Below are 56,690 nucleotides of genomic sequence, written 5' to 3'. Positions count from 1 at the left end.
CCGAAGACCGCACGCTAAATCGTCGGATCTTTGAGGCGGCCAATGCCCGTCACCGCCTGGTGAACGTGGTGGACGATCAGCCGCTGTGCTCGTTTATCTTTCCGTCTATCGTCGACCGTTCTCCCTTGCTGGTGGCGATCTCTTCCGGCGGTAATGCGCCGGTGCTGGCGCGTCTGCTGCGCGAAAAGCTTGAGGCGCTGCTGCCCGTCAGCCTGGGGCGTATGGCTGAGGTGGCCGGCGGTTTTCGTGAACGCCTGAAAACCCATTTGACGACGACCGTCGAACGGCGTCGTTTTTGGGAAAAAGCGTTTCGCGGACGTTTCGCCAGTCTGATGGCGGCGGGAAATGAAGCCGAAGCGGCGAATGTACTGGAGCAATCGCTCACCGCGCCAGATAAGGCGCAGGGCGAAATTATTCTGGTCGGTGCGGGGCCGGGCGATGCGGGGCTACTGACGTTGCGCGGCCTGCAGGTTATCCAGCAGGCAGACGTGGTCTTTTACGATCATCTGGTAAGCGATGGCGTTCGTGAGCTGATTCGTCGCGATGCCGAGCAAATTTGCGTCGGCAAACGAGCGGGTGAGCATTCAGTGCCGCAGCACGATACCAATCAGATGCTGATAGCAGCAGCTAAAGCGGGCAAAACCGTGGTGCGTCTGAAAGGCGGCGATCCGTTCATTTTTGGTCGCGGTGGGGAAGAGCTTCAGGCCGCTGCCGAAGCGGGCGTGCCGTTTCAGGTGGTGCCTGGGATCATGGCTGCTTCTGCGGTGACGGCTTACGCCGGTATCCCGCTGACGCATCGCGATTACGCCCAGAGCGTCACTTTTGTAACGGGACACTACAAAGCCGACAGCACACCGTTTGACTGGTCACATCTGGCCCAAAGCCGCCAGACGCTGGCGATCTATATGGGCACGATGAAAGCCGCTGACATCAGCCAACAGCTTATTCGTCACGGGCGTGATAAAGCGACGCCTGTGGCGGTCATTTCACGCGGAACGCGCATCGACCAGCATGTCGCGACCGGAACACTAGAACAACTTGAAAACCTGGCGAAAAATGCCCCCATGCCCGCGTTGATCGTGGTGGGAGAGGTGGTGGAGCTGCATCAGACGCTCGCCTGGTTTCAACATCCAACAAACTCAGAAGCCTTTGATTCTTCTGTGGTAAATCTGGCTTAAGGAATGGTTATGGACCAAAAACGACTGACCCACCTGCGGCAACTTGAAGCGGAAAGTATCCATATTATCCGCGAGGTGGCTGCCGAATTCTCGAACCCGGTGATGATGTACTCCATCGGCAAAGATTCCAGCGTGATGCTGCATTTGGCGCGTAAAGCGTTTTATCCGGGGACCTTGCCTTTCCCGCTGCTGCATGTCGATACCGGCTGGAAATTCCGCGAGATGTACGAGTTCCGTGACCGTACCGCCAAAGCCTACGGCTGCGAGCTTTTGGTGCATAAAAACCCGGAAGGGGTGGCGATGGGGATCAACCCGTTTGTCCACGGTAGCGCCAAGCATACCGACATCATGAAAACCGAAGGGCTGAAACAGGCGCTGAACAAATACGGTTTTGATGCGGCCTTTGGCGGTGCGCGCCGCGACGAGGAGAAATCCCGTGCGAAAGAGCGTATCTACTCCTTCCGCGATCGCTTCCATCGTTGGGATCCTAAAAACCAGCGTCCTGAGCTGTGGCACAACTACAACGGTCAGATTAATAAAGGCGAAAGCATTCGCGTCTTCCCGCTCTCCAACTGGACCGAGCTGGATATCTGGCAGTACATCTATCTGGAAAATATCGAAATTGTTCCACTGTATCTGGCGGCAGAGCGCCCGGTGCTGGAGCGTGACGGCATGCTGATGATGATCGATGACGATCGCATTGATTTGCAGCCGGGCGAGGTGATCAAAAAGCAGATGGTCCGCTTCCGTACGCTGGGCTGCTGGCCGCTGACCGGCGCGGTAGAGTCAAACGCGCAGACGCTGCCGGAGATCATCGAAGAGATGCTGGTCTCCACCACCAGTGAGCGACAGGGGCGCATGATTGACCGCGACCAGGCCGGCTCTATGGAGCTGAAGAAACGTCAGGGTTATTTCTAAGGAGCCGCCATGAACACCACTATTGCACAACAAATTGCTGATGAAGGCGGCGTTGAAGCTTACCTGCACGCCCAGCAGCACAAAAGCCTGCTGCGTTTTCTGACCTGCGGCAGCGTAGACGACGGTAAAAGTACGTTGATTGGACGTCTGCTGCACGATACCCGCCAGATTTATGAAGACCAGCTCTCCACGCTGCACAACGACAGCAAGCGCCACGGCACGCAGGGCGAAAAGCTCGACCTGGCGCTGCTGGTTGATGGCCTGCAGGCCGAGCGTGAGCAGGGGATCACCATCGACGTGGCGTACCGCTACTTCTCCACCGAGAAACGCAAATTTATCATCGCTGATACCCCGGGGCACGAACAGTACACCCGCAATATGGCGACCGGCGCTTCAACCTGTGAGCTGGCGATCCTGCTGATGGATGCCCGCAAAGGCGTACTGGATCAAACCCGTCGTCATAGCTTTATCTCCACGCTGTTGGGCATTAAACACCTGGTGGTAGCGGTTAATAAAATGGATCTGGTGAATTTCAGCGAAGAGAAATTTGAGGAGATCCGCCAGAGCTATCTGACCTTTGCCGCGCAGCTGCCGGGAAATCTGGATATTCGCTTTGTACCGCTCTCCGCGCTGGAAGGCGACAACGTCGCATCGCAGAGCGCTAATATGCCGTGGTACAGCGGCCCGACGCTGCTGGAAGTGCTGGAAAACGTCGAGATTCAGCGCGTGGTGGAAAGCCAGCCGATGCGCTTCCCGGTGCAGTATGTGAACCGTCCAAACCTCGATTTCCGGGGCTTCTCCGGGACCATTGCTTCCGGTGTGGTGCACGTCGGCCAGCGCGTGAAGGCACTGCCGTCTGGTGTGGAATCCGCCATCGCCCGTATCGTCACCTTTGATGGTGATTTACAGGATGCGGGCGCGGGCGAAGCGGTGACGCTGGTGCTGAAAGACGAAATTGATATCAGCCGTGGCGATTTGCTGCTGGACGCGCAGGAGAGCGTGCCCGCGGTGCAAAGCGCGTCGCTGGACGTGGTATGGATGGCGGAACAGCCGCTGACGGCGGGGCAAAGCTACGACATTAAAATCGCGGGCAAGAAAACCCGTGCCCGCGTGGATGGCATTCAGTATCAGGTGGATATTAACAATCTGGCTCAACACGCCGTTTCCGAGCTGCCGCTCAATGGTATCGGGCTGGTGGATCTGACCTTCGATGAGCCGCTGGTGCTGGATAAATATCAGCAAAATCCGGTGACGGGTGGGCTTATCTTTATTGATCGCCTGACGAACGTGACCGTCGGCGCGGGTATGGTACGTGAACCGCACGTGCAGGCGAGCGCAGTGCCGTCCGAATTCAGCGCTTTTGAGCTGGAGCTGAACGCGCTGGTCCGTAAACACTTCCCGCACTGGGGCGCTCGCGATCTGCTGGGAGGCAAGTAATGGCGCAGCACGATGAGAACGTCGTCTGGCATCCTCATCCGGTGACGGTCGCCCAGCGTGAACAATTGCACGGGCATCGCGGCGTTGTACTGTGGTTTACCGGGCTGTCCGGCTCCGGTAAATCCACCGTTGCCGGCGCGCTGGAAGAGGCTTTGCACCAGCTGGGCGTCAGCACCTATTTGCTGGATGGTGACAATGTGCGCCACGGCTTGTGCAGCGATTTGGGATTTAGCGATAACGATCGCAAAGAGAACATTCGCCGCGTGGGCGAAGTGGCGAGCCTGATGGCCGATGCGGGGCTGGTGGTATTGACGGCCTTTATCTCACCGCATCGTGCCGAGCGCCAGATGGTGCGCGAACGCGTCGGTCATGAGCGGTTTATCGAGGTGTTTGTGGATACTCCGCTGGCGGTGTGCGAAGCGCGCGACCCGAAAGGGCTGTATAAAAAAGCCCGCGCGGGTGAGTTGCGAAATTTCACCGGCATTGACTCGGTTTATGAATCGCCTGAATCGCCTGACATTCATCTTGAGGGTCAACAATTGGTAACAAATTTGGTTAGTCAATTATTAGACCTGCTGAGACAGGGCGATATTATCAGATCCTGAGACGGTATCGATCGGGTCGCTCACGGCCCGAGTGATGAGCCATGGTTACAGGATCCGCGATGCGCAACAGTCAGAATTACATTATCACCGGGTCGGAGTCGTTATCGACCCAGGACGAGACAACCTGGTCCCTTCCCGGGGCCGTGGTGGGTTTCGTCTCGTGGCTGCTGGCGCTCGGCATCCCCTTCCTGATCTATGGCCCTAATACGCTGTTCTTCTTCCTCTACACCTGGCCATTCTTTCTGGCGCTGATGCCGGTTGCGGTGATGGTGGGTATCGCGCTGCACTCATTGCTGAATGGCAGGCTGCTCTATAGCGCTCTGATCACCATTGCAACGGTCGTCATGATATTCGGCCTGCTGTTTTTATGGTTGATAGGCTAACTTAAGACATAATTAAAACCCCAGAGTAGAGTCCAACGGAAAGTTATGGGATGATGATGCCGTTTTTCAGGGGGCAGGATGGGTAAATTAACGCTGCTGTTGCTGGCTTTGCTGGTCTGGCTGCAGTATTCGCTGTGGTTCGGTAAGAATGGTCTTCACGACTACAGCCGCGTCAATGATGACGTAACAGCACAGCAGGCAACGAACGCAAAACTTAAAGCGCGAAACGATCAACTTTTTGCCGAAATTGACGATCTCAATGGCGGACAAGAGGCGATTGAGGAACGCGCACGCAATGAACTCAGCATGACCAAGCCGGGCGAAACATTTTATCGTCTGGTGCCGGATGCGTCTAAACGCAACCAGGGCTCAGCACAAAACAATCGATAATCAGGCCCAGGATTACGACATGGCAGTGACTTTTTCGGATGTATGCGCCGTTGTACCGGCCGCTGGCTTCGGTCGACGCATGCAGACAGAGTGTCCTAAGCAATACCTTTCAATTGGCGATAAAACGATCCTTGAACACTCCGTGGCGGCGCTGCTGGCGAACCCGCGGGTGACGCGTGTCGTTATCGCTATCAGCCCGGGCGATGCCCGTTTCGCTGCGCTCACGCTCGCGAATCATCCGCAAATCACCGTCGTTGATGGTGGTGTTGAACGCGCCGACTCCGTTCTGGCGGGGCTTCGCGCCGCTGGCAGTGCCCAGTGGGTGCTGGTGCATGACGCCGCTCGCCCGTGTTTACATCAGGCCGATTTAGCCCGTTTGCTAAGTATCAGCGAAACAAGCTCTGTGGGCGGCATTCTGGCGACGCCCGTTCGCGATACCATGAAGCGCGCGGAGCCCGGCTTGCACGCTATTGCCCATACCGTTGAGCGCGTTGATTTATGGCATGCGCTGACGCCCCAGTTTTTCCCCCGCGAACTGCTCCACGACTGCTTAACCCGTGCGCTCAATGAAGGCGCGACCATCACTGACGAAGCCTCGGCGCTGGAATATTGCGGTTTCCACCCTGAACTTATCGAAGGACGCGCTGATAATATTAAAGTGACGCGTCCGGAAGATTTACAGCTCGCGGAATTTTATCTTACCCGTACGACCCATCAGGAGAAGGCATAATGCGAATTGGACACGGTTTTGACGTACACGCCTTTGGCGGCGTTGGCCCGATTATCATTGGCGGGGTACGCATTCCTTTCGAGAAAGGGCTACTCGCGCATTCTGATGGCGATGTTGCGTTGCATGCACTGACCGATGCCTTGCTCGGCGCGGCGGCAATGGGCGATATCGGCAAACTGTTCCCGGACACCGATCCGGCGTTTAAAGGCGCGGACAGCCGCGAGCTGCTGCGCGAAGCCTGGCGTCGTATTCAGGCCAAAGGCTACACCCTGGGCAATGTCGATGTGACGATCATCGCCCAGGCGCCAAAAATGCTGCCGCATATCCCGCAGATGCGCGTGTTTATCGCTGAAGATCTCGGCTGTCATATGGATGATGTCAATGTCAAAGCGACCACCACGGAAAAACTCGGTTTTACCGGCCGCGGTGAAGGCATCGCGTGTGAAGCGGTTGCGCTGCTGGTGAAGGCGGTAAAATGACCGATTTTGATAATCTGACCTACCTGCACGGTAAACCTCAGAGCCAGGGGCTGTTAAAAGCCAACCCTGAAGACTTTGTGGTGGTGGAAGATCTCGGTTTTGAGCCGGACGGCGAGGGTGAACACATTCTCGTTAAGATCCTGAAGAGTGGCTGCAACACGCGCTTTGTTGCCGATGCGCTGGCTAAATTTCTGAAAATACATGCCCGCGAAGTGAGTTTTGCTGGTCAGAAAGATAAACACGCGGTCACGGAGCAGTGGCTGTGCGCGCGAGTCCCTGGCAATGTCATGCCTGATTTAAGCAAATTTGAGCTTGAAGGCTGTAAGGTACTTGAATATGCGCGTCACAAGCGCAAACTTCGTCTGGGCGCGTTGAAAGGTAACGCCTTTACGCTGGTGCTGCGTGGAGTGACCGATCGTGAAGATGTGGAAAAACGACTCAGCGCCATTAACGAACAGGGCGTGCCAAACTATTTTGGTGCCCAGCGTTTCGGCCTCGGCGGCAGCAATTTACTGGGCGCGCTGCGTTGGGCGCAAAACGCAGCGCCGGTGCGTGACAGGAATAAACGCAGTTTTTGGTTGTCGGCGGCACGCAGTGCGTTGTTTAATCAGATTGTGAGCGAACGACTGAAAAAAACGGACGCGAATCAAGTTGTTGTCGGCGATGCGCTACAATTAGCGGGGCGCGGCAGTTGGTTTGTGGCCACAAGCGAAGAAATCGCTGATCTGCAAACGCGCGTCGATACTCAATCGCTGATGATCACCGCCGCGCTGCCGGGCTCGGGAGAATGGGGAACGCAGGGCGAAGCGCTGGCGGCTGAACAGGCTGCCGTGGCAGAGGCGACAGAATTACAATCATTGCTGGTGCGGGAAAAAGTCGAAGCGGCACGCCGCGCGATGCTGCTCTACCCGCAGCAGCTTAGCTGGAACTGGTGGGATGACGTGACCGTCGAGTTACGTTTCTGGCTGCCGGCAGGTAGCTTCGCCACCAGTGTTGTCAGGGAACTTATCAACACGTCGGGTGACTATGCGAATATTGCTGAGTAACGATGATGGGATACATGCGCCTGGAATTCAGACGCTGGCTAAACACCTCCGCGAGTTTGCCGAGGTGCAGGTCGTAGCCCCCGATCGTAACCGCAGTGGGGCGTCCAACTCATTAACGCTGGAATCGTCGCTTCGCACTTTTACCTATGAAAATGGCGATATTGCGGTGCAGATGGGCACGCCAACTGATTGCGTATTTTTGGGCGTCAATGCCCTGATGCGCCCGCGCCCGGATGTGGTGGTGTCTGGTATCAACGCAGGCCCTAATCTGGGTGATGATGTGATTTACTCGGGCACGGTCGCGGCGGCGATGGAGGGACGCCATCTCGGATTTCCCGCGCTGGCGGTTTCTTTGAATGGACACAAACACTACGATACCGCGGCTGCCGTGACCTGTTCTCTGCTTCGCGCACTCAGCCGTGAACCGCTGCGTACCGGACGTATTCTCAATATCAACGTTCCCGATCTGCCGCTTGAAGAGATCAAAGGCATTCGCGTGACGCGCTGTGGCAGCCGCCATCCCGCAGACCAGGTGATCCCGCAGCAAGATCCGCGCGGCAATACCCTGTACTGGATTGGTCCGCCGGGCGATAAATGCGATGCCGGGCCGGATACGGATTTTGCGGCAGTGGATGAGGGCTATGTTTCCGTCACGCCGCTGCACGTCGATCTGACCGCGTATAACGCGCAGGATGTGGTGTCAGGCTGGCTTGAACGCGCCGGAGTGAACACACAATGGTAAGCAAACGTGTGCAAGCTCTTCTGAATCAATTACGCACTCAGGGTATTGCCGACGAGCATGTGCTTGAGGCCATCGCGCAGGTCCCTCGTGAGAAATTTGTGGATGAGGCGTTTGAACACAAAGCGTGGGAAAACGTAGCCTTACCGATCGGCCAGGGGCAGACAATTTCGCAACCCTACATGGTTGCGCGAATGACGGAACTGCTTGAGCTGACTCCGGAATCTCGTGTGCTGGAAATCGGCACCGGTTCCGGTTATCAGACGGCCATTCTTGCTCACCTGGTGCATCACGTCTGTTCAGTCGAGCGGATAAAAGGCTTGCAGTGGCACGCCCGTCGTCGTCTTAAACAGCTGGATTTGCATAATGTTTCAACACGTCACGGCGATGGCTGGCAGGGCTGGCAAGCCCGCGCGCCGTTTGATGCCATTATCGTGACGGCAGCTCCCCCTGAAATTCCATCCGCGCTGATGTCGCAACTGGATGAGGGCGGGATTCTCGTGTTGCCTGTGGGAGACGAACATCAGCTTTTGAAGCGGGTGCGTCGACGGGGCGGCGAGTTTATTATCGATACCGTAGAAGCCGTACGCTTTGTGCCTCTCGTGAAGGGAGAACTGGCTTAACACTCGGAATTTTCCAGGGTTAATCGGTAAAATTCAGAGTATGGTGAGGCGCAAAAGGTTCGTGGCATAACGGTTAATTTTAAGTCACTGGTAGTTAACACATTCCTGGGGGATAAATGAGCGCGGGAAGCCCAACATTCACCATCAGCCGTGTCGCGGCATTGTCATTGGTTTCGCTTTGGCTGGCAGGTTGTACAAGTTCTAATAACGCTCCTGCTCCGGTTAGCTCTGTCGGTGGCAATAGCAGCGCGGGCAACACTTCAAGTGGAATGCTAATTACTCCTCCGCCCAAAATGGGCACGGCGAATGCGCAACAAACTCCGCAGATCCAGCCGGTTCAACCGCCTGTCACGCAGTCAACTCAGATTCAGCCAGTGCAACAAACTGTGCAGACCGAAAATGGCCGCATAGTCTATAACCGCAAGTATGGGAACATTCCGAAAGGAAGCTATACCGGTGGCAGCACCTACACCGTGAAACGCGGCGATACCCTTTTCTATATTGCGTGGATCACCGGGAACGATTTCCGTGACCTCGCACAGCGAAATAACGTTCAGGCCCCGTATGGTCTGGAAGTTGGCCAGACGCTCCAGGTCGGCAATGCGACCGGTACGCCATTGACTCCTGGCAACTCTGTTTCAGCGGCGGATGTTACCGCGCAAAATAACAGCGTTAAACCTGCGCAAAATTCAAGCGCAGTTGTTGCTTCGCAACCGACAATTACGTATTCTGAAGACTCAGGTGAACAGAGTGCTAACAAAATGTTGCCGAATAATAAGGCGTCTGCGACTGTCGTCACAGCACCTACTACGGCACCTGTGGTTAGCTCTACCGTACCGACTGCCAGCAGTCAAAATACCAGTGCGCCAATTTCTACCTGGCGCTGGCCAACTGATGGCAAAGTTATCGAGAACTTCTCTTCCTCCGAGGGGGGAAATAAAGGGATCGATATCGCAGGGAGTAAAGGACAGGCTATCATCGCGACCGCAGACGGACGCGTTGTGTATGCCGGTAACGCTCTGCGCGGTTACGGTAATCTTATTATCATCAAACATAACGATGATTACCTGAGTGCCTACGCCCATAACGATACAATGCTGGTCCGGGAGCAACAAGAAATCAAGGCGGGGCAAAAAATCGCTACCATGGGTAGCACCGGCACCAGTTCTACACGCTTGCATTTTGAAATTCGTTACAAGGGGAAATCCGTAAACCCGCTGCAATATTTACCGCAGCGATAAATTGGCGGGACATACCACTTCAGGGTGTCTCGTTCAGGGATCACGGGTAGGAGCCACCTTATGAGTCAGAATACGCTGAAAGTTCATGATTTAAATGAAGATGCGGAATTTGATGAGAACGGAGCTGAGTCTTTTGATGAAAAAGCCTTGGTTGAAGAGGAACCCAGTGATAACGATTTAGCTGAAGAAGAGCTGTTATCGCAGGGCGCCACACAGCGTGTGCTTGACGCGACTCAGCTTTACCTTGGAGAGATTGGTTATTCTCCATTGTTAACGGCCGAAGAAGAAGTATATTTCGCGCGTCGCGCATTGCGTGGAGATGTAGCCTCACGCCGCCGCATGATTGAAAGTAACTTGCGTCTGGTCGTGAAAATTGCTCGTCGTTACAGCAATCGTGGTCTGGCACTGCTGGATCTGATTGAAGAGGGCAACTTAGGTCTCATCCGCGCTGTTGAGAAGTTTGACCCGGAACGCGGGTTCCGCTTCTCTACTTACGCTACCTGGTGGATTCGCCAGACTATCGAACGGGCAATTATGAACCAAACCCGTACGATTCGCCTGCCGATTCACATCGTCAAAGAGTTGAACGTTTATCTGCGTACTGCGCGTGAGTTGTCCCATAAACTGGACCACGAGCCAAGTGCGGAAGAGATTGCCGAGCAACTCGATAAACCGGTTGATGACGTAAGCCGTATGCTTCGTCTCAACGAGCGCATTACCTCCGTCGACACCCCGTTGGGTGGCGATTCCGAAAAAGCGCTGCTGGACATCCTGGCCGATGAAAAAGACAACGGCCCGGAAGACACCACGCAAGACGATGACATGAAACAGAGCATCGTTAAATGGCTGTTCGAACTGAACGCCAAACAGCGTGAAGTGCTGGCACGTCGTTTCGGTCTGTTGGGGTATGAAGCTGCGACACTGGAAGATGTCGGCCGTGAAATTGGCCTGACCCGTGAACGTGTTCGTCAGATTCAGGTTGAAGGTCTGCGTCGTCTGCGTGAAATTCTGCAGGGGCAGGGACTGAATATCGAAGCGCTGTTCCGCGAGTAAGCAACCTTTCATCAAAAAGGCCAGTCGAGAGACTGGCCTTTTTCTTTTTAGTCAGCAGGCAGCGCCGTCTCGTGCAGATGACGCCACACGATTTTGTCACCTTCCTGTTTTAACACCACCGTTGACCAACGAGCCGTAGGCGCTTGTCCGGGCAAATATTGCGTCTCACGATAGCGCAGCGCTGCGCCGTGAGACCACATATCCACCAGCGTAATATCATCAACGCGGATGCTCAGCCCTGGACGACCTGCGCGCTGGGCTTCGAAAAAGTGCAGCAGGGCTGGATAATCAAGCACACTGCCCGTCGGGGCAATCATCGTAAAATCAGGGGCAAAACGCGCGGTCAACGCGTCGAATTGGCCCTCGCCCCGGCCCAGCCAGTTTTCAATGGCGATGTGGGCGTCGATGATTTCTGCTTCGTAGGGGGTCATGGTTTCTCCTTGTGAAGGTGCATAGTCACCTTCTGGTTGTTAAGACAAAACGCTGCGAACACGGGAAGCAGGGTAATACCTGCTGCTACGATAAAGGTCCAGTGCCACGCCGGAAGCGGCGCAAGATAATGCTGTAGCATGCTCAATAGCAGCGCCAGTAGCGTTGCGCCGATAAAGAAACTCAACTGACGATTAAGATTCCATAGCGCGCTGGCATCGGGCATATCTTCATGAGATGTGGTCAGAAACGCGCTGCTCTGGGCGGCGCTGCTGCACAAACTTCCGCCTGCTCCCATCAGCGCGAAGGCGGCGATGAGGATGCTGTACGTCGTTGCCGGGCTGACATGAGTGAGCACCAAAATACCCGCCGCCTGAAGCAGGCAGCCGAGAATAATCAGCGGGCGGGGGCCAATGCGATTAAACAATTTTCCGGTGGTTGTAATGGCGATAAACGAGGCCACTGACCAGGGCAGCATCAGCGCACCCGTCGTGGCGGGGCTCAGTTTGGCTACGGTCTGAAGATAGAACATCCCGATGACGTTAACACCAATAAACATCCCCGGTACGCAGAGGTAAACCAGCATCGAGAATCGCAGCAAGGGATCTGCAAGCAGCGGTAAATGGAGCATGCGTTTTTTGCCCGCGGGGGGCGTCTCATGCTTCAGCCACAGGCATGCCAGAAGCAGAGTCACGGCGGCGATGGGCAACGTCGCGAAGAAAATCCATCGCCAGCTGAATGACTGTACCAGCAATCCGCCCACCGCCGGGGAACACGCCGGAGCCAACAGCGCGACCAGCATGACGAAAGAAGAGAGTCTTGCACGTTCATGAGGCTTAAATTGTTGCCACGTCAGCGCCTGGCCCACCGGGATCAGTAACCCGCCTCCCATCCCCTGGATCACTCGCCAGAAGATCAGGCTTTCCAGCGACGGCGAGAAACCGGCCGCCGTCGCAGCGAGGGCGAAGAGGGACAAGGAGACAATAAACAGCCGCCTGGCGCCAAGGATCCGCGTGAGCATTGCGCTAAAAGGAATGATGAGCGTCAGGCCGGCAATGTAGCCGTTGCTGACCCATGCCAGCGCGGACGCCGATGAATGCAGTGCAACCGCCATCGCCGGAAAGGCAACGCTCGCGATAAACATGTTGATCAGGTCGAGAAAAAAGCCCAGCAGGTACACCGTGGCGACTTTACTGCGATACGTCATTTTCGTTCCTCCGTTGAGGAGCGCTAATGTATCTGAGCGATATCCTCGGATAAACGGCGGCAGTGACGATATACTGTCAAAATAATTTTGACAGTGAGAGGGCGGTAATGCTCAATTTGCAGCGAATCACGATCTTCGTGGCGGTGGTGGATAGCGGAAGTTTGACGGCTGCCGCTGGCGTGTTAGGGCTGACCAAAGCGGTGGTCAGTTTCAATATTCGCCAGCTGGAAAACGAGCTGGGAGTGACGTTGCTGCTGAGATCCACGCGGCGTCTGACCCTAACCGAGCCGGGGCAGCTCTTCTATCAGCGTGGCGTTACGTTGCTGAAAGAGGCCGAAAGTTTGCAGGATGACGTGCGTGCAAACCACGCGGGGCTAACCGGCGAACTACGTATCACTACGACGCCGGAATACGGGGCGCAGGTGGTGATCCCAATCCTCGCGGCCTTTAGTCAGCAACATCCCGGGCTGCGGGTCCGCCATGTCTCCTCTTCGCATCATGCAGACCTCATTTCAGAGCGCTTTGATGTGGCCATTCGTCTCGGTACGCTGGCCGATTCGCGTTACCACGCCGCGCTAATCGCCCGGTTTGCCATCCTGCCGGTGGCGACACCGGAGTGGCAGGCGCATCACGAAGTCGACTCACTGGAGGCGCTTGCGCAGTCGGAGTGGATTGTTCATGAGCGCCTGTCCACGCCGCTTCGCTGGCAGGTCAGCGATGAGCACGGGCGAAGTTCAACGCTTGAGATTAAACGTGCGCCGCGTTTATTTGCAGACAGTGCGCAGGCCCTTATGGCCTTTGCGCTTGCCGGCAGCGGCCTGGCGTTGCTGCCTGAATGGCTGGTGAAAACGGCTCTTGAAGAGGGGACGCTACTGCACATCCTGCCCGGCGTGACTTTTGCGCAACAGGGGATTTATGCGGTTTATCCTGATGCGCAGCATGTTCCTGCTAAGGTACGGACTTTTATAGATTTTCTGCGCGCGCGCGTGGGCTAATCGCGCATCATTTTTCGGACAAGCGCAGAGAATTGCGCCCGCTCTTCTTCGCTTAGCCGCCCTAAAAATGCGCCATCAACCTCGTTCCCGACAGGTTTGCAGTGGGCGAGGAGCGCTTCGCCTTCGGGTGTCAGATAGACAAAACGCCGGCGCTTATCCGCCTGATCGTGTTCACGTTTGACCAGACCGCGAGCCTCCAGTCGGCTCAGCATTTCCGCGAGTGTCGCTTTGGTGCTGACTGCGACTTCGGTCAGCGCGACCTGTTCAATCCCCGGGTTTTCTGCAATGGAACGCATGACCGCGTACTGTGGTTTTGTCAGCTCCGGCAGTGCCTGCTGCCAGTGGGCCGTATGCTGTTGAAAAAGCTGACGTAACAGATGGAACGCCTCTTGTCTTAGCTCCATGAATACTCCGGTGTAGAAATCTCGTCTCTATGATAACCGCTCTTGCCCGGATTGATAGCGCCCCATTTTTTTGCAATAAGTGTGATCGTGTACGAACGAGATTGAGAGTTTAAACGATCTGGCGTATGTTAATTTAAATGTTCGTATACGAACAAAATGATTGAGGTGGTGAATGAGACTGATTGTTGGAATGACGGGGGCAACGGGTGCGCCGCTGGCCGTTGCCTTGCTTCAGGCGCTGCGCGAAATGCCGGAAGTCGAAACGCATCTGGTGATGTCGAAATGGGCCAAAACCACCATTGAACTCGAGACGCCTTACAGCGTTCAGGAGGTCGCCGCGATGGCGGATGTGTCGCACAACCCGGCGAATCAGGCGGCGACGATTTCATCGGGCTCGTTTCACACCGACGGGATGATTGTCATTCCCTGCAGCATGAAAACGCTGGCGGGTATTCGTGCGGGTTATGCCGAAGGGCTGGTGGGGCGCGCGGCCGACGTGGTGCTGAAAGAGAGACGTAAGCTGGTGTTAGTGCCCCGCGAAACCCCGCTTAGCACCATTCATCTTGAGAACATGCTCGCACTTTCCCGCATGGGCGTGGCGATGGTGCCGCCTATGCCGGCGTATTACAACCACCCGCAAACCGTTGACGATATCACCCAGCATATTGTGACCCGGGTGCTCGATCAGTTTGGTCTGGAACATAAAAAAGCCCGTCGCTGGAGTGGACTTCAGGCGGCAAAGCATTTTTCACAGGAGTAAAAAAATGGCATTTGATGATCTGAGAAGCTTCCTGCAGGCGCTCGATGAACAAGGGCAGCTGCTGAAAATTGAGGAAGAGGTAAACGCCGAACCGGATCTGGCGGCGGCGGCTAACGCCACCGGGCGGATTGGCGACAGCGCGCCCGCACTGTGGTTTGATAATATTCGCGGTTTTACTGATGCAAACGTGGTGATGAACACTATTGGCTCCTGGCAAAACCATGCCATATCAATGGGGTTGCCCGCTAATACGCCAGTGAAAAGCCAGATTGACGAGTTTATTCGTCGCTGGGATAAATTCCCTGTCGCGCCTGAGCGTCGCGAAAATCCGGCCTGGGCTGAGAACACGGTGGATGGAGAAGAGATCAACCTGTTCGATATTTTGCCGCTGTTCCGTTTAAACGACGGGGACGGGGGTTTTTATCTCGACAAAGCCTGTGTGGTTTCCCGCGACCCGCTCGATCCGGATCATTTCGGCAAGCAAAACGTGGGTATCTACCGTATGGAGGTGAAGGGCCAGCGCAAACTTGGCCTGCAACCGGTACCGATGCACGATATCGCGCTGCATCTGCATAAAGCGGAAGAGCGCGGAGAAGATCTGCCGATTGCCATTACGCTCGGCAACGATCCGATTATTACTTTGATGGGTGCCACGCCGCTCAAATATGATCAATCCGAATACGAAATGGCGGGCGCGCTGCGTGAAAGCCCGTACCCAATTGCTACCGCACCGTTGACCGGATTCGACGTACCGTGGGGTTCTGAGGTGATCCTGGAAGGGGTTATTGAAGGACGTAAACGTGAAATCGAAGGACCCTTTGGTGAGTTTACCGGCCACTACTCCGGTGGACGCAACATGACGGTAGTGCGTATTGATAAAGTTTCTTACCGCACCAAACCGATTTTTGAATCGCTCTATTTAGGCATGCCGTGGACTGAAATCGACTATCTGATGGGCCCGGCAACCTGCGTACCGCTCTATCAGCAGTTGAAAGCCGAATTCCCGGAAGTTCAGGCAGTTAACGCCATGTACACCCACGGTCTGCTCGCCATTATCTCCACTAAAAAACGCTATGGCGGCTTTGCACGCGCGGTGGGCCTGCGAGCGATGACCACTCCACATGGGCTGGGCTACGTGAAGATGGTGATCATGGTGGATGAAGATGTCGATCCCTTTAACCTGCCCCAGGTGATGTGGGCATTGTCATCCAAAGTCAATCCAGCGGGCGATCTGGTGCAGTTGCCAAATATGTCGGTACTGGAGCTTGATCCAGGTTCCAGTCCGGCAGGGATCACCGACAAACTGATTATTGATGCCACCACGCCGGTTGCGCCGGATAATCGTGGTCACTATAGCCAGCCGGTACAGGATTTACCTGAAACCAAAGCCTGGGCTGAAAAACTGACCGCTATGTTGGCTGCACGTAAATAAGGAGGGGAACATGATCTGTCCACGTTGTGCTGATGAGCACATTGAAGTGATGGCGACATCGCCGGTAAAAGATGTCTGGACCGTTTATCAGTGCCAGCATTGTCTTTATACCTGGCGCGACACCGAACCGTTGCGCCGCACCAGCCGCGAACATTATCCGCAAGCGTTCCGCATGACGCAGAAGGATATTGACGATGCACCGCAGGTGCCGACCATTCCACCGCTGTTAGCAGAAGATAAACGCTAAGACAGAAGCCGGGTGGTGAGGCTAAAGCAAAACGGCAACCAGAAGGTTGCCGTTTTTACTTTTTACCTCTCTTTTTGAGAAAGAGGGTGAGAGCAGTTGATGGTTACGAAGCCCTACACCAGGCTTTTCAGGCGATAAATCCACTCCAGAGCCTGACGCGGTGTCAGCGAATCCGGGTCAAGATTTTCCAGTGCTTCCACTGCCGGAGAAGTCTCCTCCGCAGGCACCAGCAGCGACATCTGCGTGCCATCTACCTGCGTTGCCGCGGCATTCGGAGACAAGCTTTCCAGCTCTCGTAGTTTTTGACGAGCGCGTTTAATCACATCTTTTGGCACACCAGCCAGTGCTGCAACGGCCAGGCCATAACTCTTACTTGCTGCGCCATCCTGCACCGTGTGCATGAAGGCAATGGTATCGCCATGCTCCAGAGCATCCAGATGGACGTTTGCTACGCCTTCCATTTTTTCTGGCAGCTGTGTCAGTTCAAAATAGTGGGTCGCAAACAGTGTCAGCGCCTTGATTTTATTCGCCAGACTTTCAGCACACGACCACGCCAGTGAGAGGCCATCGTAGGTGGAGGTACCCCGACCAATTTCATCCATCAGCACCAGGCTGTTTTCGGTGGCGTTGTGCAGAATATTGGCGGTCTCGGTCATCTCAACCATGAAGGTTGAGCGACCACTTGCCAGATCGTCCGCAGCACCGACGCGGGTGAAGATCCGGTCGATTGGACCGATTTCGACCTGCTGTGCCGGAACGTAGCTACCAATATAAGCGAGCAAAGCCATTAATGCCGTCTGCCGCATATAGGTACTTTTACCACCCATATTCGGACCGGTGATAATCAGCATTCGACGCTGTGGAGAAAGATGAAGAGGGTTTGCGATAAATGGCTCGTTAAGCACTTGCTCAACAACCGGATGCCGGCCCTCGGTAATGCGAATACCGGGTTTATCTATGAACGTTGGACAGGTGTAATTCAGGGTGTCAGCTCGCTCCGCGAGGTTAACCAGGACGTCCAGTTCGGCCAGCGCACTTGCGCTGATCTGCAAATCCGCGAGATGAGGCATAAGGGTGTCGAACAGCTCTTCATAGAGCTGTTTTTCCAGCGCCAGAGCTTTGCCTTTGGAGGTCAGAACTTTGTCTTCATACTCTTTAAGCTCAGGGATAATATAACGCTCGGCATTCTTGAGCGTCTGGCGACGGACGTAGTGGATCGGTGCCAGATGGCTCTGCCCGCGACTGATCTGAATATAATAGCCATGAATGGCGTTGTACCCGACCTTCAGCGTGTCGAGGCCCAGGCGTTCGCGCTCGCGAATTTCCAGTTTATCCAGATAATCCGTTGCTCCGTCAGCTAATGCCCGCCATTCGTCCAGCTCCTCGCTGTAACCCGGGGCGATCACACCGCCGTCCCGAACCAGCACAGGAGGGGCTTCTACAACCGCACGTTCCAGCAGCTCGCGCAGTTCTGTAAATTCACCCATGCTTTCGCGCAGTTTTTGCACTGGCGAACTGTCCACTTCTGCCAACTGCGCACGCAGTTCAGGAAGTTGCTGGAATGCATGGCGCATACGGGCAAGATCTCGTGGACGAGCGGTACGCAGGGCAAGACGCGCAAGAATGCGTTCAAGATCGCCCACCTGACGCAGCACCGGCTGCAACTCGGTATACCGATCCTGCAACGCACCTATCGTTTGCTGACGGCTTTTTAAGACAGCCGTGTCGCGAACCGGCATGTGCAGCCAGCGTTTAAGCATTCGGCTGCCCATCGGAGTGACGGTACTGTCGAGCACGGCAGCGAGGGTATTTTCCACGCCACCCGCCAGATTTTGAGTAATCTCCAGGTTACGGCGCGTGGCGGCATCCATAATGATGCTGTCCTGCTGACGCTCCATCGTGATAGAGCGAATATGCGGCAGGGTAGTACGCTGCGTATCTTTCACATACTGCAAAAGGCAGCCCGCAGCACACAGGCCGCGCGGTGCGTTTTCAACGCCGAAGCCGATTAAATCACGGGTACCAAACTGCAGATTTAACTGCTGACGCGCGGTATCGATTTCAAATTCCCACAGCGGTCTGCGGCGCAGACCACGACGGCCCTCAATTAAGGCCATCTCGGCAAAATCTTCCGCGTACAGCAGTTCTGCCGGATTGGTACGCTGAAGCTCTGCAGCCATGGTTTCGCGATCGGCGGGTTCACTCAGACGAAAACGCCCTGAGCTGATATCCAGCGTCGCATAGCCGTAGCCTTTGCTGTCCTGCCAGAGCGCAGCCAGCAGATTATCCTGGCGTTCCTGCAGCAGCGCTTCATCACTGATAGTTCCCGGGGTGACGATACGTACGACTTTGCGCTCGACCGGACCTTTTGACGTGGCCGGATCGCCAATCTGCTCGCAAATAGCGACGGATTCACCCTGGTTCACCAGCTTCGCCAGATAGTTTTCTACCGCGTGATGCGGGATCCCTGCCATCGGAATCGGTTCGCCAGCCGACGCCCCACGTTTGGTGAGGGAGATGTCGAGTAGCTGTGATGCCCGTTTCGCATCGTCATAAAAAAGCTCATAAAAATCGCCCATACGATAAAACAGCAGAATTTCAGGATGCTGAGCTTTTAGCTTCAGGTACTGCTGCATCATGGGGGTGTGGTCTGATAGAACCTTGTCAATAGACTCATTCATATTGATTTTACTCGTTTTTTAAGTCTTTTGGGTACTCAGGTGACCCCATGTGAAACCCTTATAAACCCATGTGAATCGTTAAATTTGTATACCAGAAGTATTCTAGCTACTATCTGGTATACACACTTGAACTGCTGGTATACATCGATGAAAATGACACTCAATCAGTCGATTATAATCAATAAGTTATCTATCGACGTCAAACCAAGTCTCGATCAAGATGGGCGAGTAGTGTACTTACCCAACATAGATAGAAAACCTTATCTTATCACTGACAGCCATCGTGATTCACCAGTCGGTTTCGGTGTCAAAATCAGTGCAACGAAAAAGACCTATATCGTTCAGCGACGAGTGTCTTCTCCTGGCAATCGCCCTAAGACAGGGGGGAAATCTCCATCGGAGGTTATCAGGTCTACAATTGGCAATGTCTCTGATTTCGCTAACATCGATCAAGCCCGCGAGGTTGCTCGCAATTTAGTTCAAACCATGAAGTTGACCAAAAGGAACCCTAACAAGATAAAACGGGAGTCCGATGCTTCTGAGCTCACTATCAGTGAAGTGTTTGCACAATACCGCCAGCATCTGCTGGGTAGAGCGAAACCAGCTAAACCCAACACCTTGGCTGTATTAGATAAAGCAGAAAACAGGCTTTCTGAGTGGGCTGGTTTGCGAGTTAAAGATCTTACTGGTAATGAAATTCTTCGGAAGTTTGATGAGATTGCTTCAAGAGCCAGAACAGCAGCGGAACAGACCTTTAGGTGGATTAATGTTGCTGTCAGACATGCAATCGAAATTGAAGCCAGCAATGCCCAGACCCAGCAACGACAACCCTCCTTGTCCTACAATCCATTCTCTATCTTGAAAGTTCAGAAGAAGTTCAGGACTCGTTCTGAGCTTGAGGATAGCTATCGTGCGAAAGGTGTTCGAAACCCACTTTCTCCGAAAGATACACTTGGTCGGTTCTTGACTGCATTACACAATAAGAGAAGCTTCAACCGCCTTGGGTGCGATTATCTGTTACTCACCGTTCTCTTAGGTGCTCGTAAGGAAGAAACAGCATCTTTATGTTGGAGGGAAGCTCTCACCAATGAAGAAGCAAAAACGACAAGCTATGTTGACCTGAGTAACAGAACTATCCGTTTTTACGACACTAAGAATCGAAACGATCACGAACTTCCGATTTGTGATGCCGTCAAAAGAATTTTGGAAGATAGAAGAGACATAGTAAACGATACGGTAACCCGGAAGGACAAACAGAAGTGGGTTTTCCCGGCCCGTTCTTCTCGAAGTAAAGTTGGTCACTATTCCGATAGCAAAAGTCTAAGGGAATATATCTGCCAAGAGGCGGGAATCCTGAAGCTTGGTATGCATGATCTACGAAGGACATTTGGTAGGGTTGCTGAAGAACTTGTTTCATATGCCGTCGTTAAGAGATTGCTCAATCACAGAAATACAACAGATCCAACAGAAAGGTATGCAGAACCTGATCAAGAACGGATTTTTGAAGCATTACAAAGGATTGAGTTGCATATGCTTATGACTGCTCCTAAATTATACAATGTGTTACTTGCTTCGGCTAAGTATCCTCCATTACCTGAAACGAGGGAGTGAAGATGAGTGTGGTGGAAGTTTTGCGGGAATATTCAGAGGTATGGAAACTATTTGGTCAAATGCCTGATTCTGCCACTGTAAATAGTGAGCTTGCTTCTGTCTTTCTTGGCATAAGCATCAAAACCCTTGCCCGATATAGACAAAATGGGGGAGGGCCACCTTATATCCAGTACCAAGCAGAAGATACGAAAGCGAGAAATCAGCGGGTTCTCTATGTATTAGGTGATCTGCGAGTTTGGAGAGATATCCATAAAGTAAGTAGTTCAATGCATGGTGCTCAGGTTCGTGGTTTGGCTTTTACATCATTGACCGATTTTATAGAAGAACATCCTTTCATTGTTAAAAATAAAATCATCCATAAAAGGAAAATAAAAAGGTTAGGAGTTAGAGATTCAGATACTGAGATATACGATGATGTCATCTTAGGGCATATACTCTGTGTGGAAGAAACAGTTTTAACAAGCCAAATATCTAATAACGACTTGCAGGTTATTTGGATTTCAATTGAAGAAGCTTTGAAAAAACATTGGGAACATAACGATAATAAAAATATATTTTTAGAATGTTTTAAGCTGTGCTCAAAAGAAATTATTACAAATGCCGAAATAATTAGTGATTATAATTTTTTAAAACAGCAATTGAGGTGATAATGAAAATTACACAAATGGAGATCAAAGGCTTTAAGAGCTTTGATAATGTAGGGCAAACTATAAATATAAATTCATTCACCAGCTTAATTGGAGGGAATGGAACAGGTAAAACGGCAGTTCTACTCGCATTAACGAGAATGTTTGGTGTTAAAAGCTCTGATAGGATTGTTCAAGTTGATGATTTTTATGTCCCTCCTGGAGATGAAATCGAAGATCAAAATGAACGAGAAATATCAATTCGTGTAAGATTCGAATTCGCAGGTCTTAAAGATGGTGAGGACGATTCAGTTGCAGATTTCTTTAAGCATTTAGTTTCGAGTGAAGCAGAAGAAATCCCATACTGTATAGCAAAATTAAAAGCAAAATGGACAAAGACTAACCTTGCTGAAGGGGATATAGAAAGCGATCTTGTATGGGAAATAGGGGATTATGAAAAAAATATAACGGCATATGAAAGATCAAAAATTCATGTTCATTATGTTCCTGCTTACCGAGATCCTGCCCAACAACTGAAGCAAACAGCCGGAACTATCATGCACCGTTTGATAAATGCAGTCGAATGGTCTGAACATATGGGAGCAACTGTTGATGAGGTTGCTGTATCAATCGGAAACCAGTTTCAAGAAGAAGTGGGGGTACAGACAATAACATCTTCTTTAGGCAGGAATTGGAAATCCCTTTTCACTGGTGGTTATTTCGAAGAGCTTCAAATCAAGCCAGTAGTGAATGGAATTGAAGATGTTTTAAAACATATCGATACTGTCTTTTTACCCAGCCCAGATACTCAACCTTTACCAACTGAAAGATTGAGTGATGGTATGAAATCATTATTTTATTTATCTTTAGTTAAATCTGCATTTGATATTGAGGATGAGATAATCAATTCGGAAGGAAAAGAATTATCAATATCAGTAGAGGCATTAGATCCTCCAAACTTAACGATAATATTAATTGAAGAGCCAGAAAATCATCTCTCACCACAATATTTAGGACGAATAGTTAAGCTATGTGAAGAGATATCTGAGAATGATCGAGCACAGGTTTTTTTAACAACACATGCACCATCACTGCTTAATAGGGTAGAGCCTGAAAATATAAGGTATTTCCGGCTTAATGATAATAAAAATACAATCGTCAAGGAAATATTATTACCAAGCGAAGATGAAGATGATGCAGACAGTGTCGATACCTTCACGTATGTTAAGGAAGCTGTAAAAGCATATCCGGAAATTTATTTTGCAAAAGTTGTCATTCTTGGTGAAGGTGATAGCGAAGAGATCGTTATACCTAAAATAGCACAAGTAAATGGAATTGAACTTGACACTTCATTGATAACATTTGCTCCATTAGGTGGGCGATATGTTAATCATTTCTGGAAACTTCTAAATGAGCTTTCAATTCCTCATGTAACTCTTCTTGATTATGATTTTAGAAGAGGCGGAGGTGGATGGGGAAGAATAAAATACGTTATCAAACAATTAATCGCAATTGGACATGATAAAGATAAAATTATTAAAACCTCTAAAGGAGTGTTATCCGATGCTGAAATCCAAGAAATGCATGAATGGGACGAAAATGAAGCTTTTGAAAAATCTTGGATAAAATTTTTCGAAAGCTACAATGTTTATTTTTCCTATCCTTACGATTTGGATTGGATAATGTTAAATGCTTTTCCGGCAAGCTATCATTCTTTTATACCTGATAATGGTGGTCCAAAAATACTCGAAAAAACAGATGCTCGATATATTGATAAAACCAAAAATGCTATAGCCTCGGTATTAAAGAAAGATGCAGAAGATATTGATATTAAATCTTTTGAGGACCACGACCAATATTATTGGTATCGATACTTATTCCTTGGTAGAGGCAAACCTTTGTCTCATAACTATGTTTTAAATAAGCTTAATAATAATTCATTAAAAAATGATGCACCTATTGTATTGAAAGATCTAATCGAAAAAGTGAGAGGATTACTTTAATGCTGACTATTGAAGATGCAGATTGGGTATTAAAGGATATCCAAGAAGTCGAAGACGAGGCTATGAAAGTAATACAGAATAGTACAGAGCATAATCTTGTTCTTGCAGGTCCTGGTTCAGGTAAAACTGAATTATTGGCTCAGAAAGCATGTTTTTTAATAGAAACGGGAAAATGTAGTAAGAAAAAAATCATCGCACTATCTTTCAAAAAAGATGCGGCAAAAAACCTACAAGATCGAGTCAACTCACGGCTTGATTTAAAATATAGGAATAAGTTTGAATCCACGACATTTGATGCTTTCTGTAAAAGTATTGTAGATAGATTTAAAGGTACTCTTCCGAAGTTTTATCGTCCTTCAGACGATTATGAAATTATTTCTCTTAATAAAAGAGAATTTATAGCAGAAATAAAAAGAGAGGCATTAGGTTTTGAGGGGTTGACATCATTTGAATTGAATAAAATAAAGCATTCAAATTTTGAAGAGAAATACATTGTAGTTCCTTATAAAAAAGAAGCAAGGCATACAGTTAATGGAAGGATAAGATATTTTGTATGGACTCATTTATTGAAAGGTAAGTCAAGAATTTCATTTGAAATGATAAATTATCTTGCTAATAGAATTATAAAGGAAAATAGTTTTCTATCAAACGCCATTAATTCAACGTATAAATATGCCTTCATTGATGAGTTTCAAGACACAACATCTAAACAATATGAGGTATTTAAAAGTATTTTCTTTGATCGAGCTATAAAAATCACAGTGGTTGGTGATACAAAACAAAGAATAATGGGGTGGGCAGGAGCATTACCTAATGCTTTTGATATTTTTAGGAAAGACTTTGCAGTTGACAAACATAATGAATTAGTAAGAAATAGAAGGTCATTAAAAAATTTGATAAGTTATCAAAGACTAATGGAAGCCTTCATGAATGAAGCTGAAAATAAAGCAGAGTTAATTTTAAATAAGGATGAAGGTTTAGCAAGGTTAATGCAGTTTGATGAAGTTGACCAAGAGGCATGTTATATTGCTTCACTTATTAAAAAATGGATTGATGAAGGCATTGAGCCAAAGGATATATGTATTTTATCAAAAAGCGTGGCCGAACAGTACTCTAAAAAAATAATCTCAGAGTTAGCTGATTCTGGTGTGAAATGTCGTATCGAAAATGATTATCAAGAATTATTGAACGAAGCAATAGTACAATTGGTTCTACAACTTCTAATGTTTGTTTGTAATAGAAAATCTATTGAGTGCTGGGGGGCTACAATGGAACTTTTATGCAACATTAGAGGAGTCAGTAAAAGAGGTGATGTTACTCGTTTAGAAAAAGAGTTAAGTAATTTCATCAAGGCTAATAAAGAAATAAAAAATGATGTTGTTGATTATTTGAAGGGCTTACTAACAATATTTGGTATCTCTGAGTTAAAATCTTATTTTCCGCAGTATATGAATGGGAATGGTTTAGAGCATAATATTAATACTCTTTCTAAACATCTCGAATCGTTAGACATAAAAAATAATATTTCAAATGCTATAGATATGCTGAGTGGAAATAAAACCGTGCCATTTATGACTATCCATAAAAGTAAAGGTTTAGAATTTAAAAAGGTCGTTATAGTAGGACTTGAACCGGATGCTTACTTTGGTGATGATGAAGGACAAATAGAAAATCAAAAAACAGTTTTTGTAGGATTTTCAAGAGCTATCGATGAAGTGTTTATGACTCGTTGTAAACTAAGGATGGATAATTTTGGTAATGTCTCCAGACAGAACTTTAATAGAATACCACTGATAACCGATATGCTAATTTATTGTGGTATCGAGGCTAAGAACTATCAAGGTTGAAAAATGATGGCGACCTGAAATCGCCATCATTATTATTTTGTTCTTTGCATATTCAATTTGAAATTACTTCCGATTTCGTTAATAACTTCCAATGTTAACTGGCTTTTTGAAGATTTTATTATTTTATAGGATTGGTTTTTCCCATCTGCCATATTCTCCTCAATAGTTGGTAACTTTTTATTGTTTATCACCTCTATTTTCAGTGGATCAAGATCTTCGTTATTTAAAGCCAGCTTCATAGGTTTTGTTTTTAGGCTATTTAATGATGTAATTAACTCATTATCATATAGTTCCCAATCACCAGCACCGTCAGAAAGATAGTCTATGAATATATGGTCACCTGGAGCATAAGAGTCAATAGAGATACTGCCATGAAAGTTGTATTTTCCATTAGAGAAAAAGGTCGTTTTGCCATTAACCCTAACGGTATTACCTTTTACAGTGTAAGAGTGATCAGATAGCCAGCTTCCAACAATACTGTCATATCTCTGAGTAGAAGGGGAGGTCGGGTTGTAGTACGCATAGATTGCGAATGCTGTCGCAATAATCCCGCATAAAGAAGCTATAACTCCTATTATCTTTAAAAATGCAGAAATTTTTCGTCCCATGAAACATGACTCATATAATATAGATCGGAGATTAGTAATTTTATCATCATATAGTTTCCATTAACATAGTTGTCTAATTTTTCGGACACCGTACATTTCAATATTTACTAATTTCATAGTTGTACTTTACAAAACAAATTACACTTTTCTATTATTCATTTTAAATCAATGAGTTACTAACTAAGGTAAATATAGGGGACTATATATTCACCTTAAGGTGAATATATGGTCGATTCGTTATTTGAGCCGCAATCAATAAGGTTGTTGAAAATAATGGAAAATAAATTTGTAACTTGCTAAAAAATTATGTTACCTATAAATAAAAATTAAATTATGGGGTAACAATGAAGAGTGAATATTTAGTTAAAAAGATAATGACGAAAGGGGGAGAAAGATTTTGTATGATATTAAATTCAAACTCTGGCCTGCCGTTATATTATCAAAATATATATCTTGGTTTGCTTGGGCGACAGAAAAATAAGTCGTTCAATACTATATTGAGAAACGCCTATGTTTTGATCCTTTTTGAAAAATACTTGATTAAGGAAAATATAAGTATACTCGAAAGAGTAAGTAACAAGACTTTTTTAAGCTATACAGAGTTATATTCATTATCAGAGTTTCTTAGAGTGAAAAGGAAGAAACGTAAAATAATTGATATGGTGACATACAAAAAGGTTAACGAAGAAAACCTACATTATCGACTTACAGTTATTAGCGACTATATATCATGGATTTATGATTCGTTTTATAGAGGTTCTGTGTATGAAACAAATTCATTGCTAAAATTCATTAAATCCAACTTTCAAAAGCATAAACCTAAGATAACTTCATATTCTTATATGAGCGATAATTTCAAATCTTTAGAAAAAGAAACTGTAGAAGCTCTACTGGAATGTGTCAGTCCTGAAAGCGAATACAATCCATTTGAGAGGAATTGTCGGAAAAGAAATCAACTTGCTATATTAATACTTTATGAAACTGGAATGCGAGGAGGGGAGCTTCTAAACTTAAAGATATCAGATTTTAAAAGAAAGCAAAGATATCTGAAAATATCCAAAAGAATAAATGACCCAGAAGATCCCAGAGTATTTCAACCACTCGTAAAAACGGTTGAGAGAGAGATTAATATCAGTGAAAGGTTATGTATGCAGATAAGTTCATATATTGAAGGTGAGAGATCATATCATGCTAAATGTAAGAATCATGATTATCTATTAGTTACTCACAAATCCGGAGTTACAGAGGGATTACCATTAACCATAAGTGCATATAACAAAATTATGAGAAAAATAAAAGAAATTGAACATGAAGGAAGCTCTTTCAGACACTTCACTGGACATTGTTTACGACATACATGGAACTATATATACAGCTTAAAGTATATAGGTGTAACAGACCCATATAAATTAAACGAGTTAGATAGAATCCGGTGCATTAGAATGGGTTGGAAAGTAAACTCAAAATCAGTTCTGATTTATAATAATAGATTTATAAGCGAAGAGGCTTCCAGGGCTTTCCAGGAAGCAGATTTACTGAAAGAAGAAAAAATAAATAATAACAAAGGAGGAGTGAATGGAGAAATCGATTTTAGAAAAACTCTCGGTATTAAAAGTAAAAGATAGCGGATTTGAATTCAATGTAAATGATAATGTTTGGGTTCTTAGTAAAGACATAAAGTTGAATTTGTTATATTTAGAAAATACAATCAACTTATCTTTATTATCACTTGTAAAAGAAACTCTTGCATATACCGCTGTACATTTTAGCTCTGCTTATACGAGAAAGTTCTACTTTGCCATTAAGAAATTAATTGTATTTAATAATGGTGAGTTGAAAGAGTTTGAGTGTGGTTTGTTGAAACGGTTCTACAATACATTCTTAAAAATAAACTATACGCATGTAGAAAGTATGAAGTACTTTCTAATAAAATTTCATGAGTTACACAATAAAGTCTTAAAACAAGAGGTTATAGATTTAATCTCAAAATGGAAAGTCGCAAAACCCAGGACAACTACGGCCTATAATGAAAGGCAAAAATACTTAAGGCCACTGCCTGATAATGAAATGAAGCACTTAATATTTAGTATTACAAAAGAATATAATGAAGGCAACATAACCATGAATGATTATCTTTTGGTTATGCTACTAATTTATACTGGTCGAAGACCAATGCAGATAGCACAACTTAAGAGAAAAGACCTTTATATTAAAAATGAAGGTAATTATTTAAATATTCCGAGATTAAAACAAGGTGGGAAGTTTCGAACTGATTTCACTGAATTGAAAATTAGTGATAATTTATTTTATTCATTATCCGAGCTTAAAGCCATAGTTAAAGCTTTTGCACAAAATGAAGCTCAGGATAAATTAAGCAAAGAAGAATTAGATAATCTCCCATTATTTATTGACCCAAGCTTTTTTAATTCTGGTTATAATATTAACGAATTTTATGAAAATAACTTTGTAAACTTGCATATGAGTTCAAAGACAATTACAAGTCGATTGCAATCTGTTCACCGTAGAGTTAGTGGTAATAAAAATTCTACAATAAACTCCCGACAGTTAAGGATTACTTTGGCAACAAGACTTGCTCAAAGAGGATATGGGTTAAGTACTTTAGCTAAAGTTCTGGATCATACAAATTTGAAATCCGTACTATCTTATGCGAAAAATAACGAGGAGTTTTCGTTCAGAATAGAACAAGCAATTAATGAATCAATAAGCCCCTATGCTTCTCCATTTCTAATGGATAGTGAGGGTATCACATTCAAAATGGTTGAGGATTTGATTAATATAAAAAAACTAACTAATCAATTAATATCCAATCATTCAAAACAATCAGAAGTAGAACTATTGGTTGCTTTATTCGCAAGTGTAGAGAGTAAAATCAATACAATAATAAAGTTTCTTAACACTGAAGAGGAATAAATACCATGTATTTTAAAAATTATGATTTTTTCGCAAATGAAGTAAGAGTTCAAGCAGAAAGAGACAATATAATAAACTGGAGTAGCCTATCATGGGGGAAAGGAGTGGCTTTCAAAAAGTTTAGTTATAAAATAAATGATATAAATATGGGGGAGCATTTTCAACAGTTAGCGAAAGTCCTTATATATAGAGAATGTTTCCCTAATGTCCATAAATCACTGATTTATCTGACAACAATCAAGCTTATGGAATATTCATATATGGAATTAAATGTTGATCTTCATATCGTTAACTTAAATTCTGAAATTATATTCAATATTGTAGATCAAGCTGAAAAACATTACTCAATCAATCGTGCATGTGCAATAGAAAAAACACTGAAAGAAATTTTAGAAGTCTTAGCAACCAAAAACATAATAAACCCAAGACTCAGCAGGTTTAACACCAGGTTGAGAGGGATTTCAAATAAATCAGCAAGGGATATTTCAGAACAAAATAATGTTAAAAAGAAGTTACCCGAAGACGATGTGATTGATTTTATAGGTAGAGTATTTCGTTCTGAAGATAAAAGTGAACGAGATATATTTACCACCTCTATTATAGCTTTACTTCTTTGTGCCCCTACACGAATATCTGAGATCATAAACCTTGAAGTAGATTGTGAAGTTGAAGGGACTGATTCTGAGGGAAAAGCTACTTATGGCATTCGCTATTTCTGCGCAAAAGGGTATGGTGATAGTATTAAGTGGATTCCAAGTAATATGAAACCAATAGCCAGATTAGCTATTCAAAGGTTAAAAAATTTATCTCATACAGCAAGGGCTATCGCTGCTATCCGCGAAAATGGTGAATTAGAATTTTACAACCTGTTAGGAACAGAACCAGAGGCAAATGATTTTTATACAAAGCTGTGCGATATCTTGAATATAAAAAACAAAAACTCCTTTAATATCAGAACACAAAATGTCTTGGCAAAGGTCGAAGAGGAGAGAATTAGTGCAAAAGAATTTTGGAACGAAGTTTTAAATTATGAGGAAAAAACAGATCATTGGAATGATTTTTTTATTCCTACCAAACTCAGCAATAAACTCTTACTGTTAGCTAAAGATCAATTGCATATGAAAAAGGGAAGTGACTTATTTCATGTTGCACCTGCAACTAAAAAATTATTTTTTGCAGACTTCAAGAAAAGATCAGGTGCAGGGAAAGATAGTGCTTTAAATTTCTTTCAAAGGCATAAATCGTTACAACCAGATGGTATGAAAGAAGTGTTTAGAAGCCATCAGCCAAGGCATCTTTTGAATACGCTTGCTCAAAGGGCTATGTTATCTGAGGTGGAAATAGCATTTTGGTCAGGAAGACGAAGTGTGGAACAAAATAGTGTTTATGACAACAGAAGTTGGGAAGAATTGAGAAATATCGAGAGGAAGGTGTTATTTTCCGAAGAAATGTTATCTGATTTAGGAGAAGGAGTTAGATTTGAACTAATTGCTAAGATCAAAGAGAATTTAGAATCACTGCGCAATAATTATGAATTATATAAAAGCCAGCATGATAATCAACGAGTGAAAATACTTGTTAAGGAAATTAAAGAAATCGATAAAATAATAAACCATATCATTAGATATTACAATAAAGGTGACGAACATGAGCAAAAAGTTTAGTAGTAAAGATATTGAGTTTATTCTTGATAAAATAAACAGTTGGGAAGGGGATATAACTTGGATTGGCATTTGTGGCTCGCTTGAAGAGCATTTTGGGAAAAAACCATCACGACAAGCTCTTTCAAGACATGCAGTAATAGCTTATGCATATCAGCAGAAAAAGAAAAGTAAAGGTGAAACTGTTAAGCATATTAAAAGTCCTCAAAGTCTTGCCTATGCTTCGAATAAAATCAATAAATTAGAACATGAAAATGCGAGATTACTAAATGAGAATAATAGACTTCTTGTTATGGTTAGAGACCTTCAGATGGTCGCATACAGCAAAGGTCTTAGAGAAGATCAAATTTTTTCCAAAAACAAAAAATAATTTTAATATTAATAGGTTTTGTCTATTGATATTTTATAAATGTGTGGTAATTATATATGTATTGTCAGGAAGACAAAATCAAATTTTGCAAGGATGCAACTTATGAACAAAAACAATTTTAATTCAGTAATGACACTTGAAGAACAGCTTGTTGTCATCGTAGATAAATACATATCAAGACTGTACCTGTCGCACGATAAAAGTTTCTCTCATCAACTCTACCTAATATTTGTCGGTTATCATTTAAAATACTTTTACCCCAGAAGACAATATACGCGGTCAAATCGTAATATAGATAACATTATGACGATGTTTAGTTCTGTGTATAAATCTCTGACGAGTGGTTTATTAAGGCAATTAAATAATAAAGAAGCTGTTCTTCGTGAGTTAAACTCTCTCGTTAACTATATTGATAATAATCAAGAACGAGCAGAAGAAATCTATGCTACGGTCAGAGCACAATATGAAATGAAAATAATCGAGAAAGAGTTGACTCATGAGGTTCGCGTAAGAACCGTTAGGCTGTAGTAAAATAGCCCCTAAGTAGGGGCTAACAGAGAGTGTTTGGTTGCGACTGTTACTGAACTTCTTTCCATACACCATCAGCTTTAACTAATTTAATTGGCTTTGTCTGTTTATTGTTGCTAATAGAAGCATCTACAATGCAGTTATATACATTATTTGCTTCTTTTGAACAGCTAACTTTCTTCACATAATCTATTCTTAAAAGATATTTTTCTGGAATTCTTGAGTCAAGAGCTTTCATACTTGCATTTGATCTATCCACAACACTTTTGAAAGCATTATAAATATCTTTTTCTGATGGTTCGCTATTACAGGCTGTTAATAGAAATGTTGTAAGGAGAACGGTAAGGATTGAGTATATTTTCATTTTATATATCCAAAGGAAATTAATTAAGAACATTAGTTTTGGTATTGATGTTGTCAATAGAGAGTGTCCATTTGCTGTCAATTTCACCGTATAAAAACAACTCTGTCTGCATACTTTTTTTTAATTTTATAGATAAGAATAATGATACTTACGAAAAACGTAATGACTGATACAAGAGTGCTGCCGGTCCACGAAAATGCTAACCACGCGAGACCAAATGCGACGAATTGAAACAGGAATGCCACACTGAGCGGGCTTTCACCGTAAGCGATCTTTGCATGACAGCCTTTGCAAATTCGCACACCATGATGACTTTGTGTAAAGCAGAACGGGCACTTTATTGTTTCGTTTTTCATAGCTATCCCAGTCTGGAAGATTAAATTCTGTTTGTAGGGATTCTCGATGACTGACTCGCTTTAGTAAAATTGCTTGTACCGATCGATGATCAGTGCTTGATAGGTACTGTCTATCATAACTAGTTTATCGATCTGTGATAACGATCAATATTTTCTTGACTAAATGCAAATTTAGTACTGGGAAATAGAGTTCGGTTACGAGCGGTGTTTGCAACTGGCTGTCTATAAACGGATTTTTCTTTTCTGGGTTAGATGTTGAGTTGCATATACTTTTGAGAATCCCGCAGGGTTGTTGTGAAGAATGCTCTTTCCATAGACTCTCAGAAGCTCAATGTATTGCTTTAAGGAAGCAAGCCACTTTACGAAGCGGAGATGCTTTTGCCGTTGTACTGCATTTTTTTGAAGAATCTTTCCTACGATTTCGTTTCGTTTGTCTTCTCTGAACCGTAATTCCAGTTCTGCAATTTTTTCAACGATACTTTCCTTTCTCTCAGTGGTTTTCAACACTGTTGCAGGAGCAGGAGCAGGAGCAGGAGCAGGAGCAGGAGCAGGAGCAGGAGCAGGAGCAGGAGCAGGAGCAGGAGCAGGAGCAGGAGCAGGAGCAGGAGCAGGAGCAGGAGCAGGAGCAGGAGCAGGAGCAGGAGCAGGAGCAGGAGCAGGGGAGTCTTTTGCCAGTATGTCGGTTCGCAATGTTTCTAAATGGTTAGGATCGTAGTTAAGCCGATTACTGAGATTTACCCAAGAGTAGCTCTTACCCAATTGCGAAGCTTTAAATGCTATTCCTGCGTATTCAAATGAAAAGCCGTTCATTTTCCCGGTAGAGGCGATATTAGCTGTCCAGCCGACTTCTGAATCTTCGAGTCGCTTAACAAAAGTGAGAAGGTCAGGCTTATCTTCTAAACTTTTATCAAGGAGCATTTGTAGCTGTTTCTTATTACAGATGTCACCTGTTCGTTGTTCAAACATTGCTTCATTACGGGAAATTTTTTTGTTTGTTTTTTTCCCTGTAACAGTATTCATTGGTTTTAATGGTTCAGGGCCTTTGGTGATAGTAAGATTGTATTTGATTTCAAGTTCCTGAATTATTCGGCCACTGACTAAACTCTCATGCCGGCCAAGATGAACTTTACCAGACACGGCATCGACTCTATTAGCAATGATGTGTATGTGCTGACCCATACTGTCGTCGTGTAATACATAACAACGAAGATGAGTGTCACTAAACCCCATTTGATCCATGTAATCGTCAGCTATCAACTTCCATTTTTCGTTTGTAAGCTCTTCACCTTTAGGAAGGCGAAGCGAGTTATGCCATGCAGGTTTTGCAATGTCGGTTCTGAGCCTACTGGCCGTATCAAACTCAGCTATCAGTTCATTGGCACAATCACCTGTCATGTTGCCACCTATGATACTGGGAGCTTCTCTATGGTGAGAAGCTGATTTCAACACATACTTCACGACATTGATAAAGTTCTTGTGTCTTTTTATCCGTTGCATTCCCTTCATAGGAATACCTACTTATCCGAATGACAAACAGAAGCTGTCAGGCACAAACGAAGTTCTTTGATCTGTTTCTTTACAGCGAAGATCTCTGTTTTAGTTAATTCACTATTGCTACTTTTTGTGTCCAAATGATTGATTAATCTGTTTAGCTTTTGTGATATTTCAGACAATGATTTCCATGCTTCCAAGTTAATAGGGGGGATAACTGGAGGGAGCCTATCAAGGGAAGTTAAACGAAGCCATTCGCCTTTACTTTTGTTTCCACGATTGGAATTAAGGATCTCTAATTCTTCTTTATTAAATCGAACACTGACACAGTGTATTCGTAATGATTCATTTGATGATATTTGATTATTACAAATAGGCTGAAAGCTATTTGTATAGGATAAGGTTATTGTATTACTCATATAAACTCCTTTTCATATGTGTATTCGCTTTATGGTGAGCGATCCTTGCACACCTAATACAGTTATAATATAAATGAAAATTATGTCAATGAGTTAGGTAAGACTTAGACTTTCTTTTTCAATCGAAGGGCGAAAAACAAGGGACTAAGAGAAGCGGAGCTTCTCTTAGTCATACCTTGCAGATAAAATTCCAATTATAAAGTAATTATTTTAAGACTTGTTTTGTTTCTCTGGTTCAATTGGAGTGACAGTAGCTGACGATTCATACATATCACTTGAGTTCATAATAGAATTATCAGGTAATGCAATATTGGGATTCTTTTTCTTTCTGGTAGTTAACGATTTTTCAGTAAGCCATCTATCTAATACAGCGATGAAGTTATCATAAATCTTAGATTCATCAGCATCTTCTCTTCTAAACACTTCAATTAGGTGGTAAGTGCGTTTTTCAAAAGCTCTCATCGGCTCAAAGAAACACTCTTTGATTAATGCTTCATCAAAATCCTTTCTGATGACACCTGCTGCAATAAATTCATAATAGTTCAAGATATATGAAGCATCTCGACAGCCTTGAATCAATTCAGGTTTAATTTTAGGACCTGCTTTATGTCCATTATAATATTCTGAGGCTATTTCTTCATTAATGCAGGACTGTAAACCAAAAGTCTTATAAACATTATCTAATTTTGCGAAGTAATGAGCACTATGCCTTTGATTCATTATTGTATTGAGAGTATGTGATTTTCTTGCAGAAGAAGCTGTAACTACTGACTGAATCCACCACCCAGTACCTAAGACAATCGAACTTATTAAAACCGTCAGTGATGTCTGGTAATTCTTTCCAGACTCACTCAATAATACCCCTGACACAATTATTCCGAGAAAGCAAAAATAGCAAGCAATAAATGTAAGGCTCTTTTTTAACTCAGGGTATTTTCTACATAATATTTGATGTATGATTAATGTAAATAAAAGAATACTCAAAAAATATATAGCATATGCCCTAAACTTTGGACCAGTAAAAACATTTGTACTAAGCCATGAAGAGATATTGGCAGAATAAAAAGATATTTGCCAAATTAGGAGTGTTAATATAGCTCCACCGATAACCCCCATAGTTAATAGTGCGGAGTATTCTTGAAAGAAGCTCTTTGATTTATTAGGATCTGCCATGATTCCACCTAAAAAAACAGAGCATAATGATATGCTCTGTTATAATATGTTTAATGAATTAAATTAAATGTTATTCGTTGCAACCAGATTCATTTGAGCCTGAATTAAATTTATATGTCATATGTATATTCTCCTTCATGGGTTTGCATCTAATAAATAGCACAGGACAGAGGTTTTGTCAATTTTTTTGTCTTTGAGTTATTGCAAATACAAATCTAATTTATTAATAAAATCCATAATATCCCTCACGAATTTTTATGTTTAAATTATTTATTTCGTAAAACTTTTTTCCAGATTTAATTATTCTGATAAACCGTAGGATGGGTCATTGACCATCTTTGCCATAATCCAAAAAAAATCACTAAATTTTCCTGTCTTGTTGAAAATTCCTGTAAATAGTCTATCTATTGAGCAGAGATGAGTAAACAACCAACATGTGGTTTTTTTTTTGCTTTTTTGAAGAGTTAGTTATCTGCTTCTATCAAACTAGATCCACACCACCCAGAATGTATGCCAACAGTAAGCTAGAGCCTACTTAACAAGCATTTTATACATCTATTTCAATAGATTAACATCGATGAAAAAGTACTGCTGCATCATTGGCGTGTGGGCGTTTAAATTATCAAGTGTGCTCATGGAGTTATGATATCCATTTCTTTGAAATTGTTGCGTTTTAAGCGACTCGCTGGTCGTCAGTTTCCTCTATTGTCGCATGAAAAAATGGCGTGACGCAGTAAAATGTCGCGAGTTTACGTCGCCTCTTCGTCTATCAGTTCGATCAGCAACTTTCCTTGCCCGACCACCACTCTCACCTGCGAATTTGTTTTAAATCCCGCTTTCTCAAGCCAGTCGCCTTTAAGACTTAGTGCGGCATGAACGCTATAGCGCCGTGGAATTTTGGTTTTACGATCTTCGTGGCGCTTTCTGAAATAGCCCACTTTAAGATGGCGATGCGGTTGAACAAGATCCATGTCAGACATACAGACTCCCGTAATGATGAGCAAGACGATATCAAAAATACCTGTATAAAATGCCAGTAAAATGCGTGGGGGACAAATGTATAACTGGAAGCTGGCTTCAGAAAATGGAATGCAAATGATGAAATCTGGCTGAAAAAGCGCATCTGAAAATGTATTATTAATACATCTTATTAATCGGTGATTGTCCATGTCTGGAAAACGTATCTCGCGAGAAAAAGAGACCATCAGCAAAATGATTGCGCTGTATGAGAGGCACTGTCCCCAGGCGACGCGACAGGACGAGCACTATCAGGCCTTAAACGCATATGCCGATAAGCGTCTGGATAAGTGTGTGTTTGGTGAAGAGAAACCGGCTTGTAAACAGTGTCCGGTTCACTGTTATCAGCCTGCAAAACGCGAAGAAATGAAACAGGTGATGCGCTGGGCCGGGCCGCGTATGCTGTGGCGGCATCCGATCCTGACCCTTCGTCATCTGATTGACGATCGTCGCCCCGTACCTGCGTTACCGGAAAAATATCGTCCTAAAAAATAACGCCATGCCCCGCATGGCGTCACATCGCTAGACCAGCATATCCTTTTCGATACCCAGTCTTTTCATGCGCGAAAGCAGCGTGGTTCGCTTCAGCCCCAGTCGCTGCGCCGCGCCTTTTGGCCCGGCAACCACGCCATTGGTCTCTTTCAGAATGCGAACGATCAGCTGGTACTCGTCCTCGCCTTCCTGCGCCGTTTCTGCCACCGGCATGGGAGCGTCTGCAATCATCACTTCCGGCAGCGAGAGCTGTAGCACGTTGCCGCGCGTTAACAGTACCGCGCGTTCAATGACATTTTCCAGCTCACGAACGTTCCCGGGCCACTCCATTGCGGAGAGAGTGCGCAGTGTTTCTGCCGGAATGCTGTCGATACTACGCCCCATACGGCGGGCGATTTTGGCGGTAAACGCCTTCACCAGCAAGGGAATATCATCCGGACGCTCACGCAGCGGCGGCAGGCAGATTGGGAAGACATTCAGGCGATAGTAGAGATCGTTGCGGAACTCACGGTCGGCGACCATCTTTTTCAGATCGCGATTTGTCGCGGCGATCAGCCGCACGTCGGTTTGAATTAGCTTGTTGCTGCCCAGGCGCTCGAACTCTTGTTCCTGTAATACCCGCAGCAGTTTCGGCTGCAACTCCAGCGGCATATCACCCACTTCATCGAGGAACAGCGAGCTTTTGTCCGCCAGTTCAAAACGGCCGATTCGCTGGGTGCTGGCCCCGGTAAACGCGCCCCGTTCATGGCCAAACAGATCGCTCTCCAGCAGACCCGCAGGCATCGCCGCACAGTTCATCTTTACCATCCGGCGGCTGTTACGGTTGCTGAGATTATGGATGGCGCGGGCGATCAGCTCTTTTCCGGTCCCGGTTTCACCGAGAATAAGCACGGTACTGTCACTTTGCGCCACCATCTCAACCTGCTTCAGCACGCTGAACATGGCATCGCTGCGACCAATAATTTCGCCAAATTCGCTGTCGACATTATTAAGCTGTTCGGTCAGCGCCAGGTTTTCGTCCACCAGCCGCTCTTTCAGGCGATGAATTTCCTGATAGGCCAGCGCATTGTCCAGCGCGATAGCTATACGTTCGGCGATCTGGCGCAACAGCTTGAGGTTGGTGGTGGTAAAGATATGCTCTTCGCACTGCGCCAGTTTCAGTACGCCGAGCATCGTGTTGCCGGACATCAACGGCAGCAGGCACAGCGTCTGGATCTGGTTACCCCATGAATTGAAAAGCATGCGTTCATAGGGGGCCAGATCATCGCGCTCATTCAGGTTAAGTAGCAGCATCTCTTTGCTTTTAAACACGCGTTCAGAGAGTGTGCCAGCTTCATCCACTTCACTTTGTTCATGCGCAGGATTCGTTTCATCAAGGTAATGCGTGGAGTGGATAGTGAGTTTGCCCTTGCGATGGCCGCGCAGCACAATGCTAATGGCATCAATTTTAAAGTAGTGATGGATCTCTTTGGCGACCTCACTCACCAGCTCGTCCATATCCAGCCTCGAAAGCACCGCATTCGTGACCGCAACCAGAATACGAAAATTATCGCGCTCGCGACTCAACAGATCGTAATCGACATTATCGGTGACGCGGCTGTGGATCTGCTCGGCGACCACGCTGACAATCTGCGTGAAGGTGTGCAAACGCTCATATTCCGCTTCGCTCCACGGCTGGTCTGCTTTACGGATAAATTCACAGCCACCAAAAATACGGCCTTCAACGGCAAGAGGCAGCAAACAATAATGGCCAAATGGCGGATATAAATTGCCGTCAGCGAGAAGCGGCCAGGCCTGGCGAAACTCAGCGTAGTTGCAGTGCAGGGCGTCCGGTCGAGACAAAATACGGCGCACCGGGCCATGCGCCAGCACGGTTTCATCTTCATATTCGACGGTCTTGCCATTGTCGCGCGTCGCAAAGTAGCTGGCGCGATGGTTAGCGCTGTGCCACAGCACAATGGCGGCACTGTCAGCCAGCGCAGATTGCCTGACCAGGCGCGTCAGAGTATCGCTCAGTGAACCCAGATCGGGCTGCTGTAAAAGTGTGCGCGTAATATCGAACAGCCCTTGCTGTCCAAGATCGCTCATTGGTGTATACGACATATCGCTTCCAAAGAAACTGGCAAAAAAAGAGAAACAGTGCTGACCGCTTTTTGTGCGATTCTAGCAAATTCGGGGCAACGGTTCAGCGTGCGGCAAATCCAGAGTCCGTTTGATGCCATACAGGCCTGTCAGACGAACCCCTTTGCGCTCAACCACTTCGCCAATAATAGCCGCATCCCGACCCAGCGGATGCGCGCGCAATTGTGCCAGAACGGCGTCGGCGGCGTGACGTGCCACGCCAATCAATAGTTTGCCCTCGTTGGCAAAGTTTAGCGGATCCAGGCCAAGCAGCTCGCAAAGTCCACGCACCGCCGGTTTCACCGGCAAATCACGCTCAATCAGTTCGATGCCGCAGCCACTGGCCGCTGCGAACTCATGGGCAACGGCATTCACCCCGCCGCGTGTGGCATCGCGCAGCGCTTTGACACCCTGACAGCCGCGCAGCGTCTGAATGAGGGGCGTCAGAACCGCGCAGTCGCTGCGCAGTTCACCGTCCAGTCCGAGACCTTCTCGCAGATTTAAAATTGTCGCACCGTGACAGCCCAGCGAGCCGCTCACCAGCAACAGATCGCCTGCTGCGAGCTGCTGCGCGCCCCAGTGAACGTCTGCCGGAATCGCGCCTATTCCGGCGGTGTTGATAAACACTTTATCCGCCGCACCGCGCTGTACCACTTTGGTATCGCCGGTGACAATGGCAATTCCCGCTTCACGCGCGGTGAGGGCCATACTGTTTACTATGGTGGTTAATGTCTCCATCGCCAGCCCCTCTTCGAGAATAAAGCCGCAGGAGAGGTAGCGCGGAATCGCACCGCTGACCGCCACATCATTCGCCGTGCCGCACACCGCCAGCTTGCCGATATCTCCACCCGGGAAGAACAGCGGGTCAATGACATAGCTGTCGGTGGAAAACGCTAACCGATCACCCTGTGCTGTCAGTGACGAAAGCGCGATACGCGCCTGATCTTCTTGCTCTGCAAGCCACGGATTATCAAAGGCTGTCATAAAGAGCCGACCAATCAGCTGTTGCATCGCCTGACCGCCGCTGCCGTGTGCCATTTCAATCGTGTTCATGCGTCACACTCCTGATTGCGATACTGATACCACGCGGCGCAGGCCCCTTCGGAAGAGACCATCAGCGCCCCAAACGCGGTTTGCGGATTGCAGGTCGTGCCAAATAACGGGCACTGATGCGGTTTGCATTTACCGGTTAAGACCGCGCCGCAGCGGGCGCGCGGATCGTCGCAGACCTGCTGTGGCTGCGGACGGAAATGCTTCTCGGCGTCAAATTCCTGATAAGCCGGGGTCAGATGCACGCCGGATTCGCTAATCAGGCCAAGTCCGCGCCATTCACTGTCGCCTTCGACGCTAAACACCTCGGCGATAGCCTGTTGAGCCAGCGCGTTTCCCACATCCGGCACAACCCGCCGATACTGATTCTGCACAATGTTCTGGCCTGCTATTTTCTGCTCAACCAGCATGCTTACGCCTTGCAGTAGATCAAGAGGTTCGAAACCAGCGACCACTAACGGGCGATGATAGTCCGCGGCGATAAAGCCATAGGCTTCGGTTCCAATCACCATACTGACGTGCCCCGGGGCCAGAAATGCGTCAATGCCGTTATCCGGCTCTTCGAGCAGGCTGCGCAGCGTGGGGATGAGCGTAATGTGTTGGCAGAAAAAGAAAAAGTTGCTGAGTTTCTTCGCTTTCGCTTGTTGCAGGGTGATCGCAGTGGCAGGCATCGTGGTTTCAAAACCCAGACCGAAAAACACCACTCTGCGCGAAGGGTTTTCAACAGCCAGCTTCAGGGCATCCGTTGGCGAATAGACAATTCGTACATCCGCGCCGCGCGCGCGGGCCTGAAGCAGGGATCCCTTTTTTCCTGGCACGCGCATGGCGTCGCCGAAGGTGCAAAAAATGACATCCGGCTGGCTGGCAATCTCAATGCAGGTGTCGATTCGCCCCATCGGCAGCACGCACACCGGGCAGCCGGGGCCGTGAATAAATTCGATGTTGTCGGGCAGGAGCTGGTCGAGGCCGAATTTAAAGATCGCATGCGTATGGCCGCCGCAGACCTCCATGATACGCAGCGGGCGCTGCGCGGTATAATTCAGCAGCGCTGCACGCGTTTTGAGGTGGCCGATAAGCTGCATCACCTGTTCCGGCGCGCGATATTCATCAACGTAGCGCATGATTTATCGCTCCTCACCAAACAGTAGCGCGCCGACGTCTGGCTCGACTTCAAACATATTTTGCAGCGCCGCCAGCGTGTCGCGGGCCTCTTCTTCGTTAATCACGCTCATCGCAAAACCGACGTGGACCAGCACCCACTGATTGAGGCGCGTTGCCCCGGTTTCATCAACGCAACCCACCAGCGTTAAATCGACATCACGCAGCACGCCGCAAACTTCCACTTTGGCCTGTTGACCGTCGATGGCGCGAATTTGTCCCGGAACGCCTATGCACATCGTTCATTCTCCAGCCAGGCCAGCCAGCTCTCCATGCCGTCGCCTTTGGTGGCGGAAACCAGCAAAATCTCAATGTCCGGGTTCACTTCGCGGGCGTACGCCAGACATTTATCGACATCAAAATTCAGATACGGCAGCAGATCGACTTTATTGAGCAGCATGAGCGAGGCCGCGGCAAACATATGCGGATATTTCAGCGGTTTGTCCTCGCCTTCCGTCACCGACAGCACCGCGACTTTATGGCGTTCACCGAGATCAAAACTGGCCGGACAAACCAGGTTGCCGACGTTCTCAATAAACAGAATGCCGTTCTCGTTAAGCGGCAAACGCGGCGCGGCGTCGGCAATCATTTGTGCGTCCAGATGGCAGCCCTTGCCGGTATTGACCTGAATGGCGGGCGTACCGGTTTCGCGAATACGCGCGGCGTCGTTGACGGTTTGCTGATCGCCTTCAATCACTGCGCAGGAGACGCTGTGGTTCAGGCGCCGGAGGGTTTCCGTCAGCAGGGTCGTTTTACCGGAGCCGGGGCTGGAAACCAGATTAAGCACCAGCTGCTGGCGGGCGGCGAACCGGGCGCGATTGCGGGCGGCCAGCTGATTGTTCTTGTCCAGTACGTTGATTTCGACCTCCAGCATTTTACGCTGGCTGATACCCGGTGCATGGGTTCCCGCCGCGCCGTGACCATAATGCAGATCACCGTCGTCTGACTGTTTTGGCGCGAATCTTATGCCTGTTAAGGCCGCAGCCTGCCGTGGGGCGGGCGAGAATGGCGTGGAGCGAAACGCGGAGTGAGGCCGATGTTCATCGCCCTCGATATACAGGTTGCCTTCAGCACAACCGCAGGTACTACACATGATTTACTCCTGGTCTATTTCGAGGCGCTGGATCTGCAAACCGTCATCCGCCACGATGCGAAGCCCGGTGCTCTGGCACTGCGGGCAGCTTCGCACCCGCGATGACAACAGCGTGACGTATTGCTGGCACGTTTCGCACCAGCATTCGGCCTGCTGTTCTTCTATATGCAGCGTGCAGCCTTCCGCCAGGGTGTCGCGACACACCAGCTCAAAGCAAAAGGTGAGGGCGCTGGGCTCGACGCAGGAAAACGCGCCAACTTTTAGCCACACGCCGGTGACCCGTTTTGCATTGTGCTGCTTTGCCTGCTGTTCGATCAGTTCCAGAGCCCGCTGGCAGAGGGTGATTTCGTGCATGACGCCTCCTCGATGATTTGCGCCATTAATGCAATAACGATGCCAGCTTAATTTGAATGAGCGCGTGACGATGTCGGCGCTGACGAAATGACACGTCGACACGCTGTCAGCGACAGCATGACAGGGCATAAAGCGTATATTTTTCAATTAAATAAAAATTGGCACGGAATCTGCTTAACAGCCGCTATCTCCATTAACCGGATATCTGAGATGACTATTTGGGAAATTAGCGAAAAGGCGGATTACATTGCGCAGCGCCATCAAAAATTACAGGAGCAGTGGCACCAGTACTGCAATTCATTAGTTCAGGGGATCACCTTGTCAAAAGCGCATCTTCATCATGCGATGAGCTGCGCGGCACAGGAGGATTTGTGCTTTGTGCTGTTCGGCCATTTCACTATCTATGTGACCCTGGCCGACACCTTCAATAGCCACATCATTGAGTATTACGTCGAGACGAAAGAGGGCGAAAGAGAGCGGATTGCACAGGCACAGCTGATGACAGACGGCATGGTTGACGGTCACGTCAGCACCCGCGACCGCCATCAGGTGCTTGAGCACTATCTGGAAAAAATCGCACCTGTTTACGACAACCTCTATTCAGCGGTTGAACACGATATCCCGGTGAATCTGAAAGGGCTGGTGAGCGAGCAGCGCACCGCCTGATGTTTAGGTGTCGAGAAGTGTCGATATGGCACGAATTTCGTCAAAAATGACTATGTCCTGAGGACTCCCCGGTGAACCGTTTTGTAATTGCTGACTCGACGGTCTGCATTGGCTGTCACACCTGTGAAGCGGCGTGTTCGGAAACGCACCGCCAGCACGGGCTGCAGTCAATGCCGCGCCTGCACGTCATGCGTAATGAAAAAGAGTCTGCCCCGCAGCTCTGCCATCAATGTGAGGATGCCCCCTGCGCGGGCGTCTGTCCCGTCAATGCCATCACTCGAGTCGATGGCGCTGTGCAGCTGAATGAGAGCCTGTGCGTAAGCTGCAAGCTGTGCGGCATCGCCTGTCCGTTTGGCGCGATTGAGTTTTCCGGCAGCCGACCGCTGCATATTCCCGCCAACGTCAATTCACCCAAAGCCCCGCCAGCCCCGCCTGCGCCTGCGCGCGTCAGCACGCTGCTGGACTGGGTGCCGGGCGTACGCGCTATCGCCGTGAAGTGCGATCTGTGCAGTTTTGATGAACAAGGCCCGGCCTGCGTACGCACTTGCCCGACCAAAGCGCTGATTCTGGTCAACATTCACGACATTGCGCGTAGCAGCAAGCGTAAGCGCGAGCTCACGATTAACTCTGATTTTGGCGATCTTTCGCTGTTTCAGGCGCAACACGAGGGGGCGAAATGAACGCAGTGATGTTGATCAACAGTGGCGTGGCGATTTTTGCCGCTACCGCCATTCTCGCGCTGGTCAGTGCTTGGCATAAAACATTCAGCGGCGCGATCGCCGGGCTGGGTGGTGCGGCAGGTAGCCTGATGACCGCGGCGGCAGGGATTATGGTCCTGACGCGTGGGCTAAATATTGAAGCGGTGATGCCGGTTATCCATCACAGCGTCCTGCTCACGCCGTTGAATGCTGTCTGGCTTATCACTTTTGGGCTGTGCGGGTTGTTCGTCAGTCTGTTTAATATCGACTGGCACCGCCACCCGCAGACCAAACCGAACGGTCTGCTAGTCAATCTGCTGCTCGCTGCTGCCGTCTGTACCGTGGTGGCCAGCAACCTCGCGGCGCTGGTGGTGATGGCCGAAATCATGGCCCTGTGCGGAGTCTTCCTGACCGGCTGTCGCGCATCCGGCAAGCTGTGGTTTGCGCTTGGACGCCTGGGAACGTTGCTGCTGGCGCTGGCCTGCTGGCTGGTGTGGCAACGCTACGGCACCCTGGAGTTGGATGTGCTGAATACGCGCGCCCGGCTTCTGCCGTTAGGCGCGGATATCTGGCTGCTGGGCGTGGTCGGCTTTGGTCTGCTGGCGGGCATTATTCCGCTGCACGGCTGGGTGCCGCAGGCGCATGCGAATGCTTCGGCCCCGGCTGCTGCGCTGTTTTCCACGGTGGTGATGAAAGTCGGTCTGTTCGGCATCCTCACGCTGTCGCTGAGTGGCGGCCAGCCGCCGCTGTGGTGGGGCATCGTGTTGCTGATCGCCGGGATGATCACCGCCTTTGTCGGGGGACTCTATGCGCTGATGGAGCACAATATTCAGCGTCTGCTGGCTTACCACACCCTGGAAAATATCGGCATTATATTGCTGGGTCTCGGCGCGGGGATAACCGGCCTGGCGCTGAACAGCCCGGCGCTGATCGCTGCCGGATTTATCGGTGGGTTGTATCACCTCGTCAACCATAGCCTGTTTAAAAGCACCCTGTTCCTGGGGGCGGGAAGCGTCTGGTTCCGCACGGGCCATCGTGATATCGAAAAGCTGGGCGGTATCGGCAAAAAAATGCCGCTGATTTCACTGGCGATGCTGGTGGGGCTGATGGCAATGGCTGCGCTGCCACCGCTGAACGGTTTTGCCGGTGAGTGGGTGATCTATCAGTCCTTCTTTGCGCTCGGGCAGCGCGATCTCTTTATTGCCCGTCTGCTCGGGCCAATGCTGGCCGTCGGGCTGGCGATAACCGGGGCGCTGGCGGTGATGTGTATGGCCAAAGTCTACGGCGTCACTTTCCTGGGAGCACCGCGCACCCGCGAAGCCGAAGAGGCGCGTTGCGCACCACCATTAATGACCGCAACGGTCGTTCTGCTGGCGCTCTGCTGCATCGTCGGCGGCGTTGCCGCGCCGTGGCTGCTGCCGCTATTGGGCAGTGCCGTTCCGCTACCGCTGATGACCGCCCACACCGTCGTTTCCCAGCCGATGATAGCGTTGCTGCTGATTGGCGCGCCGCTGCTGCCGTTGATCCTGATGCTGTTTTTCAAACGCGATCGTCTGTCAGCCCGATCGCGCGGAACGGCATGGGCATGTGGCTATGAACACGAGCAATCTATGGTGATCACCGCGCATGGTTTTGCGATGCCGGTGAAGGAAAACTTCGCCTTTATCCTGAAACTGCGGCACACGCTAAACCCGGTCGGCTGGATCCCCGGCTGGCAAAGTACCGCGGCACCTGCGCTGTTCCGTCGCCTTGCGCTGATCGAGCTGGCGGTGCTGGTGGTGATTGTTGTTTCACGAGGAGCCTGACATGAGTCTGTTAATGGCATTACTTCAGGCGCTGGTGTTGTTCGCCGTTGCGCCGCTGCTCTCCGGCATCACTCGCGTGGTCCGCGCCCGGATGCACAACCGTCGCGGTCCGGGTGTCCTCCAGGAGTATCGCGATCTCTTTAAGCTGATGAGCCGTCAGAGCATCGCGCCGGACGCATCCGGCTGGGTCTTTCGCCTGACGCCGTTTGTGATGACCGGCGTGATGTTGACGATTGCGACCGCCCTGCCGGTAGTGACGGTCGGTTCACCGCTGCCGGTTTTGGGCGATCTGATCACCCTGATCTATCTCTTCGCTATCGCGCGCTTTTTCTTTGCGATTGCAGGGCTGGATACGGGCAGTCCGTTTACCGGAATCGGGGCCAGCCGCGAGGCCATGCTCGGCGTTTTGGTCGAACCGATTCTGCTGCTCGGACTGTGGGTTGCCGCACAGGTTGCAGGCTCCACACATATCAGCTTTATCGCTGACACCGTCTATCACTGGCCTGCTGCGCGCACTATACCGCTGCTGCTGGCGCTGTGCGCCTGCGCATTCGCCACGTTTATTGAGATGGGCAAGTTGCCGTTTGATCTCGCAGAAGCGGAGCAGGAGCTACAGGAAGGACCGCTCACCGAATACAGCGGTTACGGTTTCGCTGTCCTGAAATGGGGGATCAGCCTCAAACAGCTGGTGGTGTTACAGATGTTTGTCGGGGTCTTTTTCCCGTGGGGACAGATGACGCACTTCTCGGTCGCGGGGCTGGTGCTGGCGGTGATTATTGCCGCGATCAAGCTGGTTGTGGGCGTACTGATTATCGCCCTGTTTGAAAACAGCATGGCGCGACTGCGTTTTGTTGCCACCTCACGCATGACCTGGGCTGGTTTTGGGTTTGCATTTTTAGCATTCGTCTCCTTGCTGGTGGCGTGATTAAAGAGAGTCAGAGCATGTCTGAAGAAAAAACAGGTCAACAGTATCTAGCCGCACTGCATCAGGCGTTTCCCGGCGTGGTGCTGGAGGAAAGCTGGCAGACCAAAGACCAGATCACCGTCACTATCAAGGTGAACTATCTGCCGGAAGTGGTGGAGTTTCTTTATTACCAGCAGGGCGGGTGGCTGTCGGTGCTGTTCGGCAACGATGAACGCCAGCTGTGCGGCAACTACGCCGTTTATTACGTGCTGTCGATGGAACAAGGCGTGAAGTGCTGGCTCACCGTGCGCGTCGAAGTTGATCCGAATAAACCGGAGTACCCTTCGGTAACGCCGCGCGTGCCCGCTGCCGTGTGGGGTGAACGCGAAGTGCGTGATATGTACGGTCTGATGCCGGTTGGGCTACCGGATGAACGTCGTCTGGTGCTGCCAGACGACTGGCCGGACGAACTCTATCCGCTGCGTAAAGACAGCATGGATTATCGCCAGCGTCCTGCGCCAACCACCGACAGCGAAACTTACGAGTTCATCAACGAACTGGGCAGCAAAAAGAACAATGTGGTGCCGATTGGCCCGCTGCACGTCACCTCTGACGAACCGGGCCACTTCCGCCTGTTTGTCGATGGCGAGAACATTATCGACGCCGATTATCGCCTGTTCTATGTCCATCGCGGTATGGAAAAACTGGCCGAAACGCGCATGGGTTATAACGAAGTGACGTTCCTGTCAGACAGGGTGTGTGGGATCTGTGGCTTTGCCCACAGTACCGCCTATACCACGTCGGTCGAGAACGGCATGGGAATTGTGGTGCCGGAGCGCGCGCAGATGATCCGCGCCATTTTACTGGAAGTGGAACGACTGCATTCACATCTGCTGAATCTCGGCCTGGCCTGCCATTTTGTTGGTTTTGACTCCGGGTTTATGCAGTTCTTCCGCGTGCGCGAAGCGTCGATGAAGATGGCGGAAATCCTGACTGGCGCACGTAAAACCTACGGTCTGAACCTGATCGGCGGGATTCGCCGCGATCTGCTGAAAGACGACATGATCCAGACCCGACTTCTGGCCCAGCAGATGCGCCGCGATGTTCAGGATCTGGTGGATATGCTGCTCAGTACGCCAAACATCGAACAGCGCACGGTGGGGATTGGGCGTCTTGAGCCGGAAATTGCCCGCGACTTCAGCAACGTGGGTCCGATGGTTCGCGCCAGCGGCCATGCCCGCGATACCCGCGCTGACCACCCGTTTGTGGGTTACGGCTTGCTGCCAATGACCGTTCACAGCGAGCAGGGCTGCGACGTGATTTCCCGTCTTAAAGTACGCATCAACGAAGTGTTTACCGCCCTGAATATGATCGATTTTGGTCTCGATAACCTGCCGGGCGGTCCGCTGGCGGTGGAAGGCTTTACCTATATCCCGAACCGTTTTGCCCTTGGTTTTGCCGAAGCGCCGCGCGGGGATGATATTCACTGGAGCATGACCGGCGACAACCAGAAGCTGTATCGCTGGCGCTGCCGGGCGGCGACCTACGCTAACTGGCCGACGTTGCGCTACATGCTGCGCGGCAACACGGTGTCTGATGCCCCACTAATCATCGGCAGCCTTGATCCTTGCTACTCCTGTACCGACCGCATGACGGTGGTGGACGTGCGCAAGAAGAAAAGTCAGGTGGTTCCGTACAAAGAGCTTGAGCGCTACAGCATTGAGCGCAAGAACTCGCCGCTGAAATAGTTGATGTTGTGCGGTCTGTCACCCCTCATCCCGGCGCTCTCCTTTCAGGAAGAGAGCCAGGGTGAGGGGCAGAAAACCGCATGAAAGCAGGAGTAAAAATGTTCACCTTTATCAAAAAAGTGGTCAAAACCGGTACGGTAACGAGCCGTTACCCGCTGGAGCCCATTCCGGTCGATAAAAACTTTCGCGGCAAACCGGAACATAACCCGCAGCAGTGCATTGGCTGCGCCGCGTGTGTAAATGCCTGTCCGTCCAACGCCCTGACGGTGGCGACGGATTTAGCGACAAAAGAGCTGGCCTGGCAGTTTAATCTCGGGCGCTGTATTTTCTGCGGTCGCTGTGAAGAGGTCTGCCCGACGGCGGCGATTAAGCTCTCGCAGGAGTACGAACTGGCGGTGTGGAAGAAAGACGATTTCCTGCAGCAGTCGCGATTTGCCCTGTGCCATTGCCGTGTTTGCCGCCATCCTTTCGCCGTGCAAAAAGAGATCGATTACGCCATCGCATTACTCAAACACAATGGCGATGCGCGTGCGGAGCAGCGCCGGGAGGATTTTGAAACCTGCCCGGAGTGCAAACGTCAGAAATGCCTGCTGCCATCCGATCGCATTGATATCACCCGTCATATGAGAGAGGCCAGCTGATGAACACGCTACTCGGCCCACGCGACGATAACGGCATTCCCGTGCCGATGACGGTGGATGAGTCCATCGCCACGATGAAGGCGTCGCTGCTGAAAAAAATCAAACGTTCTGCCTACGTCTATCGTGTGGACTGCGGCGGCTGCAACGGCTGCGAAATTGAAATTTTCGCCACGCTTTCACCGCTGTTTGACGCCGAGCGCTTTGGCATCAAAGTGGTGCCATCGCCGCGCCATGCGGACATTTTGCTGTTTACCGGCGCGATGACGCGCGCGATGCGCTCACCCGCGTTACGTGCCTGGCAATCGGCCCCCGATCCGAAAATCTGTATCTCTTACGGTGCCTGCGGCAACAGCGGCGGTATTTTCCACGATCTTTACTGCGTGTGGGGCGGGACAGACAAAATTGTGCCGGTGGATGTTTATATCCCTGGCTGCCCGCCGACGCCTGCGGCCACGCTGTACGGTTTTGCGATGGCGCTGGGGCTGCTGGAGCAGAAGATCCACGCCCGCGCGCCGGGGGATCTCGACAATCAGCCTGCGGAGATTTTACATCCCGATATGGTGCAACCGCTGCGCGTGAAGGTCGATCGTATGGCGCGTCGCCTTGCCGGTTATCGCTATGGCCGTCAGATTGCCGATGATTATTTGCGTCTGCTGAGCCAGGGTGAGCATCAGGTCGCGCGCTGGCTCGAAGCGGAAAACGATCCGCGTCTGAACGAGATTGTGGCAAACCTGAATCAGGTGGTTGATGAGGCGCGGATCCGATGAGTGAACAGGTGGTGTTCAGTCAGCTCAGCCGTAAGTTTATTGATGAGAACGATGCGACGCCGGATGCGGCCCAGCAGGTGGTCTATTACAGCCTGGCGATTGGGCATCACCTCGGGGTGATCGACTGTCTTGAGGCGGCGCTGAGCTGCCCGTGGCAGGCGTATCTTGAGTGGATCGGTACGCTGGAGGCGGGCAGCACGGCGCGGCGTAAAATGGAAGGCGTGCCGAAATATGGCGAGATCGTCATCGACAGCAACCATATCGCTATGCTGGCAAATGCGTTCGATGCCGCACTGGCCGTGCAAACCCCCGCGCAGCAGGCGTGGAGCAAAACGCTTCTCAGTATGCTGCACGATATTCATCAGGAGAGCGCCATCTACCTGATGGTGAGGAGATTACGTGACTGACGTTTTACTGTGTGTGGGCAACAGCATGATGGGTGACGACGGCGCAGGCCCGCTGTTAGCGGAAATGTGTCTGGCAAATCCTCAGGGAAGCTGGCAGGTCATTGACGGCGGCAGCGCGCCGGAGAACGATGTCGTGGCGATCCGCGAACTGCGTCCTGACCGGTTGCTGATTGTCGATGCAACCGATATGGGGCTCAACCCTGGCGAGATCCGTCTGATCGACCCGGACGATATCGCTGAGATGTTCATGATGACTACCCACAATATGCCGCTGAATTATCTGGTCGATCAGATCAAAGACGACGTGGGCGAGGTCCTTTTTTTGGGGATCCAGCCTGATATTGTCGGCTTTTATTATCCGATGACGCCGCCGGTGAAAGAGGCGGTGGAGGTGGTTTATTCACGGCTTGCGGGATGGGGTGGGGACGGGGGATTTGAACCCCTCACCCCGGCCCTCTCCCCAGAGGGGAGAGGGTGAAACACAGTTCCCTTCCCCCTCCGGAGAGGCGAGAGTGAAAGTCGTACCAAACAGTTCCCTTTCCCCTCCGGAGTGGCGAGAGTGAAAATCGCACTAAACAGTTCCCTTTCCCCTCCCGAGAGGCGAGAGTGAAAAGCGCCCTAAACAGTTCCCTTCCCCTTCGGGGAGGTGAGAGTGAAAACCGCCCCAAACAGTTCCTTTCCCCTCCGGAGAGGTGAGAGTGAAAACCGCCCCAAACAGTTCCCTCTCCTCCCCGGAGAGGCGAGAGTGAAAACCGCACTAAACAGTTCCCTTTCTGCTCCGGAGAGGGAGGGTGATAACTGCACTAAACATTTCCCTCTCCCCTTTGGGGAGAGGGTTAGGGTGAGGGGAAAGCCCTGGCTACGCCAAATCCGCCCCGTTACTCGCAATCACTTTCTTATACCACCAGAACGATTTCTTGCGTTTGCGATCCAGCGTACCGTTGCCCGCGTCGTCACGATCGACATATACAAACCCGTAGCGCTTGCTCATCTCGCCCGTGGATGCTGCCACCAGATCGATACAGCCCCAGGAGGTATAGCCCATCAACGGAACGCCGTCTTCGATCGCGTCACCCATGGCGCGGATGTGTTCGCGCAAATAGCTGATACGGTAGTCGTCGTTGATCTCGCCGTTGGCATCCAGCTCATCTTTTGCACCCAGTCCGTTTTCCACCAGGAACAGCGGTTTCTGGTAGCGGTCGTACATCATGTTCATGGTGATACGCAGGCCGAGCGGGTCGATGCCCCAGCCCCAGTCACTCACCTCAATATGCGGGTTACGCAGAGATTTAACGATATTAGCCGCGCTGGTGTTATTGGCATTCATATCCGCTGACGCACAGCGCGAGGCGTAATAGCTGAACGAGACAAAATCGACGGTGTTTTTCAGCAGTGCGTCGTCACCCGGATCTTTGATAATCACCACCCCTTTCTCGCGGAACACGCGCGCCGAGTAGGCCGGATAGCGTCCCCGCGCCTGCACGTCGATAAAGAACAGATTTTCGCGATCTTTTTCCAGCGCCGTCCACACGTCTTCCGGTTTGCAGGAGTACGGATAAAAATTGCCGCCCGCCAGCATGCAGCCCACCTGGTTTTCCGGGTTCACTTCATGAGCAATTTTGGTCGCCAGTGCGCTCGCCACCAGCTCGTGGTGAGCAGCCTGATATTTCACCTGATCTTCGTTTTCGCCCTCTTCAAACACCAGCCCCGCGCCCGAGAACGGGCTGTGCAGCATGATGTTGATCTCGTTGAAGGTTAGCCAGTATTTCACCAGACCGTTGAACTCTTCAAAGCAGGTGCGCGCGTAGCGGGCGAAGAAATCGACCATTTTGCGGTTACGCCAGGAGCCGTATTCAGTGACCAGATGCATCGGCACATCAAAGTGGCACAGCGTGACCAGCGGCTCGATATTATATTTTTTGCACTCTTCAAATACCGCGCGATAAAACGCGATGCCGTCCTGATTCGGCAGCGGCTCATCGCCGTTGGGATACAGGCGACTCCAGGCAATGGAGGTACGAAAAACCGTAAAGCCCATCTCCGCCATCAGCGCGATATCTTCTTTATAGCGATGATAAAAATCGATCGCCTCGTGGCTCGGGTAAAACTCGTCGTCGCGCAGCGAGAAACGTTTTTCCTTACCGACCTTCACCGCCAGGCGGTGTGCGCCGTGGGGGATCATATCGACGGTGGTTAGCCCTTTGCCGCCTTCACGGTAAGCGCCTTCACTCTGGTTGGCGGCCAGTGCGCCGCCCCATAAAAATCCTTGTGGAAAAACAGACATTTTTACCTCGTTATTCATTTATGCTCGTGCTTCTTGTGTCTGAACCGGTGCGGTTTGCAGTGCGCGTGCTTTTTCTGCGTCATCTTCAACCGGAATATCCTCAAAACCGAGAATCAGCGTCAGAACAAAGGAGAGCACAACCGCCAGCGCCATCACGCCAAATACCCAGACGATAGTCATCGGGTTCGCCGGGTCGAAGAACTGGACGCTGGTGAAGAGCCCAGGAGCCGCCATAGAGTGGCTGGCAAGACCGGCAATACCGGCAATCGCGCCGCAGATAAAGCCGCTAATCAGGCTCGCAATCAGCGGGCGCTTCAGACGAATGGCCACGCCGTAGAGCGCTGGCTCAGAAATCCCAGCCATAATGGCCGATGCCGCTGCGGCGAGCGCCGTCTGGCGCAGTTCCGGGTTTTTCGTTTTCCAGGCGACCGCCAGAGACGAGCCGCCGAGCGACAGGTTGGCACCGATTTCGGATGGCATAACCATCCCTTCTTTGCCGGTTTCAGCAATCGTCTGGATGATTGTCGGCGTAAAGACGCGGTGCATCCCGGTCATAACCAGCAGCGGCCAAAGCGCACCCATAATCGCGACGGACAGCCAGCCCAGGTAACCGTGAATGGTGTAAACCAGCGCAGAGATGGCGCTGCCGATCCAGATGCCCAGCGGCCCAATCAGCACGATGGCAAGCGGGGCGGCAATCAGCACGATCAGCATCGGCTTGAGGAAGTTTTTGGTCACCGCCGGGGTAATGCGATCCACCCAGCGTTCGATGTACGACAAACACCAGGTCATCACCAGCGCCGGGATAACGGTGTAGGTGTATTTCACCGCTGTCACCGGGATGAACGCGAACTCGACATGCTCACCCTGCGCGGCTTTCGCCATCAGTTCGATAAAGCTTGGGTGGACCAGGACACCGGCGATGGCAATCGCCAGCGACATATTGGTTTTAAATTTAACGGCGGCAGACGCGGCTACCATCAGCGGCAGGAAGAAGAACGCCCCGTCACCAATGACGGTCAAAATGGTGAGCGTTGGCGCCCCTTTTGGCAGAACGCCGGTCATTTCGAGGATCATCGCCAGCAGTTTCACCATCGAACCGCCGATGATCGCCGGGATCAGCGGGGACATGGTACCGATCAGCGCATCGAGAATACCTGCTCCCACGCGGCGCAGCGTCAGTTTCTGCGGGCCTTGCGGCTCGGCGGGACGCAGCCCGGCAGGCAGCACATTCACCACTTCGCGGTACGCCTGTGAAACCGTGTTGCCGATAATCACCTGGCACTGATTGTCGTTACGCACGACGCCGAGCACACCGCTGATACTTTTCAGTCGGGCGCTGTCGATGTGGCTTTCGTCCTGCACGACAAAGCGCAGGCGCGTCATACAGTGGGTGACGGCGACAATGTTGTCTTTACCGCCTAGCGCGCTGACGACATCAATTGCCAGCGCAGCATAATTTTTGGCCATCGGAAGTGATCCTGTTGTAGTTGTGAGAGCATGTAGGAAACCGGTTCCACAAAATCATGATGAGTTTCTTCGAACGAAACAAGATCACAATTTATGCATTTTCAATATTCGTGATGGCGATCACTTTGAACATTTCACTGCGTGAGATTCGCGCTGCGACAATTTTCCTGCGGTGCAGTAAACTGCGGCACATCAGTTTTAGAGGGAATATTCAAATGACCACGATGCTGGAAGTGGCGAAGCGGGCAGGGGTCTCGAAGGCGACGGTTTCCCGGGTGCTGTCGGGCAATGGTTACGTGAGCCAGGAGACCAAAGACCGCGTGTTTCAGGCCATTGAAGAGAGCGGCTATCGGCCCAATCTGCTGGCGCGGAATCTGGCCACCAAACGCACGCAAACTCTCGGGCTGGTGGTGACAAACACCCTGTATCACGGGGTTTACTTCAGTGAGCTGTTGTTCCACGCCGCGAGAATGACGGAAGAAAAAGGACGTCAGCTGATTCTGGCGGATGGTAAACACAGCGCTGATGAAGAGCGCAAGGCGATTCAGTATCTGCTCGACATGCGTTGCGATGCGATCATCATCTACCCGCGTTTTTTAAGCGTCGAGGAGATGGATGAGATCGTTGAAAAACAGGAACAGCCGATCATGGTGCTGAACCGTCGTTTACGCAAAAACAGCAGCCATTGCGTCTGGTCAGATCATAAAGTGTCGTGTCAGGCGGCGGTGTCGCAGCTGATTGAGATGGGGCATCGGGATATTGCATTTATCACCGGCTCGCTGGATTCGCCCACCGGCAGCGAGCGTCTCTCCGGTTACAAAGATGCGCTGGCGCAGCACCAAATCCCGCTGCGTGATGAGCTGATGGTGGAAGGAAAATGGACGCCGGAAAGCGGGGCCGCGGGGGTTTCGACGCTGCTTTCGCGCGGCGAGACATTTACCGCGCTGGTGGCCAGCAACGACGATATGGCGATCGGCGCGGTGAAGCAGCTGCACGATAGCGGAATTGCCATGCCGCGTGAGGTTTCTGTCATTGGTTTCGATGATGTGTCTATTGCGCCTTACATCGTGCCTTCGCTCTCCAGCGTGCGCATTCCGGTCACCGGGATGATTAAAGAGACCATCAGCCGGCTGATTTTTATGCTCGATGGCGGCGACTTTACCTTCCAGCAAACGTTCCCGGGTGAGCTCATCCTGCGTGACTCGGTGATTCCTGGACCCCATGCCTGACGTCGTCAGGTGTCATCGTCACATCTGTCGATGACACCTGTAGCCTCGAATTAAATATAGTTAAATCAGTTAATTAAAACATGGCACGGTTTATGTATGTTTCGCCGCATCATTGAAATGCCGGAGAAGCAAATGAACCGTTTTATTATGGCTGATGCCAGTAAGTGCATTGGGTGTCGTACCTGCGAAGTGGCTTGTGTGGTATCGCATCAGGCGCAGCAGGATTGTGCGTCCCTGACCCCGGAGGCGTTCCTGCCTCGCATTCATGTCATTAAAGGCGTGAATATCTCAACGGCGGCGATTTGTCGTCAGTGTGAAGATGCGCCTTGCGCTAATGTCTGCCCGAACGGCGCTATCAACCGCGAAAACGGCTTTGTACAGGTGATGCAGGAGCGCTGCATTGGCTGTAAAACCTGTGTGGTGGCTTGCCCGTATGGGGCGATGGAAGTCGTTGTTCGTCCGGTGGTTCGCAACAGCGGTACCGGTCTGAGCGTGCGTGCCGACAAAGCCGAAGCCAACAAGTGCGACCTGTGTCATCACCGTGAAAGCGGTCCTGCCTGTATGGAAGTCTGTCCTACACACGCGCTGGTCTGTGTCGATCGCAATAAGCTTGAACAGATGAGCGCAGAAAAACGCCGTCGCGCGGCGTTCGATACCTCCTCATCCATGCTGTTTTAAATCACGATGAGCAGCATGGGGGTACAGCTTCGGATACGCGGAAAAGTGCAGGGGGTGGGGTTTCGCCCGTTTGTCTGGCAACTGGCGAATCAGCTTCATCTGTGCGGCGATGTCTGTAACGACGCCGAGGGGGTGCTGGTGCGCTTAACCGGCGATGCGGTGGCCTTCACGGAACTGCTGTTGCAGCGCTGTCCGCCGCTGGCGCGGATTGATGAGGTTGAGTCGCAGCCGTTTTCCTGGCCGATTTTGCCGGGTGAGTTTATCATCCGGCACAGCGCGGGTGGGGCGATGGCGACGCAAATAGTACCCGACGCCGCAACCTGCCCGGCGTGCCTTGCCGAGATGCGCGATCCCCGTGAGCGTCGCTATCGCTATCCGTTTATCAACTGCACCCACTGCGGCCCGCGCTTTACCATTATTCGGGCCATGCCTTACGATCGACCTGATACGGCAATGGCGGCGTTCCCGCTCTGCGCCCCGTGCGAAAGCGAATATCGCAATCCGGCGGATCGCCGGTTTCATGCCCAGCCGGTAGCCTGCCCGGACTGCGGTCCCGAGCTGGAGTGGCGCGCAGGTGAATCTCATCTGCGACGAGACGCCGCGCTGGCCGCAGCTGTTGAAATGCTCAAGCAAGGCGGGATCGTCGCGATCAAAGGGCTTGGCGGTTTTCATCTGGCCTGCGATGCACTAAATGACCAGGCCATTGCCCGCTTACGCGAGCGTAAACAGCGCCCGACAAAGCCGCTGGCCGTGATGCTCGTCCATCCCGATGGCCTTCCCCCTGCGATTGTGCAGCGACTGCAATCCCCCGCAGCGCCGATTGTGCTCACGCCAAAAAGAGTGTTGCCCGCCTTGCCACCGGGCATAGCTCCGGGTCTGGAGACTATTGGCGTGATGCTGGCGTCCAATCCGCTGCAACATTTGCTGATGGACGACGTTGCCCGGCCGCTGGTCATGACCTCCGGCAATCTCAGCGGCAAACCGCCAGCGCTCGACAATGCGCAAGCGCTGGATGAGCTGCGCGATATTGCTGACGGATTTTTGCTGCATAACCGCGAGATTCTGCAACGAATGGATGATTCCGTGGTGGATGCAGAGGGCGCAATGATGCGGCGCGCGCGGGGATATGTGCCTGATACCCTC

Annotated in this window: 58 protein-coding genes (2 of these 58 only partly in view); 39 read left to right on the top strand and 19 right to left on the bottom strand. The window is 49.7% G+C overall.

Features of this window, described 5'->3' with window-relative positions; genetic code table 11:
• The 13 genes from cysG to rpoS form a co-directional block, all read left to right on the top strand.
• On the top strand, positions 1–1,178 hold the 3' portion of the coding sequence (gene cysG / locus SOM82_RS16135; protein WP_320460480.1) for a siroheme synthase CysG. It extends 181 nt beyond the left edge of the window; 1,178 of the gene's 1,359 nt are visible here — the last part of the coding sequence; the start codon falls outside the window, past its left edge; the stop codon is at positions 1,176–1,178.
• 9 nt (positions 1,179–1,187) lie between these two features.
• Positions 1,188–2,096 carry a sulfate adenylyltransferase subunit CysD gene (gene cysD, locus SOM82_RS16130; protein WP_095283121.1) on the top strand — a complete coding sequence of 303 codons (909 nt, stop codon included), beginning with the start codon at positions 1,188–1,190 and terminating at the stop codon, positions 2,094–2,096.
• Between the two features lie 9 nt (positions 2,097–2,105).
• Positions 2,106–3,533, top strand: a complete 1,428-nt coding sequence (cysN, locus tag SOM82_RS16125; protein ID WP_320460479.1) for a sulfate adenylyltransferase subunit CysN — start codon at positions 2,106–2,108, stop codon at positions 3,531–3,533.
• Positions 3,533–4,138 (top strand): adenylyl-sulfate kinase, encoded by a 606-nt coding sequence (cysC, locus tag SOM82_RS16120; protein ID WP_320460478.1) that lies wholly within the window; start codon positions 3,533–3,535, stop codon positions 4,136–4,138. Before cysN ends, cysC begins: the two co-directional genes overlap by 1 nt.
• A gap of 59 nt (positions 4,139–4,197) precedes the next feature.
• The gene (locus SOM82_RS16115) at positions 4,198–4,521 is read left to right on the top strand and encodes a DUF3561 family protein (RefSeq protein ID WP_320460477.1); all 324 of its coding nucleotides are present in this window, start codon (positions 4,198–4,200) and stop codon (positions 4,519–4,521) included.
• A gap of 78 nt (positions 4,522–4,599) precedes the next feature.
• Positions 4,600–4,911 carry a cell division protein FtsB gene (ftsB, locus tag SOM82_RS16110; RefSeq protein ID WP_095283114.1) on the top strand — a complete coding sequence of 104 codons (312 nt, stop codon included), beginning with the start codon at positions 4,600–4,602 and terminating at the stop codon, positions 4,909–4,911.
• Between the two features lie 19 nt (positions 4,912–4,930).
• A complete protein-coding gene (ispD, locus tag SOM82_RS16105) occupies positions 4,931–5,641 on the top strand; it encodes a 2-C-methyl-D-erythritol 4-phosphate cytidylyltransferase (RefSeq protein WP_320460476.1) in 711 nt (236 codons plus the stop codon).
• Complete coding sequence (ispF, locus tag SOM82_RS16100) at positions 5,641–6,120, top strand: 2-C-methyl-D-erythritol 2,4-cyclodiphosphate synthase (RefSeq protein ID WP_154126024.1); 480 nt, start codon at positions 5,641–5,643, stop codon at positions 6,118–6,120. Before ispD ends, ispF begins: the two co-directional genes overlap by 1 nt.
• Positions 6,117–7,166: a tRNA pseudouridine(13) synthase TruD gene (gene truD / locus SOM82_RS16095; protein WP_320460475.1), complete on the top strand. Its 1,050-nt coding sequence runs from the start codon at positions 6,117–6,119 to the stop codon at positions 7,164–7,166. Before ispF ends, truD begins: the two co-directional genes overlap by 4 nt.
• Entirely contained in the window at positions 7,147–7,908 is a 762-nt protein-coding gene (gene surE / locus SOM82_RS16090; protein ID WP_154126022.1) for a 5'/3'-nucleotidase SurE, read from the top strand. Before truD ends, surE begins: the two co-directional genes overlap by 20 nt.
• A complete protein-coding gene (locus tag SOM82_RS16085) occupies positions 7,902–8,528 on the top strand; it encodes a protein-L-isoaspartate(D-aspartate) O-methyltransferase (protein WP_320460474.1) in 627 nt (208 codons plus the stop codon). The genes surE and SOM82_RS16085 overlap by 7 nt, the downstream gene beginning before the upstream one ends.
• A 116-nt stretch (positions 8,529–8,644) precedes the next feature.
• Positions 8,645–9,769: a murein hydrolase activator NlpD gene (gene nlpD / locus SOM82_RS16080; protein WP_154126020.1), complete on the top strand. Its 1,125-nt coding sequence runs from the start codon at positions 8,645–8,647 to the stop codon at positions 9,767–9,769.
• 60 nt (positions 9,770–9,829) lie between these two features.
• Complete coding sequence (gene rpoS / locus SOM82_RS16075) at positions 9,830–10,822, top strand: RNA polymerase sigma factor RpoS (protein WP_095283101.1); 993 nt, start codon at positions 9,830–9,832, stop codon at positions 10,820–10,822.
• Positions 10,823–10,869: 47 nt separating this feature from the next.
• Here rpoS and SOM82_RS16070 read toward each other — a convergent pair whose 3' ends face one another.
• Together SOM82_RS16070 and SOM82_RS16065 are read right to left on the bottom strand one after the other, a co-directional pair.
• A complete protein-coding gene (locus tag SOM82_RS16070; RefSeq protein WP_320460473.1) occupies positions 10,870–11,253 on the bottom strand; it encodes a DUF4440 domain-containing protein in 384 nt (127 codons plus the stop codon).
• The gene (locus SOM82_RS16065; RefSeq protein ID WP_320460472.1) at positions 11,250–12,458 is read right to left on the bottom strand and encodes an MFS transporter; all 1,209 of its coding nucleotides are present in this window, start codon (positions 12,456–12,458) and stop codon (positions 11,250–11,252) included. Before SOM82_RS16065 ends, SOM82_RS16070 begins: the two co-directional genes overlap by 4 nt.
• A gap of 107 nt (positions 12,459–12,565) precedes the next feature.
• On the opposite strand from SOM82_RS16065, the gene SOM82_RS16060 reads away from it, so the two are divergent.
• Complete coding sequence (locus tag SOM82_RS16060; protein WP_320460471.1) at positions 12,566–13,453, top strand: LysR family transcriptional regulator; 888 nt, start codon at positions 12,566–12,568, stop codon at positions 13,451–13,453.
• Here SOM82_RS16060 and SOM82_RS16055 read toward each other — a convergent pair.
• Positions 13,450–13,857, bottom strand: a complete 408-nt coding sequence (locus SOM82_RS16055) for a MarR family winged helix-turn-helix transcriptional regulator (protein WP_320460470.1) — start codon at positions 13,855–13,857, stop codon at positions 13,450–13,452. The two genes, SOM82_RS16060 and SOM82_RS16055, sit on opposite strands and share 4 nt — an antisense overlap.
• Positions 13,858–14,029: 172 nt before the next feature.
• On the opposite strand from SOM82_RS16055, the gene SOM82_RS16050 reads away from it, so the two are divergent.
• From SOM82_RS16050 to SOM82_RS16040, 3 genes are read left to right on the top strand one after another with little or no spacing between them, the layout of a single operon-like run.
• Positions 14,030–14,617, top strand: a complete 588-nt coding sequence (locus tag SOM82_RS16050) for a non-oxidative hydroxyarylic acid decarboxylases subunit B (protein ID WP_320460469.1) — start codon at positions 14,030–14,032, stop codon at positions 14,615–14,617.
• A gap of 4 nt (positions 14,618–14,621) precedes the next feature.
• Positions 14,622–16,049 carry a non-oxidative hydroxyarylic acid decarboxylases subunit C gene (locus SOM82_RS16045; protein ID WP_320460468.1) on the top strand — a complete coding sequence of 476 codons (1,428 nt, stop codon included), beginning with the start codon at positions 14,622–14,624 and terminating at the stop codon, positions 16,047–16,049.
• 10 nt (positions 16,050–16,059) lie between these two features.
• A complete protein-coding gene (locus SOM82_RS16040; RefSeq protein ID WP_154126013.1) occupies positions 16,060–16,296 on the top strand; it encodes a non-oxidative hydroxyarylic acid decarboxylases subunit D in 237 nt (78 codons plus the stop codon).
• Positions 16,297–16,409: 113 nt separating this feature from the next.
• Here SOM82_RS16040 and mutS read toward each other — a convergent pair whose 3' ends face one another.
• On the bottom strand, positions 16,410–18,977 hold the full coding sequence (mutS, locus tag SOM82_RS16035) for a DNA mismatch repair protein MutS (RefSeq protein WP_320460467.1): 2,568 nt from the start codon (positions 18,975–18,977) through the stop codon (positions 16,410–16,412).
• A 147-nt stretch (positions 18,978–19,124) separates the two neighbouring features.
• Between mutS and SOM82_RS16030 the strand changes: the two genes are divergently transcribed.
• From SOM82_RS16030 to SOM82_RS16015, 4 genes are read left to right on the top strand one after another with little or no spacing between them, the layout of a single operon-like run.
• A complete protein-coding gene (locus SOM82_RS16030; protein ID WP_320460466.1) occupies positions 19,125–20,588 on the top strand; it encodes a tyrosine-type recombinase/integrase in 1,464 nt (487 codons plus the stop codon).
• Between the two features lie 2 nt (positions 20,589–20,590).
• Positions 20,591–21,235, top strand: coding sequence for a hypothetical protein (locus SOM82_RS16025; RefSeq protein WP_320460465.1), 645 nt, complete (start codon positions 20,591–20,593; stop codon positions 21,233–21,235).
• A 2-nt stretch (positions 21,236–21,237) separates the two neighbouring features.
• Positions 21,238–23,217 (top strand): ATP-dependent nuclease, encoded by a 1,980-nt coding sequence (locus tag SOM82_RS16020; RefSeq protein ID WP_320460464.1) that lies wholly within the window; start codon positions 21,238–21,240, stop codon positions 23,215–23,217.
• Entirely contained in the window at positions 23,217–25,064 is a 1,848-nt protein-coding gene (locus SOM82_RS16015; protein WP_320460463.1) for a UvrD-helicase domain-containing protein, read from the top strand. The genes SOM82_RS16020 and SOM82_RS16015 overlap by 1 nt, the downstream gene beginning before the upstream one ends.
• Positions 25,065–25,096: 32 nt before the next feature.
• On the opposite strand, the gene SOM82_RS16010 is transcribed toward SOM82_RS16015, so the two are convergent.
• Positions 25,097–25,672: a hypothetical protein gene (locus SOM82_RS16010; protein WP_320460462.1), complete on the bottom strand. Its 576-nt coding sequence runs from the start codon at positions 25,670–25,672 to the stop codon at positions 25,097–25,099.
• A 344-nt stretch (positions 25,673–26,016) separates the two neighbouring features.
• On the opposite strand from SOM82_RS16010, the gene SOM82_RS16005 reads away from it, so the two are divergent.
• The 5 genes from SOM82_RS16005 (at position 26,017) to SOM82_RS15985 (ending at position 31,162) form a co-directional block, all read left to right on the top strand.
• Entirely contained in the window at positions 26,017–27,297 is a 1,281-nt protein-coding gene (locus SOM82_RS16005; protein ID WP_198920170.1) for a tyrosine-type recombinase/integrase, read from the top strand.
• Positions 27,248–28,603 (top strand): site-specific integrase, encoded by a 1,356-nt coding sequence (locus tag SOM82_RS16000; RefSeq protein ID WP_320460461.1) that lies wholly within the window; start codon positions 27,248–27,250, stop codon positions 28,601–28,603. Before SOM82_RS16005 ends, SOM82_RS16000 begins: the two co-directional genes overlap by 50 nt.
• Before the next feature lie 5 nt (positions 28,604–28,608).
• Positions 28,609–30,267 (top strand): hypothetical protein, encoded by a 1,659-nt coding sequence (locus tag SOM82_RS15995; RefSeq protein ID WP_097364998.1) that lies wholly within the window; start codon positions 28,609–28,611, stop codon positions 30,265–30,267.
• Complete coding sequence (locus SOM82_RS15990) at positions 30,251–30,634, top strand: hypothetical protein (protein ID WP_202693852.1); 384 nt, start codon at positions 30,251–30,253, stop codon at positions 30,632–30,634. Before SOM82_RS15995 ends, SOM82_RS15990 begins: the two co-directional genes overlap by 17 nt.
• A gap of 102 nt (positions 30,635–30,736) precedes the next feature.
• Entirely contained in the window at positions 30,737–31,162 is a 426-nt protein-coding gene (locus SOM82_RS15985) for a hypothetical protein (RefSeq protein WP_202693851.1), read from the top strand.
• Between the two features lie 49 nt (positions 31,163–31,211).
• Here SOM82_RS15985 and SOM82_RS15980 read toward each other — a convergent pair whose 3' ends face one another.
• The 6 genes from SOM82_RS15980 to SOM82_RS15955 form a co-directional block, all read right to left on the bottom strand.
• A complete protein-coding gene (locus SOM82_RS15980; protein WP_320460580.1) occupies positions 31,212–31,526 on the bottom strand; it encodes a cell wall-binding protein in 315 nt (104 codons plus the stop codon).
• Between the two features lie 83 nt (positions 31,527–31,609).
• Positions 31,610–31,882, bottom strand: coding sequence for a hypothetical protein (locus SOM82_RS15975; RefSeq protein WP_237729513.1), 273 nt, complete (start codon positions 31,880–31,882; stop codon positions 31,610–31,612).
• A 222-nt stretch (positions 31,883–32,104) separates the two neighbouring features.
• On the bottom strand, positions 32,105–33,388 hold the full coding sequence (locus tag SOM82_RS15970) for a relaxase/mobilization nuclease domain-containing protein (RefSeq protein WP_501083533.1): 1,284 nt from the start codon (positions 33,386–33,388) through the stop codon (positions 32,105–32,107).
• An 8-nt stretch (positions 33,389–33,396) separates the two neighbouring features.
• On the bottom strand, positions 33,397–33,792 hold the full coding sequence (locus SOM82_RS15965; RefSeq protein ID WP_202693846.1) for a hypothetical protein: 396 nt from the start codon (positions 33,790–33,792) through the stop codon (positions 33,397–33,399).
• Between the two features lie 210 nt (positions 33,793–34,002).
• Entirely contained in the window at positions 34,003–34,965 is a 963-nt protein-coding gene (locus tag SOM82_RS15960; RefSeq protein ID WP_320460459.1) for a DUF4760 domain-containing protein, read from the bottom strand.
• Between the two features lie 749 nt (positions 34,966–35,714).
• Positions 35,715–35,945, bottom strand: coding sequence for a SymE family type I addiction module toxin (locus SOM82_RS15955; RefSeq protein ID WP_154126011.1), 231 nt, complete (start codon positions 35,943–35,945; stop codon positions 35,715–35,717).
• Between the two features lie 187 nt (positions 35,946–36,132).
• On the opposite strand from SOM82_RS15955, the gene SOM82_RS15950 reads away from it, so the two are divergent.
• Positions 36,133–36,477, top strand: a complete 345-nt coding sequence (locus SOM82_RS15950; protein WP_320460458.1) for a nitrous oxide-stimulated promoter family protein — start codon at positions 36,133–36,135, stop codon at positions 36,475–36,477.
• Positions 36,478–36,504: 27 nt separating this feature from the next.
• Here SOM82_RS15950 and flhA read toward each other — a convergent pair whose 3' ends face one another.
• From flhA to hypA, 6 genes are read right to left on the bottom strand one after another with little or no spacing between them, the layout of a single operon-like run.
• Positions 36,505–38,577 (bottom strand): formate hydrogenlyase transcriptional activator FlhA, encoded by a 2,073-nt coding sequence (gene flhA / locus SOM82_RS15945; RefSeq protein WP_320460457.1) that lies wholly within the window; start codon positions 38,575–38,577, stop codon positions 36,505–36,507.
• Between the two features lie 60 nt (positions 38,578–38,637).
• A complete protein-coding gene (gene hypE, locus SOM82_RS15940; protein ID WP_320460456.1) occupies positions 38,638–39,648 on the bottom strand; it encodes a hydrogenase expression/formation protein HypE in 1,011 nt (336 codons plus the stop codon).
• A complete protein-coding gene (gene hypD / locus SOM82_RS15935; protein WP_320460455.1) occupies positions 39,645–40,766 on the bottom strand; it encodes a hydrogenase formation protein HypD in 1,122 nt (373 codons plus the stop codon). The genes hypE and hypD overlap by 4 nt, the downstream gene beginning before the upstream one ends.
• A gap of 3 nt (positions 40,767–40,769) precedes the next feature.
• A complete protein-coding gene (locus SOM82_RS15930; protein WP_320460454.1) occupies positions 40,770–41,042 on the bottom strand; it encodes a HypC/HybG/HupF family hydrogenase formation chaperone in 273 nt (90 codons plus the stop codon).
• Positions 41,033–41,896, bottom strand: coding sequence for a hydrogenase nickel incorporation protein HypB (gene hypB, locus SOM82_RS15925; protein ID WP_320460453.1), 864 nt, complete (start codon positions 41,894–41,896; stop codon positions 41,033–41,035). The genes SOM82_RS15930 and hypB overlap by 10 nt, the downstream gene beginning before the upstream one ends.
• A 3-nt stretch (positions 41,897–41,899) precedes the next feature.
• Positions 41,900–42,250, bottom strand: a complete 351-nt coding sequence (gene hypA / locus SOM82_RS15920; RefSeq protein ID WP_154126004.1) for a hydrogenase maturation nickel metallochaperone HypA — start codon at positions 42,248–42,250, stop codon at positions 41,900–41,902.
• A 210-nt stretch (positions 42,251–42,460) separates the two neighbouring features.
• Here hypA and hycA point away from each other — a divergent pair, with 210 nt between their 5' ends.
• From hycA to hycI, 9 genes are all read left to right on the top strand, one after another.
• On the top strand, positions 42,461–42,916 hold the full coding sequence (gene hycA / locus SOM82_RS15915) for a formate hydrogenlyase regulator HycA (protein ID WP_320460452.1): 456 nt from the start codon (positions 42,461–42,463) through the stop codon (positions 42,914–42,916).
• 71 nt (positions 42,917–42,987) lie between these two features.
• Positions 42,988–43,596 (top strand): 4Fe-4S dicluster domain-containing protein, encoded by a 609-nt coding sequence (locus SOM82_RS15910; protein WP_320460451.1) that lies wholly within the window; start codon positions 42,988–42,990, stop codon positions 43,594–43,596.
• A complete protein-coding gene (gene hycC / locus SOM82_RS15905; protein ID WP_320460450.1) occupies positions 43,593–45,419 on the top strand; it encodes a formate hydrogenlyase subunit 3 in 1,827 nt (608 codons plus the stop codon). The genes SOM82_RS15910 and hycC overlap by 4 nt, the downstream gene beginning before the upstream one ends.
• Position 45,420: 1 nt before the next feature.
• Positions 45,421–46,344: a respiratory chain complex I subunit 1 family protein gene (locus SOM82_RS15900; RefSeq protein WP_320460449.1), complete on the top strand. Its 924-nt coding sequence runs from the start codon at positions 45,421–45,423 to the stop codon at positions 46,342–46,344.
• Between the two features lie 17 nt (positions 46,345–46,361).
• Positions 46,362–48,071, top strand: coding sequence for a hydrogenase large subunit (locus SOM82_RS15895; RefSeq protein WP_320460448.1), 1,710 nt, complete (start codon positions 46,362–46,364; stop codon positions 48,069–48,071).
• Positions 48,072–48,169: 98 nt separating this feature from the next.
• Positions 48,170–48,712 carry a formate hydrogenlyase complex iron-sulfur subunit gene (locus SOM82_RS15890; RefSeq protein WP_154125999.1) on the top strand — a complete coding sequence of 181 codons (543 nt, stop codon included), beginning with the start codon at positions 48,170–48,172 and terminating at the stop codon, positions 48,710–48,712.
• Positions 48,712–49,479: an NADH-quinone oxidoreductase subunit B family protein gene (locus SOM82_RS15885; protein ID WP_154125998.1), complete on the top strand. Its 768-nt coding sequence runs from the start codon at positions 48,712–48,714 to the stop codon at positions 49,477–49,479. The genes SOM82_RS15890 and SOM82_RS15885 overlap by 1 nt, the downstream gene beginning before the upstream one ends.
• On the top strand, positions 49,476–49,886 hold the full coding sequence (locus tag SOM82_RS15880) for a formate hydrogenlyase maturation HycH family protein (protein ID WP_154125997.1): 411 nt from the start codon (positions 49,476–49,478) through the stop codon (positions 49,884–49,886). The genes SOM82_RS15885 and SOM82_RS15880 overlap by 4 nt, the downstream gene beginning before the upstream one ends.
• Positions 49,879–50,364 (top strand): hydrogenase maturation peptidase HycI, encoded by a 486-nt coding sequence (hycI, locus tag SOM82_RS15875; RefSeq protein ID WP_320460447.1) that lies wholly within the window; start codon positions 49,879–49,881, stop codon positions 50,362–50,364. The genes SOM82_RS15880 and hycI overlap by 8 nt, the downstream gene beginning before the upstream one ends.
• 381 nt (positions 50,365–50,745) lie before the next feature.
• Here the strand turns inward: hycI and SOM82_RS15870 are convergent, their stop codons facing one another.
• Both SOM82_RS15870 and ascF read right to left on the bottom strand, forming a co-directional pair.
• Complete coding sequence (locus tag SOM82_RS15870) at positions 50,746–52,170, bottom strand: 6-phospho-beta-glucosidase (protein ID WP_320460446.1); 1,425 nt, start codon at positions 52,168–52,170, stop codon at positions 50,746–50,748.
• Between the two features lie 18 nt (positions 52,171–52,188).
• Complete coding sequence (gene ascF, locus SOM82_RS15865; protein WP_154125995.1) at positions 52,189–53,640, bottom strand: PTS cellobiose/arbutin/salicin transporter subunit IIBC; 1,452 nt, start codon at positions 53,638–53,640, stop codon at positions 52,189–52,191.
• Between the two features lie 215 nt (positions 53,641–53,855).
• Between ascF and SOM82_RS15860 the strand changes: the two genes are divergently transcribed.
• The 3 genes from SOM82_RS15860 to hypF all read left to right on the top strand — a co-directional run.
• Positions 53,856–54,869: a LacI family DNA-binding transcriptional regulator gene (locus SOM82_RS15860; protein WP_320460445.1), complete on the top strand. Its 1,014-nt coding sequence runs from the start codon at positions 53,856–53,858 to the stop codon at positions 54,867–54,869.
• A gap of 132 nt (positions 54,870–55,001) precedes the next feature.
• Positions 55,002–55,547: an electron transport protein HydN gene (gene hydN, locus SOM82_RS15855; RefSeq protein ID WP_320460444.1), complete on the top strand. Its 546-nt coding sequence runs from the start codon at positions 55,002–55,004 to the stop codon at positions 55,545–55,547.
• Positions 55,548–55,553: 6 nt separating this feature from the next.
• Positions 55,554–56,690 carry the 5' portion of a carbamoyltransferase HypF gene (gene hypF, locus SOM82_RS15850; RefSeq protein ID WP_320460443.1) on the top strand. 1,092 nt of this gene lie beyond the right edge of the window, so 1,137 of the gene's 2,229 nt are visible here — the first part of the coding sequence; its start codon is at positions 55,554–55,556; its stop codon lies beyond the right edge, outside the window.

The organism is Lelliottia sp. CFBP8978 (genome assembly GCF_034046055.2).
GTDB lineage: Bacteria > Pseudomonadota > Gammaproteobacteria > Enterobacterales > Enterobacteriaceae > Enterobacter.
The sequence above is the reverse complement of the archived record's forward strand: the minus strand, read 5'-3'. Positions and strand labels throughout refer to the sequence as shown.

What these genes read in the sequence shown, in the direction of transcription:
- hycC (WP_320460450.1), top strand. Translation starts at nt 43,593, where the DNA reads ATGAACGCAGTGATGTTGATCAACAGTGGCGTGGCGATTTTTGCCGCT.
- SOM82_RS16025 (WP_320460465.1), top strand. Translation starts at nt 20,591, where the DNA reads ATGAGTGTGGTGGAAGTTTTGCGGGAATATTCAGAGGTATGGAAACTA.
- SOM82_RS16045 (WP_320460468.1), top strand. Translation starts at nt 14,622, where the DNA reads ATGGCATTTGATGATCTGAGAAGCTTCCTGCAGGCGCTCGATGAACAA.
- SOM82_RS15885 (WP_154125998.1), top strand. Translation starts at nt 48,712, where the DNA reads ATGAACACGCTACTCGGCCCACGCGACGATAACGGCATTCCCGTGCCG.
- SOM82_RS16015 (WP_320460463.1), top strand. Translation starts at nt 23,217, where the DNA reads ATGCTGACTATTGAAGATGCAGATTGGGTATTAAAGGATATCCAAGAA.
- SOM82_RS16000 (WP_320460461.1), top strand. Translation starts at nt 27,248, where the DNA reads ATGGAGAAATCGATTTTAGAAAAACTCTCGGTATTAAAAGTAAAAGAT.
- ispF (WP_154126024.1), top strand. Translation starts at nt 5,641, where the DNA reads ATGCGAATTGGACACGGTTTTGACGTACACGCCTTTGGCGGCGTTGGC.
- SOM82_RS15990 (WP_202693852.1), top strand. Translation starts at nt 30,251, where the DNA reads ATGAGCAAAAAGTTTAGTAGTAAAGATATTGAGTTTATTCTTGATAAA.
- SOM82_RS15860 (WP_320460445.1), top strand. Translation starts at nt 53,856, where the DNA reads ATGACCACGATGCTGGAAGTGGCGAAGCGGGCAGGGGTCTCGAAGGCG.
- SOM82_RS15900 (WP_320460449.1), top strand. Translation starts at nt 45,421, where the DNA reads ATGAGTCTGTTAATGGCATTACTTCAGGCGCTGGTGTTGTTCGCCGTT.
- SOM82_RS16070 (WP_320460473.1), bottom strand. Translation starts at nt 11,253, where the DNA reads ATGACCCCCTACGAAGCAGAAATCATCGACGCCCACATCGCCATTGAA.
- SOM82_RS16050 (WP_320460469.1), top strand. Translation starts at nt 14,030, where the DNA reads ATGAGACTGATTGTTGGAATGACGGGGGCAACGGGTGCGCCGCTGGCC.
- hydN (WP_320460444.1), top strand. Translation starts at nt 55,002, where the DNA reads ATGAACCGTTTTATTATGGCTGATGCCAGTAAGTGCATTGGGTGTCGT.
- SOM82_RS15950 (WP_320460458.1), top strand. Translation starts at nt 36,133, where the DNA reads ATGTCTGGAAAACGTATCTCGCGAGAAAAAGAGACCATCAGCAAAATG.
- SOM82_RS16020 (WP_320460464.1), top strand. Translation starts at nt 21,238, where the DNA reads ATGAAAATTACACAAATGGAGATCAAAGGCTTTAAGAGCTTTGATAAT.
- SOM82_RS16040 (WP_154126013.1), top strand. Translation starts at nt 16,060, where the DNA reads ATGATCTGTCCACGTTGTGCTGATGAGCACATTGAAGTGATGGCGACA.
- ftsB (WP_095283114.1), top strand. Translation starts at nt 4,600, where the DNA reads ATGGGTAAATTAACGCTGCTGTTGCTGGCTTTGCTGGTCTGGCTGCAG.
- SOM82_RS15870 (WP_320460446.1), bottom strand. Translation starts at nt 52,170, where the DNA reads ATGTCTGTTTTTCCACAAGGATTTTTATGGGGCGGCGCACTGGCCGCC.
- SOM82_RS16115 (WP_320460477.1), top strand. Translation starts at nt 4,198, where the DNA reads ATGCGCAACAGTCAGAATTACATTATCACCGGGTCGGAGTCGTTATCG.
- hypE (WP_320460456.1), bottom strand. Translation starts at nt 39,648, where the DNA reads ATGAACACGATTGAAATGGCACACGGCAGCGGCGGTCAGGCGATGCAA.
- cysD (WP_095283121.1), top strand. Translation starts at nt 1,188, where the DNA reads ATGGACCAAAAACGACTGACCCACCTGCGGCAACTTGAAGCGGAAAGT.
- SOM82_RS15880 (WP_154125997.1), top strand. Translation starts at nt 49,476, where the DNA reads ATGAGTGAACAGGTGGTGTTCAGTCAGCTCAGCCGTAAGTTTATTGAT.
- hypA (WP_154126004.1), bottom strand. Translation starts at nt 42,250, where the DNA reads ATGCACGAAATCACCCTCTGCCAGCGGGCTCTGGAACTGATCGAACAG.
- SOM82_RS16060 (WP_320460471.1), top strand. Translation starts at nt 12,566, where the DNA reads ATGCTCAATTTGCAGCGAATCACGATCTTCGTGGCGGTGGTGGATAGC.
- SOM82_RS15960 (WP_320460459.1), bottom strand. Translation starts at nt 34,965, where the DNA reads ATGGCAGATCCTAATAAATCAAAGAGCTTCTTTCAAGAATACTCCGCA.
- hypD (WP_320460455.1), bottom strand. Translation starts at nt 40,766, where the DNA reads ATGCGCTACGTTGATGAATATCGCGCGCCGGAACAGGTGATGCAGCTT.
- mutS (WP_320460467.1), bottom strand. Translation starts at nt 18,977, where the DNA reads ATGAATGAGTCTATTGACAAGGTTCTATCAGACCACACCCCCATGATG.
- SOM82_RS15995 (WP_097364998.1), top strand. Translation starts at nt 28,609, where the DNA reads ATGTATTTTAAAAATTATGATTTTTTCGCAAATGAAGTAAGAGTTCAA.
- cysN (WP_320460479.1), top strand. Translation starts at nt 2,106, where the DNA reads ATGAACACCACTATTGCACAACAAATTGCTGATGAAGGCGGCGTTGAA.
- SOM82_RS16065 (WP_320460472.1), bottom strand. Translation starts at nt 12,458, where the DNA reads ATGACGTATCGCAGTAAAGTCGCCACGGTGTACCTGCTGGGCTTTTTT.
- rpoS (WP_095283101.1), top strand. Translation starts at nt 9,830, where the DNA reads ATGAGTCAGAATACGCTGAAAGTTCATGATTTAAATGAAGATGCGGAA.
- nlpD (WP_154126020.1), top strand. Translation starts at nt 8,645, where the DNA reads ATGAGCGCGGGAAGCCCAACATTCACCATCAGCCGTGTCGCGGCATTG.
- ascF (WP_154125995.1), bottom strand. Translation starts at nt 53,640, where the DNA reads ATGGCCAAAAATTATGCTGCGCTGGCAATTGATGTCGTCAGCGCGCTA.
- ispD (WP_320460476.1), top strand. Translation starts at nt 4,931, where the DNA reads ATGGCAGTGACTTTTTCGGATGTATGCGCCGTTGTACCGGCCGCTGGC.
- truD (WP_320460475.1), top strand. Translation starts at nt 6,117, where the DNA reads ATGACCGATTTTGATAATCTGACCTACCTGCACGGTAAACCTCAGAGC.
- SOM82_RS15895 (WP_320460448.1), top strand. Translation starts at nt 46,362, where the DNA reads ATGTCTGAAGAAAAAACAGGTCAACAGTATCTAGCCGCACTGCATCAG.
- hycA (WP_320460452.1), top strand. Translation starts at nt 42,461, where the DNA reads ATGACTATTTGGGAAATTAGCGAAAAGGCGGATTACATTGCGCAGCGC.
- SOM82_RS16010 (WP_320460462.1), bottom strand. Translation starts at nt 25,672, where the DNA reads ATGGGACGAAAAATTTCTGCATTTTTAAAGATAATAGGAGTTATAGCT.
- surE (WP_154126022.1), top strand. Translation starts at nt 7,147, where the DNA reads ATGCGAATATTGCTGAGTAACGATGATGGGATACATGCGCCTGGAATT.
- SOM82_RS15980 (WP_320460580.1), bottom strand. Translation starts at nt 31,526, where the DNA reads ATGAAAATATACTCAATCCTTACCGTTCTCCTTACAACATTTCTATTA.
- SOM82_RS16055 (WP_320460470.1), bottom strand. Translation starts at nt 13,857, where the DNA reads ATGGAGCTAAGACAAGAGGCGTTCCATCTGTTACGTCAGCTTTTTCAA.
- SOM82_RS16005 (WP_198920170.1), top strand. Translation starts at nt 26,017, where the DNA reads ATGAAGAGTGAATATTTAGTTAAAAAGATAATGACGAAAGGGGGAGAA.
- flhA (WP_320460457.1), bottom strand. Translation starts at nt 38,577, where the DNA reads ATGTCGTATACACCAATGAGCGATCTTGGACAGCAAGGGCTGTTCGAT.
- SOM82_RS15930 (WP_320460454.1), bottom strand. Translation starts at nt 41,042, where the DNA reads ATGTGCATAGGCGTTCCGGGACAAATTCGCGCCATCGACGGTCAACAG.
- SOM82_RS16085 (WP_320460474.1), top strand. Translation starts at nt 7,902, where the DNA reads ATGGTAAGCAAACGTGTGCAAGCTCTTCTGAATCAATTACGCACTCAG.
- SOM82_RS15965 (WP_202693846.1), bottom strand. Translation starts at nt 33,792, where the DNA reads ATGAGTAATACAATAACCTTATCCTATACAAATAGCTTTCAGCCTATT.
- hypB (WP_320460453.1), bottom strand. Translation starts at nt 41,896, where the DNA reads ATGTGTAGTACCTGCGGTTGTGCTGAAGGCAACCTGTATATCGAGGGC.
- SOM82_RS15955 (WP_154126011.1), bottom strand. Translation starts at nt 35,945, where the DNA reads ATGTCTGACATGGATCTTGTTCAACCGCATCGCCATCTTAAAGTGGGC.
- SOM82_RS15975 (WP_237729513.1), bottom strand. Translation starts at nt 31,882, where the DNA reads ATGAAAAACGAAACAATAAAGTGCCCGTTCTGCTTTACACAAAGTCAT.
- SOM82_RS15970 (WP_501083533.1), bottom strand. Translation starts at nt 33,388, where the DNA reads ATGAAGGGAATGCAACGGATAAAAAGACACAAGAACTTTATCAATGTC.
- SOM82_RS15985 (WP_202693851.1), top strand. Translation starts at nt 30,737, where the DNA reads ATGAACAAAAACAATTTTAATTCAGTAATGACACTTGAAGAACAGCTT.
- cysC (WP_320460478.1), top strand. Translation starts at nt 3,533, where the DNA reads ATGGCGCAGCACGATGAGAACGTCGTCTGGCATCCTCATCCGGTGACG.
- SOM82_RS16030 (WP_320460466.1), top strand. Translation starts at nt 19,125, where the DNA reads ATGAAAATGACACTCAATCAGTCGATTATAATCAATAAGTTATCTATC.
- SOM82_RS15890 (WP_154125999.1), top strand. Translation starts at nt 48,170, where the DNA reads ATGTTCACCTTTATCAAAAAAGTGGTCAAAACCGGTACGGTAACGAGC.